The organism is Thermodesulforhabdus norvegica (assembly GCF_900114975.1).
Taxonomy (GTDB): Bacteria; Desulfobacterota; Syntrophobacteria; order Syntrophobacterales; family Thermodesulforhabdaceae; genus Thermodesulforhabdus; species Thermodesulforhabdus norvegica.
Window position 1 is genome coordinate 57,672 of sequence record NZ_FOUU01000006.1, and the last position, 57,671, is coordinate 115,342.

54 protein-coding genes (2 of these 54 cut by a window edge) are annotated in these 57,671 nt (G+C 50.4%); 19 read left to right on the forward strand and 35 right to left on the reverse strand.

Annotated features, from left to right (window positions below; translation table 11 throughout):
• The 7 genes from BM091_RS09295 to BM091_RS09325 all read right to left on the reverse strand — a co-directional run.
• On the reverse strand, positions 1-817 hold the 5' portion of the coding sequence (locus BM091_RS09295) for a tRNA 4-thiouridine(8) synthase ThiI (protein ID WP_093395249.1). It extends 176 nt beyond the left edge of the window; the window shows 817 of its 993 coding nt (coding positions 1-817); it begins with the start codon at positions 815-817; its stop codon lies beyond the left edge, outside the window.
• Positions 818-835: 18 nt separating this feature from the next.
• Entirely contained in the window at positions 836-1,678 is an 843-nt protein-coding gene (gene larE / locus BM091_RS09300) for an ATP-dependent sacrificial sulfur transferase LarE (RefSeq protein ID WP_143083127.1), read from the reverse strand.
• A complete protein-coding gene (locus tag BM091_RS09305; protein WP_093395253.1) occupies positions 1,666-2,820 on the reverse strand; it encodes a homocysteine biosynthesis protein in 1,155 nt (384 codons plus the stop codon). The genes larE and BM091_RS09305 overlap by 13 nt, the downstream gene beginning before the upstream one ends.
• Positions 2,821-2,857: 37 nt before the next feature.
• Positions 2,858-3,565, reverse strand: a complete 708-nt coding sequence (locus BM091_RS09310) for an enoyl-CoA hydratase/isomerase family protein (RefSeq protein WP_093395255.1) — start codon at positions 3,563-3,565, stop codon at positions 2,858-2,860.
• A gap of 21 nt (positions 3,566-3,586) precedes the next feature.
• Positions 3,587-4,849: a bifunctional glutamate N-acetyltransferase/amino-acid acetyltransferase ArgJ gene (gene argJ, locus BM091_RS09315; protein ID WP_093395257.1), complete on the reverse strand. Its 1,263-nt coding sequence runs from the start codon at positions 4,847-4,849 to the stop codon at positions 3,587-3,589.
• Entirely contained in the window at positions 4,794-7,316 is a 2,523-nt protein-coding gene (gene secA, locus BM091_RS09320) for a preprotein translocase subunit SecA (RefSeq protein ID WP_093395259.1), read from the reverse strand. Before secA ends, argJ begins: the two co-directional genes overlap by 56 nt.
• Before the next feature lie 107 nt (positions 7,317-7,423).
• Positions 7,424-9,196, reverse strand: a complete 1,773-nt coding sequence (locus BM091_RS09325; RefSeq protein ID WP_218148863.1) for a sigma-54 interaction domain-containing protein — start codon at positions 9,194-9,196, stop codon at positions 7,424-7,426.
• 268 nt (positions 9,197-9,464) lie between these two features.
• Here BM091_RS09325 and BM091_RS09330 point away from each other — a divergent pair, with 268 nt between their 5' ends.
• The gene (locus BM091_RS09330; protein WP_093395261.1) at positions 9,465-11,582 is read left to right on the forward strand and encodes an acetate--CoA ligase family protein; all 2,118 of its coding nucleotides are present in this window, start codon (positions 9,465-9,467) and stop codon (positions 11,580-11,582) included.
• 143 nt (positions 11,583-11,725) lie between these two features.
• On the opposite strand, the gene BM091_RS09335 is transcribed toward BM091_RS09330, so the two are convergent.
• The 5 genes from BM091_RS09335 to BM091_RS09355 all read right to left on the reverse strand — a co-directional run bounded on the left by BM091_RS09335 (position 11,726) and on the right by BM091_RS09355 (position 16,366).
• Positions 11,726-12,436 (reverse strand): ABC transporter ATP-binding protein, encoded by a 711-nt coding sequence (locus BM091_RS09335; protein ID WP_093395263.1) that lies wholly within the window; start codon positions 12,434-12,436, stop codon positions 11,726-11,728.
• Positions 12,433-13,161: an ABC transporter ATP-binding protein gene (locus BM091_RS09340; protein ID WP_093395264.1), complete on the reverse strand. Its 729-nt coding sequence runs from the start codon at positions 13,159-13,161 to the stop codon at positions 12,433-12,435. The genes BM091_RS09335 and BM091_RS09340 overlap by 4 nt, the downstream gene beginning before the upstream one ends.
• Complete coding sequence (locus BM091_RS09345) at positions 13,154-14,140, reverse strand: branched-chain amino acid ABC transporter permease (protein WP_093395266.1); 987 nt, start codon at positions 14,138-14,140, stop codon at positions 13,154-13,156. The genes BM091_RS09340 and BM091_RS09345 overlap by 8 nt, the downstream gene beginning before the upstream one ends.
• A 5-nt stretch (positions 14,141-14,145) precedes the next feature.
• Positions 14,146-15,039 (reverse strand): branched-chain amino acid ABC transporter permease, encoded by an 894-nt coding sequence (locus tag BM091_RS09350; protein ID WP_093395267.1) that lies wholly within the window; start codon positions 15,037-15,039, stop codon positions 14,146-14,148.
• Positions 15,040-15,115: 76 nt separating this feature from the next.
• The gene (locus BM091_RS09355) at positions 15,116-16,366 is read right to left on the reverse strand and encodes an amino acid ABC transporter substrate-binding protein (RefSeq protein ID WP_218148864.1); all 1,251 of its coding nucleotides are present in this window, start codon (positions 16,364-16,366) and stop codon (positions 15,116-15,118) included.
• A 345-nt stretch (positions 16,367-16,711) separates the two neighbouring features.
• Between BM091_RS09355 and gabT the strand changes: the two genes are divergently transcribed.
• The 6 genes from gabT to BM091_RS09385 all read left to right on the forward strand — a co-directional run bounded on the left by gabT (position 16,712) and on the right by BM091_RS09385 (position 23,995).
• On the forward strand, positions 16,712-18,022 hold the full coding sequence (gene gabT / locus BM091_RS09360; protein WP_093395269.1) for a 4-aminobutyrate--2-oxoglutarate transaminase: 1,311 nt from the start codon (positions 16,712-16,714) through the stop codon (positions 18,020-18,022).
• Between the two features lie 17 nt (positions 18,023-18,039).
• Positions 18,040-19,803: an aldehyde ferredoxin oxidoreductase family protein gene (locus BM091_RS09365; protein WP_093395270.1), complete on the forward strand. Its 1,764-nt coding sequence runs from the start codon at positions 18,040-18,042 to the stop codon at positions 19,801-19,803.
• Positions 19,804-19,819: 16 nt separating this feature from the next.
• The gene (locus BM091_RS09370) at positions 19,820-20,221 is read left to right on the forward strand and encodes a universal stress protein (RefSeq protein ID WP_177193598.1); all 402 of its coding nucleotides are present in this window, start codon (positions 19,820-19,822) and stop codon (positions 20,219-20,221) included.
• Between the two features lie 179 nt (positions 20,222-20,400).
• Entirely contained in the window at positions 20,401-21,198 is a 798-nt protein-coding gene (locus BM091_RS09375; protein ID WP_093395273.1) for an electron transfer flavoprotein subunit beta/FixA family protein, read from the forward strand.
• A 35-nt stretch (positions 21,199-21,233) separates the two neighbouring features.
• Positions 21,234-22,220 carry an electron transfer flavoprotein subunit alpha/FixB family protein gene (locus BM091_RS09380; RefSeq protein ID WP_093395274.1) on the forward strand — a complete coding sequence of 329 codons (987 nt, stop codon included), beginning with the start codon at positions 21,234-21,236 and terminating at the stop codon, positions 22,218-22,220.
• An 86-nt stretch (positions 22,221-22,306) separates the two neighbouring features.
• Entirely contained in the window at positions 22,307-23,995 is a 1,689-nt protein-coding gene (locus BM091_RS09385; protein WP_093395276.1) for a long-chain-fatty-acid--CoA ligase, read from the forward strand.
• A 135-nt stretch (positions 23,996-24,130) separates the two neighbouring features.
• Here BM091_RS09385 and BM091_RS09390 read toward each other — a convergent pair whose 3' ends face one another.
• The 6 genes from BM091_RS09390 to BM091_RS09415 all read right to left on the reverse strand — a co-directional run bounded on the left by BM091_RS09390 (position 24,131) and on the right by BM091_RS09415 (position 29,660).
• The gene (locus BM091_RS09390; protein ID WP_245735334.1) at positions 24,131-24,712 is read right to left on the reverse strand and encodes a UbiX family flavin prenyltransferase; all 582 of its coding nucleotides are present in this window, start codon (positions 24,710-24,712) and stop codon (positions 24,131-24,133) included.
• Between the two features lie 19 nt (positions 24,713-24,731).
• Positions 24,732-25,610, reverse strand: a complete 879-nt coding sequence (locus tag BM091_RS09395) for a menaquinone biosynthetic enzyme MqnA/MqnD family protein (protein WP_093395279.1) — start codon at positions 25,608-25,610, stop codon at positions 24,732-24,734.
• Entirely contained in the window at positions 25,577-26,803 is a 1,227-nt protein-coding gene (locus BM091_RS09400; protein ID WP_093395280.1) for an amidohydrolase family protein, read from the reverse strand. Before BM091_RS09400 ends, BM091_RS09395 begins: the two co-directional genes overlap by 34 nt.
• Complete coding sequence (gene mqnC, locus BM091_RS09405; RefSeq protein WP_425443312.1) at positions 26,793-27,845, reverse strand: cyclic dehypoxanthinyl futalosine synthase; 1,053 nt, start codon at positions 27,843-27,845, stop codon at positions 26,793-26,795. Before mqnC ends, BM091_RS09400 begins: the two co-directional genes overlap by 11 nt.
• Before the next feature lie 64 nt (positions 27,846-27,909).
• On the reverse strand, positions 27,910-28,989 hold the full coding sequence (mqnE, locus tag BM091_RS09410) for an aminofutalosine synthase MqnE (protein WP_093395283.1): 1,080 nt from the start codon (positions 28,987-28,989) through the stop codon (positions 27,910-27,912).
• A 2-nt stretch (positions 28,990-28,991) separates the two neighbouring features.
• Complete coding sequence (locus tag BM091_RS09415) at positions 28,992-29,660, reverse strand: TetR/AcrR family transcriptional regulator (protein WP_177193599.1); 669 nt, start codon at positions 29,658-29,660, stop codon at positions 28,992-28,994.
• A gap of 176 nt (positions 29,661-29,836) precedes the next feature.
• Between BM091_RS09415 and BM091_RS09420 the strand changes: the two genes are divergently transcribed.
• A complete protein-coding gene (locus BM091_RS09420; protein ID WP_093395286.1) occupies positions 29,837-30,256 on the forward strand; it encodes a hypothetical protein in 420 nt (139 codons plus the stop codon).
• Between the two features lie 39 nt (positions 30,257-30,295).
• Here BM091_RS09420 and BM091_RS09425 read toward each other — a convergent pair whose 3' ends face one another.
• From BM091_RS09425 to BM091_RS13955, 13 genes are all read right to left on the reverse strand, one after another.
• Positions 30,296-31,966: a single-stranded-DNA-specific exonuclease RecJ gene (locus tag BM091_RS09425; RefSeq protein WP_093395287.1), complete on the reverse strand. Its 1,671-nt coding sequence runs from the start codon at positions 31,964-31,966 to the stop codon at positions 30,296-30,298.
• A gap of 6 nt (positions 31,967-31,972) precedes the next feature.
• Positions 31,973-32,383 (reverse strand): hypothetical protein, encoded by a 411-nt coding sequence (locus tag BM091_RS09430; protein ID WP_143083128.1) that lies wholly within the window; start codon positions 32,381-32,383, stop codon positions 31,973-31,975.
• Between the two features lie 6 nt (positions 32,384-32,389).
• The gene (locus BM091_RS09435) at positions 32,390-33,796 is read right to left on the reverse strand and encodes a sigma-54-dependent transcriptional regulator (protein ID WP_093395290.1); all 1,407 of its coding nucleotides are present in this window, start codon (positions 33,794-33,796) and stop codon (positions 32,390-32,392) included.
• An 18-nt stretch (positions 33,797-33,814) separates the two neighbouring features.
• Positions 33,815-35,176, reverse strand: coding sequence for a dihydroorotase (locus tag BM091_RS09440; RefSeq protein WP_245735338.1), 1,362 nt, complete (start codon positions 35,174-35,176; stop codon positions 33,815-33,817).
• Positions 35,177-35,217: 41 nt separating this feature from the next.
• Entirely contained in the window at positions 35,218-36,150 is a 933-nt protein-coding gene (locus BM091_RS09445) for an aspartate carbamoyltransferase catalytic subunit (RefSeq protein ID WP_093395292.1), read from the reverse strand.
• Between the two features lie 128 nt (positions 36,151-36,278).
• Positions 36,279-36,764 carry a transcription elongation factor GreA gene (gene greA / locus BM091_RS09450; protein WP_093395293.1) on the reverse strand — a complete coding sequence of 162 codons (486 nt, stop codon included), beginning with the start codon at positions 36,762-36,764 and terminating at the stop codon, positions 36,279-36,281.
• A 25-nt stretch (positions 36,765-36,789) separates the two neighbouring features.
• Entirely contained in the window at positions 36,790-37,416 is a 627-nt protein-coding gene (locus BM091_RS09455; protein WP_093395295.1) for an FmdE family protein, read from the reverse strand.
• A gap of 4 nt (positions 37,417-37,420) precedes the next feature.
• Complete coding sequence (locus tag BM091_RS09460) at positions 37,421-38,785, reverse strand: nicotinate phosphoribosyltransferase (protein WP_093395296.1); 1,365 nt, start codon at positions 38,783-38,785, stop codon at positions 37,421-37,423.
• A 25-nt stretch (positions 38,786-38,810) separates the two neighbouring features.
• Positions 38,811-39,338: a cysteine hydrolase family protein gene (locus BM091_RS09465; protein ID WP_093395298.1), complete on the reverse strand. Its 528-nt coding sequence runs from the start codon at positions 39,336-39,338 to the stop codon at positions 38,811-38,813.
• A gap of 12 nt (positions 39,339-39,350) precedes the next feature.
• Complete coding sequence (locus BM091_RS09470) at positions 39,351-39,815, reverse strand: YbaK/EbsC family protein (RefSeq protein ID WP_093395299.1); 465 nt, start codon at positions 39,813-39,815, stop codon at positions 39,351-39,353.
• Between the two features lie 123 nt (positions 39,816-39,938).
• Positions 39,939-41,828 (reverse strand): methyl-accepting chemotaxis protein, encoded by a 1,890-nt coding sequence (locus tag BM091_RS09475; protein ID WP_093395301.1) that lies wholly within the window; start codon positions 41,826-41,828, stop codon positions 39,939-39,941.
• A 142-nt stretch (positions 41,829-41,970) separates the two neighbouring features.
• Positions 41,971-43,521, reverse strand: a complete 1,551-nt coding sequence (locus tag BM091_RS09480) for a GGDEF domain-containing protein (RefSeq protein ID WP_093395302.1) — start codon at positions 43,519-43,521, stop codon at positions 41,971-41,973.
• Positions 43,522-43,543: 22 nt separating this feature from the next.
• Positions 43,544-43,831: a hypothetical protein gene (locus BM091_RS13955; protein WP_093395304.1), complete on the reverse strand. Its 288-nt coding sequence runs from the start codon at positions 43,829-43,831 to the stop codon at positions 43,544-43,546.
• A gap of 143 nt (positions 43,832-43,974) precedes the next feature.
• Between BM091_RS13955 and BM091_RS09490 the strand changes: the two genes are divergently transcribed.
• Both BM091_RS09490 and BM091_RS09495 read left to right on the forward strand, forming a co-directional pair.
• Positions 43,975-44,277 carry a DVU0524 family FlgM-associated protein gene (locus BM091_RS09490; protein ID WP_093395305.1) on the forward strand — a complete coding sequence of 101 codons (303 nt, stop codon included), beginning with the start codon at positions 43,975-43,977 and terminating at the stop codon, positions 44,275-44,277.
• A 17-nt stretch (positions 44,278-44,294) separates the two neighbouring features.
• Positions 44,295-44,573 carry a flagellar biosynthesis anti-sigma factor FlgM gene (locus BM091_RS09495; protein WP_093395307.1) on the forward strand — a complete coding sequence of 93 codons (279 nt, stop codon included), beginning with the start codon at positions 44,295-44,297 and terminating at the stop codon, positions 44,571-44,573.
• 1 nt (position 44,574) lies between these two features.
• Here the strand turns inward: BM091_RS09495 and BM091_RS09500 are convergent, their stop codons facing one another.
• Positions 44,575-45,228: a hypothetical protein gene (locus tag BM091_RS09500; protein ID WP_093395308.1), complete on the reverse strand. Its 654-nt coding sequence runs from the start codon at positions 45,226-45,228 to the stop codon at positions 44,575-44,577.
• Between the two features lie 88 nt (positions 45,229-45,316).
• Between BM091_RS09500 and acnA the strand changes: the two genes are divergently transcribed.
• From acnA to BM091_RS09515, 3 genes are all read left to right on the forward strand, one after another.
• The gene (gene acnA, locus BM091_RS09505) at positions 45,317-48,064 is read left to right on the forward strand and encodes an aconitate hydratase AcnA (protein WP_093395310.1); all 2,748 of its coding nucleotides are present in this window, start codon (positions 45,317-45,319) and stop codon (positions 48,062-48,064) included.
• The gene (locus BM091_RS09510; protein WP_093395311.1) at positions 48,054-48,215 is read left to right on the forward strand and encodes a bacterioferritin-associated ferredoxin; all 162 of its coding nucleotides are present in this window, start codon (positions 48,054-48,056) and stop codon (positions 48,213-48,215) included. The genes acnA and BM091_RS09510 overlap by 11 nt, the downstream gene beginning before the upstream one ends.
• A 68-nt stretch (positions 48,216-48,283) precedes the next feature.
• Positions 48,284-48,820, forward strand: a complete 537-nt coding sequence (locus tag BM091_RS09515) for a macro domain-containing protein (RefSeq protein WP_093395313.1) — start codon at positions 48,284-48,286, stop codon at positions 48,818-48,820.
• A 24-nt stretch (positions 48,821-48,844) separates the two neighbouring features.
• Here BM091_RS09515 and BM091_RS09520 read toward each other — a convergent pair whose 3' ends face one another.
• A complete protein-coding gene (locus BM091_RS09520; protein ID WP_093395314.1) occupies positions 48,845-49,210 on the reverse strand; it encodes a molybdenum cofactor biosynthesis protein MoaE in 366 nt (121 codons plus the stop codon).
• Positions 49,211-49,366: 156 nt separating this feature from the next.
• Here BM091_RS09520 and BM091_RS09525 point away from each other — a divergent pair, with 156 nt between their 5' ends.
• From BM091_RS09525 to mce, 3 genes are read left to right on the forward strand one after another with little or no spacing between them, the layout of a single operon-like run.
• Positions 49,367-51,046 (forward strand): acyl-CoA mutase large subunit family protein, encoded by a 1,680-nt coding sequence (locus BM091_RS09525; RefSeq protein ID WP_093395316.1) that lies wholly within the window; start codon positions 49,367-49,369, stop codon positions 51,044-51,046.
• A 36-nt stretch (positions 51,047-51,082) separates the two neighbouring features.
• On the forward strand, positions 51,083-51,496 hold the full coding sequence (locus BM091_RS09530) for a cobalamin B12-binding domain-containing protein (RefSeq protein WP_093395317.1): 414 nt from the start codon (positions 51,083-51,085) through the stop codon (positions 51,494-51,496).
• A 19-nt stretch (positions 51,497-51,515) separates the two neighbouring features.
• Positions 51,516-51,923 (forward strand): methylmalonyl-CoA epimerase, encoded by a 408-nt coding sequence (mce, locus tag BM091_RS09535; protein ID WP_093395319.1) that lies wholly within the window; start codon positions 51,516-51,518, stop codon positions 51,921-51,923.
• A gap of 40 nt (positions 51,924-51,963) precedes the next feature.
• On the opposite strand, the gene BM091_RS09540 is transcribed toward mce, so the two are convergent.
• The gene (locus tag BM091_RS09540) at positions 51,964-53,313 is read right to left on the reverse strand and encodes a sigma-54-dependent transcriptional regulator (RefSeq protein ID WP_093395320.1); all 1,350 of its coding nucleotides are present in this window, start codon (positions 53,311-53,313) and stop codon (positions 51,964-51,966) included.
• Positions 53,285-54,763, reverse strand: a complete 1,479-nt coding sequence (locus BM091_RS09545) for a sensor histidine kinase (protein WP_177193600.1) — start codon at positions 54,761-54,763, stop codon at positions 53,285-53,287. Before BM091_RS09545 ends, BM091_RS09540 begins: the two co-directional genes overlap by 29 nt.
• A 99-nt stretch (positions 54,764-54,862) precedes the next feature.
• On the opposite strand from BM091_RS09545, the gene rfbC reads away from it, so the two are divergent.
• The 3 genes in view from rfbC to BM091_RS09560 are tightly spaced (at most 16 nt apart) and all read left to right on the forward strand, a layout consistent with a single transcriptional unit that may run on beyond the window.
• Positions 54,863-55,411, forward strand: a complete 549-nt coding sequence (gene rfbC / locus BM091_RS09550) for a dTDP-4-dehydrorhamnose 3,5-epimerase (RefSeq protein WP_093395323.1) — start codon at positions 54,863-54,865, stop codon at positions 55,409-55,411.
• A 16-nt stretch (positions 55,412-55,427) separates the two neighbouring features.
• Positions 55,428-56,315 carry a dTDP-4-dehydrorhamnose reductase gene (gene rfbD, locus BM091_RS09555; RefSeq protein WP_218148866.1) on the forward strand — a complete coding sequence of 296 codons (888 nt, stop codon included), beginning with the start codon at positions 55,428-55,430 and terminating at the stop codon, positions 56,313-56,315.
• 15 nt (positions 56,316-56,330) lie between these two features.
• On the forward strand, positions 56,331-57,671 hold the 5' portion of the coding sequence (locus tag BM091_RS09560) for a glycosyltransferase family 4 protein (RefSeq protein ID WP_093395324.1). The gene runs 267 nt beyond the window's last position; only the first 1,341 of its 1,608 coding nucleotides appear in the window; it begins with the start codon at positions 56,331-56,333; the stop codon falls past the right edge of the window.

Genomic DNA, 57,671 nt, shown 5'->3' on the forward strand with positions numbered 1-57,671 from the left:
GGATACCTCTTGGTCCGGGAATGCCGAGCACTTTAAGCCTGATCTCCTCTGGTGAAGAAGTGAGAGTGTCCAGTCTTTTGTTGTCCGCTGCGTTTCTGCCGACAAAGAGAATGGCCCGATCGCCGATTACGCAAAGTCGCCCGCTTTTTATCATTTCTATGTGCCGGACCTCTGCATCCGGCATAATCTCAAGGAGCTTTTTCAGCTTTCTTGAAAATCCCTCCTTGGTAAGAAGGCATCCACCTGCGGGGGTAGCATAGGTTTTGAGTCCGTAAGTTTCTGCAAGCTTCATCTGTTCTTTACGGCTTCTGCCTCGAATGGCCAGCAGCTTCTCCCGATCGACAAGGCCCTTTTTCTCAGGCTCGGTTTCCGGGAGGAGCTTTGCACTGAGGGGGCGTAGAATGATTCCCTCGTACCGGGACAGTTTTTCAACACTTCGCAGTGCATCACGTCGCTGGCTCATTGGCCTTTGTCCCAGTACCTCTCCCGTGAATATAAAGTCAGCCCCCTCTTCCTCCATGATCCTTCCTGCCACTCTCAACATAAGGCCGTGGCAATCAATGCAGGGATTCATATTTGATCCGTAACCATACCTGGGGTTTTTCACTATCTCCAGATGTTCATGAGAAATATCCACAACACGTATCGGAATCCCTGCTTCTGTCGCAGCCCTGACCGCCATCTCGCAGTCCCAAAAAGGCGTGGCGAAGCTGATGCCGAGAACATCTATGTTCTGATCCTGAAGGACCTTTGCGGCAAGAAGGCTGTCAAGTCCTCCTGAAATTAAACCTATTGCCTTTACCTTACGTTCCGTCATCTACTCGATCTCCGAAAATCACCTATCCCAGGATCCGGATTTAAAGCCCGAGACATCAAGGGTCACAAAACCAAACCCAAGGTTTCGGGCAAGGTTTATTACGCTTACGCGACAACTATTGTCGAACAGCAGAACAAAATCCACAGGATCCAATTCAATCCTGACCAGGTTTTCTGACGGATGGTATCTTGCCCTTACCGGTCCGCGGCAGAAAGACTTGAGAAGGTTTTCGAGCCCATCAAGTCTTGACAGGATACTACCGTCCAATTGCGTCCCATAGGGCAATCTTGTGGCCAGGCAACTTTCTGGCCTTATGAGCTCTGCCGGAAGCTTTATAATGTCCCGGAACAATCGGAGTATTTCCCGGGAGTCAATTCCCGCCACAGCCAGGGGGCTTATAACCCCGCGTTCTCGCAATGCCCGAACGCCGGGCCTTCTGGATTCCTCATCATCTGCTACCGTCCCGTCGCAGAGGCCATCGCATCCAAGGGAACTGGCCAGTTCTACAAGCTTATTCATGAGTATTTTTTTACAATGGTAACATCGATCGGGTGCATTCTGAAGAACCTCAGGAGCTTTCAGAACACTGCAGGAAACCCTTATGAGCCCGGGGCGCAAATCCAGAGCCTTCAGCACGCTGGAGGCTCTTTCTTTTTCCGAAGAAGGGAGAAGTTCGTGTTCGAGGAACACGGGGATAACGTTTGAAGAGGTTAAACATGAGGCAAACCACAGAAGAGCGGTGCTGTCTTTTCCGCCGGAGTAGGCGAGAAGCCATTTCTTGCGACTTTCCAGAATTTCCCTAACCTTTGCCCACCGTTCGTTTTCCAGTAACCCCGTCAACTTCATCGTCACTGTGGACATCCGGGAAGATACTCCTGTGGTTTTCCGAGCAAAAAGGATCCGCTTTTTATCCAGTTCTTAAGAATTTCTGCAATTTCCCGTGCTCTTAAGTAGCTCGAAAGAGGAACTGTGGGCACTTCCTTTCCCCGGATCCTGATTACGCCCTTTTTCAGTTCCGCATAGGATACTTCCCCGAGCGGTTCGCTTTCGGTGAAGCTATAGTCTTTCACCTGAGTTACTATATCTTCGTCAGAAACCCCGGTATAGTAGGCCATTTCTTCATCGAGCACGGGGATTGGGATTCCAATTCCCACTGCAAGGGAGCACCCGTAGCCCAGGATACTCACGCCCACCAGCCATCTTGGTTGCATCTGTTTGAGATCGCCGAGAACCATCAAGGTACCCGCAGGCCCACGGGGTATGCCCCTATCGTTTCGGGGCACATTGGGGTTGTGCTGAGTTCCATGCCAGACGACGTAACCGATGCCTCCCCCGAGAAATATGCGGGTTCCCATGCCGATTGTTCGGTAATAGGGATCGTTCAGCAGGGGGCTGAGGGCGCCCGAAGTCGAATAATTGGCGTTGCCCAGTTTTGGCTTAAGAACACCCATGTAAGTGTAAAGAGTTTTTCTGGATAGGTTTACCGCACAATTATAATTTTGATAAGCGTTTCTCGGATTGCAGAGCACCGCATTGGGAAGATCTTTCAGATAGACCGTTTTTTCCACATAACGGTTGGGATAGCAGTCGGTTCCGTAAGCTTCTGCCTTAAGCACCACGGGTTTTCCGCTAACAAGATCGTGAATCACATGTCCTCCGCCGTATTCAAACAATCCGGGATGAATCTTATTCAGTGGGTCTTCGAGGGCGGGTTCTGTGGCTCCCAGGTAGATATCCACTGCGGCAAGTCCTGCATAGGCGGGTACATTATTCAACAGGACCCGATGTGCCTTGATGGGCGGTTTGGTATGTCCGAAGTTTATGAATACTCCGGAGGAACACATGGGGGCAAAGGTTCCCGTTGTAACCACATCCACTTCTTCTGCCGCCCGTTTTTCACCCTTTTCTCTGACTATTCGGGTCATCTCCTCGGCCGTTACCACCACAACCTTCCCGCTTTTGATCTTTTCGTTTATTTCCTCATAGGTCTTAACAACCGCCATATCTCTTCCCCCATGGAGTCCCGGATTTCAGGGACCTTTATATTTCATGGAACGACACCGTTCCCTCAAGCACCGCCTTTTTAAGCCTCAGTATCGATCGCCTCCAGGTATGTTTGATTTGCGTGTAAGTTTTACGGTCTTTCTGAGAAAGCATGTGTGCGTATTCAAGGGACTTCTCGAAGAGTTCTTCGGGAGGATAGGCTCCGTCCACAATGCGGAGCTCCGCGGCTTCACGCCCCCCTATCCTTCGTCCCGTAAGGATCAACTCCTTTACAGCGTGGGGATTGGGAAGCATCTCAACAATCTCCTGCATAAGCAAAGAAAAGGGTATCTTGATGTCCACCTCAGGGAAACAGAACCAGCCCCGGTCTTCTCTCATAAACCGGAAATCCAGTGCAGAGGCAAGGATTGCACCGCCGGCAAAGGTGTGTCCCGTAAGGCATCCTACCGTGGGAAGGTTTAAAAGAGCAGCCCTCAAAAAGACCCTGTCCATAAGGGAGGCAAATTCTAGAAAATACTCCTTTGGCTGGGTGCTCAGCCACTCAAGATCAATTCCCGTACACCAGTACTTCGGGGAGTTACTTGTAATCAGTAAGGCGAGATTGCCCTCCGTGTTCTCGATTTCGTCAAAAGTTTCAAGATATTCTTCCAGCACATCCCGCCTGAATGTATTTGCCTCGTCTCCTCTGGTCAGGGTCATCACCACTACCGACCCGTCTCTCTGCAACTCCATGTAGCGTCCCATTTAATCCCCCTCCGTAATACCTTATGTTCTGTAACGGGCATTAATATCGATGTACCCGTGAGTAAGATCACAGGTCCAGACGGTCGCCTCCTCGCTACCCGCCGCAAGATCCAGGCATATACGAAATCGCGGTCGTGAAAAGATCTCTGTTGCCCTCTTCTCCACTTCTTCGTCATCCAGGGGTCTGCCGTCTTTGAAAACGCAAAGGTTGTCAAAGTACAGGGAAAGCCGATCGGGGTCAAAGGAAACACCGGCACGACCGGCAGCAGCAACGACACGCCCCCAGTTAGCGTCACCTCCGTATATGGCCGTTTTCACCAGCGGCGACTGGGCTACGGTTTTTGCTACGGCCATCGCCGCATCTCGTGTTGGCGCCCCAATAACACGAATTTCTACGGTTTTCGTTGCTCCTTCGCCATCTTCAACAATCTGTATTGCCAGGTCTCTGCAGACAGCTTCTAGAAGCAATTCGAAAAATTCGAGCTTTTTGGGCTCGTCTTTGCCGACCACGGCTCCTTCGGGATGACACGATGCCAGTACCAGAACCGTATCATTTGTGCTCGTGTCGCCGTCGACGGTTATTGCATTGAAGGTTTTGTCGGTCACCTGCGAAAGAATTTCCTGCAGAGTATCCGGTTCTATGGAAACATCAGTACAGATAAAGGCGAGCATGGTTGCCATGTTTGGCGCTATCATGCCCGATCCTTTAGCCACACCACCTACACGGATAATAGAACTATCAATTTCGCCTTCTGCGCAGGCAACCTTCGGCCGGGTATCCGTCGTCATGATGGCCCTTGCTACCAGATCCCAGGCATCGGGGGAAAGGTTACTCAGGAGCTCGGGGATTCTGGCTTCAATAGTTTCAACCTTTATGTGGTTCCCGATAACCCCTGTTGATGCAACCAGCACAGAGGTTTCTCTAAGTCTCAGCCTTTCCGCCAGAAGCCGTGCAGTTCTCTTTGCTCTTACCAGTCCCTCCAGACCCGTGCATGCGTTGGCTATTCCGGCATTTATTAGTACCGCCCCAACTCTCCCGCCGGACTCCTTCAGGTGCTCCCGGCTGATTTTAACCGGAGCCGCCTCAAAGAGATTTTTCGTGAACACACCCCCACAGGCGGCACCTTCGGGGTTTTCACAGAGAATCAGGGCAAGGTCAGGCCTTCCACGGTACCTCATTCCCGTTTCAACTGCATTTACGAGGAAGCCGGGAATTGCAAAGGGCTTCCTATCGACCACAACATCGCTTGTACTTTTTGCCGCTTCCGCAGGGACAGGGCTCATTTCTACCCACCTTCTTTTTGCTTTTTACGGGTTGCCGCTTATTAGCCGAGCCTTCTCCTCCGCCGTAATAAAGGGGCTGAGACTCGCGCTCCGCCTTCAATCTGGATACTTCCTCTTCCTGCTGGATCCTGATACGGAAAAGCATTCTTACCGTATCGGCCTTAATCCTTTCAATCATTTCGTCAAAAAGATAGTGAGCCTCCCGTTTATAGGCCACGAGAGGGTCCTCCTGACCGTAGCCTCTGAGTCCGATCCCTTCTTTCAGGTGATCCATGCTGAGCAGGTGATCCTTCCAGTGATTATCCACGTTCTGTAGCAGGATGAAGCTTTCAAGCTGGCGAAGTAGTTCGGCCCCCAGTTCTCCTTCCCTCTCGTTATACTTACTCAAAGCCCTCCGGTATAAAAAGTCCCGGATCCCCCCGGCGTCCCGGAATCCTTCAAGCTCCTGGGCTGAGAGGGCGATTCCGGTAGAACTGTAGAATTCCCTGACCAGGCCTTCGAGGTTCCACTCATCGGGCGTTACTTCATCGTTACAGTAAAGGCTGACCATAGAGTCGATCACGTCACGGATCATATCTTCGATTACGGGCCTCAGATTACCCCCTGCCAGGGCCTCCCGCCTCTGTTTGTAGATGATCTCCCGTTGCGTGTTCATAACGTCGTCGAACTCAAGTAGCTGTTTTCTAATGCTGAAATTGTGAGCTTCGACCTGCTTCTGAGCATTCTCAATAGCCCTGGTGACAAGGGGATGTTCAATGGGGACATCATCTTCCATTCCGATCTTGTCCATAATCCTGGCAACCCTATCGGAAGCGAAGATTCTCATGAGGTCGTCTTCAAGAGACAGATAGAACCTGGAGGATCCGGGATCGCCCTGACGGCCGGCGCGGCCACGAAGCTGATTATCGATACGTCTGGATTCATGGCGCTCCGTGCCTATTACATGTAACCCCCCCAATTCCGCAACGCCCTCACCCAATACGATGTCGGTACCTCGACCGGCCATATTCGTTGATATGGTTACGGCTCCTCGCTGGCCGGCTCTGGCAATGATTTCGGCCTCTTTTTCATGGTGCTTCGCATTAAGCACCTGGTGGGGAATTCCTTCTTTTTTGAGCATCGCACTCAGGCGTTCGGACTTTTCAATGCTAACCGTTCCCACCAGAACCGGTCGTCCCTGACGATGAAGCTCTACTATCTCCCTCACCACCGCCCGGAATTTTTCTTTCTCCGTTTTGTAGATACAGTCCGGGTAATCTATTCGGATCATCTTTTTATGAGTGGGTATTACTATGACATCGAGCTTATAGATCTGAGCAAATTCTTCGGCCTCTGTTTCCGCCGTTCCGGTCATGCCGGCGAGCTTTTCGTACATACGGAAGTAATTCTGAAAGGTTATGGTGGCCAGGGTCTGGTTTTCATTCTCTATTCTGACGCCCTCTTTAGCTTCCAGAGCCTGATGAAGCCCATCGCTGTAGCGCCTCCCCGGCATGAGCCGGCCGGTAAATTCGTCAACGATTATCACCTTTCCAGACTTAACGACGTAGTGAACGTCCCGCTTGAAAAGGTAGTGTGCCTTAAGTGCCTGGTTCACGTGATGGAGCAGATCAATGTGGTGCGGATCGTACAGATTATCCACCCCGAGAAGCTCTTCCACCTTTGCAACGCCTTCTTCCGTCAGTACAACGGCCTGGCTCTTTTCGTCCACCGTGAAGTGTTGATCTCTTTTAAGCTTCGGTATAATCCTGTTAACCCGGTAGTAAAGCTCTGTGGATTTTTCCGAAGGACCGCTTATAATCAGCGGAGTTCTGGCTTCGTCTATAAGGATGCTGTCCACTTCGTCAACTATTGCGTAATAGAGGTCCCTCTGGACCATGTCCTCAAGCCGGAATTTCATGTTGTCCCGGAGATAATCAAAACCAAACTCGTTGTTGGTTCCGTAGGTTACGTCTGCCTGATATGCCTTCTTGCGTTCTGAGTCGGGAAGACCGTGTACGATGCATCCTACAGAAAGCCCCAGAAATCTGTAGACCTTGCCCATCCATTCGCTGTCCCGTCGGGCAAGATAGTCGTTCACCGTGACGACGTGAACCCCTCTGCCCAGCAGAGCGTTTAGATAGACGGGCATGGTGGCAACCAGAGTTTTACCCTCTCCCGTTTTCATCTCGGCGATCTTACCCTGATGGAGCACGATCCCGCCTACAAGCTGAACATCGAAGGGTCTCATGCCCAGAACGCGCCGCGCTGCTTCTCTTACGACCGCAAAAGCTTCCGGGAGAAGATCATCCAGGCTTGCCCCCCGATTCAACTTCTCCTTGAATTCCCAGGTCTTGGCCTGCAGTTCTGCATCACTTAGCTTCATCATGGATTGCTCAAGGCTGTTGATATGGTCCACCAGAGGAGCAAGCCCCTGGAGATAGCGTTCGTTGTAGCTTTTAAAAAGCCTTTTTACTATCCGCTTTAACATGACGGTAGACCTCCTGAACCGTTTCTCACAGAGTGCATAAAGGCATAACGCACCATTTGATTGCGGTCAAATGGGTTTAGCGAAGGGCGTACCGATTAAAAGAAAAATTAACTGAGTCCGTATTTCTTCAACTTGCGGGCAACGGTGGACTGGTTGATCTTCAGTACTTCGGCTATCTTCTGCTGAGTCCTGTAACGAGATAGCATCTCTTTGAAAATACGCTCTTCAAATTCTTCAATTATCTCACGAAAGCCTTTTTCGACAGCTCCGTCGATCGGGTTATCAACAGACGGTCTCCTTTCTTTTTCCATTTCCCCGAGCTCTTCCGGAAGATCCTCCGGACCTATCACATCACCGTATGACATGGCGACCAGCCTTTCGCAAAGATTCATGAGCTCCCGAACATTTCCGGGATAGTCGTACCTGACGAGGATTCTGAGCACAGAAGGGCTGAGCCGCTTTTCGGCACCCATAGACCTGGAGAAATGCCGAATGTAATGGTCCAGCAACGGCAGTATGTCCTCCGTACGCTCCCTGAGCGGGGGAACACGTATGGGAATTACGTTCAATCTGTAGTACAGATCCTGACGAAACTTCCCACACCTGACCAGATCGTCAAGGGGCCTATTTGTAGCGGCAATAATCCGCACGTTAACGCTTCTGCGTTTTGTTCCCCCTACCCTCGTAAACCTGCCGTCTTCAAGAAAGTGAAGAAGCTTTGCCTGAGTTTCCTGGGAAAGCTCCCCAACTTCATCCAGAAGAACCGTCCCTCCGTGAGCAACCTCAAGGAGCCCCGGTTTTCCCGATTTTCTTGCACCGGTGAAGGCCCCGGCCTCATAACCAAAGAGCTCGGATTCCACAAGAGAATCGGGCAATGCTGCACAATTTATCTTCATAAAGGGGGCATAGGCCCTGTGGCTGTACTTGTGGATCAATTCGGCGATCAGTCCCTTGCCAACTCCGGATTCACCCAGCAGAAGAACCGTTGAGTCCACCCTGGCGGCCCTCACTGCCTGATCCAGCACTTTCAGCATAGCCGGGCTTCGTGCGATGATCTGATGGGACATCATTTCTTCAAGCTGTAGCTTCAGGATTTGCTCGAGATATTCGTTTTTAAGCGCTTCCCTTTCAAGAAGTTCTCTATGAAGCTCCTCTATTTCCGTAATGTCCCTCTCGGTCACGACAACACGAACTATGTTCCCATTATCGTCAAAAACCGGGGTACCCGTAACAATGAGCTTTCTTCCGGTGCGGGTCTCCTGTAGCAGATGAACCACCTTTCCCGTTCGAAGGACTTCCAGGGTTGCGGATTTATTAACAAACCCTTCTTCAACAAGTTCTTTCATGGATCTCCCGACGACGTCTTCCGCCTTTATGCCGTTGATTCTCTCCGAAGCGGGATTGATCCTCACAACCTTTGCGTCGGCATCACAGATCCAGAGTCCATCATGGGAAGAGTTTATTATTGTTTCCAGTTCGGCCGTCGTGCGTCGGAAATGGAATAATTCCTCCACTATGGCTTCAAAGCGACCTTTCTCTTCAAGGCTACAGAGGGCTCCCCTGTGGGACAGTCCGCCACGGTAAGCACGTACCCTCAAGACATAGTCTCTTCCGCCAATTCTGACGGAGCAAACGGAATGACCCGTCTTCCCGATAATTACCGCCTGAACGGGTTGCCATAAGTCGGGATAAAGGGTGACGAGTAATGCATTTTTCTGAAGCCCAAAGCTTTTTTCGGCGCATTTGTTGGATAGAACAATCCTTCCTTCACCATCGACCAGAAACCAGGCTTCATGGACAGGATCCGGAAGAATAGTCTCACCGGATGAGCGGGATAAGCCGTCAGGCATATCGTCGGGCAGGATATTTGAAAACATCATCACTTATGCAATCCTGCATAATACGGTTGAATCCCCATAAGCTGAGAGAGCTCAGAAGTCGGTCTTTTTTAATGGCTCGACTTTTGCTCCCTGCAGCATGAACCTCTTTCTGAATTCCTGCAAAAAAGCATAGGAGGCACAAATCGGTTGAGCTTCAACGCAACGCCTGGACATAAAATCACGGATTTTCGAAAAAATCAATTGTGGCGACATGCTCGAAAGATGAGGCCCAGAGGATTAACAGCTTGCTCTTATAGGGAGGATTGGAATGGAAAGGGTAGATCTCAGGCGTTTCTTTGCTCCACGATCGATAGCCGTAATCGGTGCTTCACAGGATTTTACCAGGATCACGGGAAAACCCCTGTACTACCTCAGGAAACACGGCTATACGGGTCGCCTCTATCCGGTGAACCCTCGCTACTCGTCAATTGACGGTCTTCCGTGCTATTCAACAATAGCAGAAGTCCCCGACGAGATTGACCTTGCCCTTATTGCCGTGAACTTCAGAATGGTTCCTCAGGTTCTCAGGGAATGCTCGGACAAAGGGGTCCGATTCGCAACGATATTCAGTTCCGGCTTTGCGGAAACCGGGGAAGAAGGTAAGCGGATTCAGAAGGAGATAGCCGAAATTGCCCGGGAAGGGGGAATCCGGGTATGCGGGCCTAATTGCCAGGGCGCCGTTGACCTTCACAATAATACCGCCGCCGCCTTTTCGGCCGCTCTGGACGTTTATCCGCTTATAAAGGGATCCGTAGGGTTTGCCACTCAGAGCGGTGCAATGGGCTTTTCCATCTTCAATCTGGCTCAGTCTCAGGGTATTGGGTTTTCTTACATCGTAAGTACAGGCAATGAAATGGATCTTACCTGCGTTGATTTCATGCAATTCATGCTTGACGATCCGAACACCTCGGTAATTTGTGCTTATCTGGAAGGCATAAGAGACGGTAAGGCCTTCGTGGAGCTTGCAGAGAGGGCGCAGGATGTGGGGAAACCCATAGTCGTCCTTAAAACGGGAAAGTCCGACGTGGGGAGCCGTGCGGCTTCGTCTCACACTGCAGCCCTTACGGGCTCCGACGATGTTTTCGACGCTCTGTGCCGCCAGAAAGGCATAATCCGCGTTTCCGATATTGACGAATTGATCGACGTTACGAGAATTATTACGTCCTTTGCCACACCGCCTTCGGGTCGCGGGCTGGGCATAATAAGCACCTCGGGAGGAGGTGGAGTCCTGTGTGCAGACATAGCCGACGAATTGGGTCTTAAAGTTCCGGAATTCGAGAAGGAAGGGCTGGAAAAAATCAAAAGCTCCATTCCCGCTTTCGGCTCGGCCCGAAATCCCGTTGATATGACTGCCCAGGTCATCAATACGGCCGAAGGTTTTCGCAATGTGCTTCAGGCAGTCGTTGACGACCCCGGAGTGGATGCCCTCGTTGTGGTAATCACCATGATAGTGGGTACCTCGGCAACCAAGATGGCTCTGGACCTGGCCCGCATAAAGAAAACAACCCACAAACCCATAGCGGTAGTATGGACTGCAGGAGAAAGTCTTATTCGGGAACAACTGGAAATTCTTAAAGAAGCCTCGGTGCCCTACTATTCCTGCCCTTCCAGGGCGCTCCGATCCCTGGCCCGCTATCTCCAATTCGGAAATTATCTCAAAAACCGGAGCAGAACCCCTTCGGTTATTGAACTTCGGCGGCATATTGGGTTCTCGTCCGAAAAGTATCGGAGCGGGGTTCTAAGTGAGCACGGTTCGAAGGAAGTGCTTTCACGCTTTGAAATCCCCGTAACCCGGGAAATATGCACCGATTCGGTCGAAAGGGCCGTAGATTTCGCCCGTGAAATCGGCTATCCCGTGGCACTTAAGATCGACTCTCCGGACATACTCCACAAAACCGAAGCCGGGTTAATCCGCCTGAACATAAGGAGCGAGGAAGAGCTTGTCAGGTCCTTCCGGGATCTTCTCGGTATTGCCAAATCGAAGTATCCACAGGCCCGGATTAACGGTGTTCTGGTTCAGGAAATGGTAAGTCCGGGAGTAGAAGTGATGGTGGGAGTTAAAAGGGATCCTCAATTCGGCCCTACCGTTGTTTTCGGTCTCGGAGGCATTTTCGTAGAGGTGTTAAAGGACGTTACCATGAGAGTTGCACCCGTTGACGAAGCAGAAGCCCTTAAGATGATTCGGGAAATCCGGGGTTATCCCATTCTCGAAGGGGTGCGTGGATCGGCAAAGTCGGACGTAAAGGCACTGGCGGGAATTATCTCACGGGTTTCTTACATGGCCCTTGCACTACCGAACCTTTCGGAGCTTGACATCAATCCTGTAATAGTTTTCCCGGAAGGCTCGGGGGCAAAAGCAGTAGATGCCCTTATGATTTTCGACTGAAGTGCCTGCATTACACTTAGAATAGATCCGGGAGGTTTATTGGACAAGGTTCTGAGAGGTTTCCGTAAAAAAGTTACCCGCGGGCACGTAGAGTTTTGAAAATCCGAAGGGACCGTCAGCACCACACAGATACCGGAAATTTACTAGAAACCCAGGTAAGCCTCCCGGACCGCCGGATCCTTTTCAAGGTCAGCACCCGGCCCTTCCTTCACCACGCGGCCTCTTTCAATGACGTAGCAGTAGTCGGCAACCTTCAGTACCTGATGAACGTTCTGTTCGACGATCAGAACGGTCAGGCCCATCTGACGAAGCTCCCTTATGGTGCGGAATACTTCGTGAACTACTACCGGGGCAAGGCCAAGGCTTGGCTCATCAAACATTATAAGGTCCGGGTCCTGCATAAGCCCTCGACCGATGGCCAGCATTTGCTGTTCTCCCCCCGAGAGGGTTTCTGCAACCTGCTTTCTTCTTTCGGCCAGTCTGGGAAAAAGTTCGTAAACACGGGCCAGACTTTTCGCTCTCTTATCTCTGGCCCTCTTTATGTAAGACCCGACGAGGAGATTTTCTTCGACGGTCATTTTAGGAAATAGCTGTCTTCCTTCGGGTATAAGTGTGATTCCCAGATCCACCACTTTGTAAACCGGTAACCCCGATATATCCTGATTCTGGTAAAAAATCCTACCTTCCGAAACGGGTAAAAGGCCGCAAATCGATTTTAATGTGGTCGTTTTGCCGGCCCCGTTGGCACCTATAAGGGCAACCGTTCGGCCCTGCTCCACTCTGAGCGAAACTCCCCAGAGCGCACGAATATCACCGTAATCAACCTTTATGTCCTCCACCCTGAGCAAGCTCATGCTGCCGTCTCCTCACCCAGATAAGCCCTGATAACAACAGGATTTTTTGCCACCTCTGCCGGACTTCCCTCGGCTATTTTTTCTCCGTAATTGAGAACGATAACCCTGCTGCTAAGGCTCATTACCACCCTCATGTTGTGTTCTATAAGAAGCACAGTAACACCCCGGTCCCGTATCTGCTTTATCAGTTCAACGGTTTCGGCAACTTCAGCGGGATTCAACCCTGCCATTACCTCGTCGAGAAGCAGGAGAGAAGGTTCAAGAGAGAGGGCTTTGGCGATCTCAAGCCGTTTCCTCCATGCCAGCGTCAGGCCAGATGCGGCCGTATCGGCTTTGTCCGCCAGGCCGATGAACTTCAGTATTTCCCCAGCATGGCTTTCCGCGTCGGCCTTACTTCTGTGCCTGATCAGAGCTCCTACCATCACGTTTTCAAGGACGCTCAGGCTGGAGAAAGGCTTGACTATCTGAAAGGTTCTACCGATTCCCATTTGTGCCAGTTCATAAGGCGGCTTTCCCGTAATGTCACGATCCTGAAAGAAGACCTTTCCCCGTGTTGGTTTCAGATAGCCGCTGATGACGTTGAAAATTGTGGTCTTTCCGGCACCATTCGGCCCGATGATGGCCACAATTTCACCGGGCATCACGTTAAATGTAACGCCGTCTACGGCGCGAAGGCCTCCAAAAGCCATGGTCACCGATTCTACTCTGAGGACAGGGCTATTCATTTAGATCTCCCGTAAGTGTTTCTTTTTTGGCCGATGGAATACCTCCGGGGCGTGACCCGGTGCCTTTCAGCCTGCCGCTTATGGTTCCCCACAGGCCGTCAGGCAGGAAAACGACGCTAAGAGCAATAAGCGCTCCGAGGATGATAAGGTAAAGAACCTGGTAATCTGAGAGATAGGCCCAGAAACAGGTTTTGAAGGCAAATATAATGAGCGCCCCTACGGCCGGACCTATCAACGTCCCAAGGCCTCCGAATACTGCCATAACAACTGCCTGATCGGTTACGAGATCCCCGAGTGTTGATGCCGGGTCAATATAGGTTATCCAGTAAGCATACACTCCGCCTATGATCCCGGTCGGAATTGCGGATATAACGAATACCCTGATCTTTATGCAGGCCGGGTTGATCCCCATGGCCATGGCACCGTCTTCGTTTTCCCTTATTGCTTTTACCTTAAGGCCAAAGGGAGAGACTTCAAAAAGATACCAGAAAAGGGCAAAAACCATCAGAACCAGCCCGCCCATCACGTAGAAGAAAAATTGGGGGTGCAAAAAGGGAGGAAGTCTCATCCCGTCCGGGCCTCCCGTTATATCGAGGATCAGGGCGAGCTGTTGTATAGCCCGGGCAAGCGCCCAGGTTGCAATGGCGAAGTACGCCCCCCGGAGCCTCAGGGTGGGAAATCCCGCAATCAGCGCGCTCAGACCGGCCGCCATCCCTCCTGCAATCGTCGCCGGGAAAAAGAGCCATCCACCGTGGACCATCAGTAAAGCCGTGGTATAGGCCCCGATCCCGAAGAAAGCACCGTGACCGAAGTTAAGGTAGCCTGCGTAACCCGCAAGGGCGTCCCAGGTAACCGCAAGACCGATCCACATAATTGCTTCGGTAAAGACCCGCAGATAAAAAGTGTCGTGCACGAACAGGGGGATCGTAACGACCAGCGCAACCGCTCCGGCAAAGCACGACAGGAATCTTCGACCCATGAGACTTACACTCCTTTCCCGAAGATGCCTTTTGGAGAAATCAGCAGAATCAGATAAAGGGCTCCAAAGACGGCGAGCATTGTGTAGGCCGGGCTGAGGTAAATCAGGAAGAAGGACTGGATGAAGCCCAGGAGAAAAGCGGCCCAGGGTACTCCGGGAAGGTATCCCATACCCGCAAGCACCACCACAAAGAACGCAAAGACCGTGTAATCCGGCCCCATCTGGGCGCTTATGGAAAATATGCAGCCTATAAGCGCACCGGTCATGGCGCTTATGCCGACGTAGATCCCGTAAACATATGATCCCGTCCTCCCTGCATTAACCCCCATGAGCCCCGCCGCTTCCTTGTGCTGGGCAAGAGCCCGCACTGCAAGACCGAAGTCCGTTCTGTGGAGCAGGAAATAGAGCCCCATGGTGACGACCAGGGCGTAGCAAAGGCAAAGGCCTACAAGCCTTATTGTCGGTATGGTTACGAACAAGGGGCCAAATTGCAGGAAAAGCGAACCCTCGGCAAGGGTTGAGGGTATGGAACGAGAATAAAATCCAAAAGCCGTAAGAGCCAATCCCCGGATCATGATGGCCAGACCGAAGGTGAAGACCAGGCCCATCAGCACGGGGTTTCCCCGTCGCCCGCTAAGTACTCTGTGGATAAGAGGCTGGATAAAGGATCCGATCATGAAAAAAACGGCAAAAATCAGGGGGAAAAGCACAAGAGGTTCCAGACCCAGCCATCGGCTCAGGTAGTATCCGAGAAAGGCTCCAAGCATTATCCACTCGCCTACGGCAAAATCTATGACGTGCATAACCCCGTAGGCCAGCGAAAAACCTATGGCTACGGTTATGTAGATACCGCCTATCAAAAGCCCGTCAACAACAGCCTGAGGTAACAAAAAAAGCATAGGGAATACCCTCTCACAGTCCTGATCAGGCTGCCCGGCAGTTGTGAACTCCCCGTACCGGGCAGCCTGCGGTGTATTATCTTTCATTCCAGGGTTTCAGCGGGTAAAGAGCAGGTGCCTCGGCATATTCAGGCGGACCGACAATCACGGCTTGACCTTTTTGGATCTGCACGGTCAGAGGAGTCAGTCCCACGTTGGCGTGGTAATACTCGCCTTCCTCCGCAAAATCGATTACCCCGTAGAAAGTGTTGATGTGAAGCTTCTCAAGGGCAGAAACCAGAGCTTTCCGCTCTTCGTAAGACAGCGGGGGTGTGGCCTTTATTTGGGCAAGTGCAACCTGGAAGGCGATGCCGGCAGCGGTGGACCCGGCCTGGGTATAATCGGCCGGTACATTAAAGGCCTTAAGCGCGGCCTCTCCGTAGCTCTTTGCGTCGGGCCAAAGGACCTCTCCGTGAGTTGGAATAGTCGGCGTCCACACGGTTGCGCCGAATACACCTTCTGCATCCTTACCCAGAGCTTCAACAAAGGCCGGCTCCGTCACTCCGTAGTGCATAAGAAGTGCCTTGGGCGTGTAGTTGATCTGTCGCAGAGACTTTACCAGGTTGATGAGTTCCTCGTCGTGACCCCCAAAGGCTATTATGTCGGGTCGTGTTGCCTTGGCAACGGCCATGTAAGGAGTAAGGTCCTGCCCCTGAGGCACGATATCGTACTTGATTATCTTTATCCCAAGAGCTTCGGCTGCGGCTTTGAAGGCCTCGGCCGTTGCCTTCGAAAAAGCGTCGTTGGAACCGAGAATGATTGCCGTTTTCGGAGGAGGCGTGAGAGACGCAAGGGTCTTTATAGGTGTTGAGCCCGTGTAGTTTACCGGAGGAATGGTTCCGAAGGTATAGAGGAACTTTTGTTTCCATATAAGAGGGGATTCTGCAGACCCCGTTATCATGGGAACCTTGTACTTTTCCAGAACCGGTGCACAGGCAAGCGTAACGCCCGACGAATAGGGACCGAGCACGAAGTCGACCTTTTCCTGCGTTACAAGCCTTTCGGCGGCGGAAGCACCCACCGATGGCTCAGACTGGGCATCGGCGTAAACAAGCTTGACCGGATACTTCTTTCCATCAATCTCTATCCCGCCGAGCCTGTTCACCTCTTCTGCCCAGAGATCGTAACCCCTCTTGGTTACATTACCGCCCGTGGCAAGATCGCCCGACAGAGATGTAATGACACCCACCTTGAAGTAGTCTCTGGTTTCATCGGCATAGACCCCGTAGCAGGTTAAGCCCAACAGAGCAACTGCTACAAAAAAACCCATAACATACGATTTTCTCATACCGAAACCTCCCCCTTTTAGGTTCGACTTCAAATCGGAACAAAAGGCCGTGGATGTGCCGACAGCGGTAGCATGATCCGTACCATGGTTTGCGGGCAGGTTGGCGGTAGCAGGGAAAGTTTATCTTTTAAAGGGTTAATCAACTCCTTTTAAATGCCCAAATGCATAATTCATGCACATCTGCATAATCAAGATCGTCCTTTTGGGAAGGTTAGTCCGGAGCCTGTACCCTGTATTGGGTTACCTGACGGCACGCCCGGTCCCCTGGTATGTTCTTTGTACTTCGAAAGCATAACGAATGAGGGTTCGGAGTAATGACCCTAATCTCGCAAAAAGGAGAGCGCCATGAAGCAATCGCCTGTTGAGAAATCACTGCTGGAAAGGAGAATCTCCCAGGTTCCACCCGGTCCCTTTAATGTTACTCCCGGTTTTGTAAAGGAAGCCAGAGGAGCTCTGATCATAGATGTGAACGGCAGGGAGATTATCGATTTTGCCGGAGGTATCGGCGTCGTCAATGTAGGTCACTGCCACCCAAAGGTCGTTGCGGCCATAAAGGACCAGGCGGACAAATACATTCACCCCTGTTTTCATGTGATGATGTACGAACCCTACATAGAACTTGCCGAAAAGCTGAACAGTCTTACTCCCGGTGACTTTCCCAAGATGACCATGTTTGCCAACAGCGGGGCGGAAGCGGTGGAAAACGCCGTAAAAATTGCAAGATACGCAACTCAAAGACCCGCCATAATCTGCCTTGAAAACGCCTTTCACGGCCGAACGCTTCTGACCATGACGCTTACCAGCAAGATCAGGCCCTATAAGCTTGGGTTTGGCCCTTTTGCACCGGAAGTTTACCGTATGCCCGCTCCTTATTGTTATAGATGCCCCTTCGGCCTGAAGTATCCTTCCTGTGACGTTGCCTGCGCGGACTATCTCGAAGAGTTTTTTATCTCTCATGTGGCGCCCGAATGTACTGCCGCATTTATTGCCGAACCCATTCAGGGAGAAGGCGGCTTTATAACCCCACCTCCGGAATATTTTCCCAGGATCAAGAAGATCTGTGACAGGTATGGAATTCTGCTCATTGCAGATGAGGTTCAGTCCGGTATGGGCAGAACGGGTAAGCTCTTTGCCATAGAACACTGGAATGTGGTACCGGACATAATAACGACGGCAAAGAGCTTAGCTGCCGGAATGCCCCTGAGCGCCGTGACGGGACGTTCAGATCTTATGGAAAAGCCCCACGTTGGAGGACTCGGAGGGACCTACGGGGGCAATCCCTTAGCCTGCAGAGCGGCTCTTGCCGTTTTGGAAATTCTCCTCGAAGACGGACTGCTCCAAAGAGCGAGCGAACTGGGTAAGAAAATCCTGCAGAAAATGAAGGCCCTCCAGGAAGATTACGAAATCATAGGCGACGTCCGGGGTATAGGGCCTATGCTTGCTATGGAGCTGGTCAGGGACAGACATTCGAAGGAGCCTGCACCCGAGGAAGCGAAGAAACTGGTTGGTCTATGCTTTGAAAAAGGACTGATTATCCTATCCTGTGGGACCTTCGGGAACGTTATACGCACTCTGATGCCCCTTGTAATAACCGACGAACAGCTTGATCGCGGCTTTTCCATCCTGGACGAGGCGCTGAAAGAACTGACCCGGTAAAGGCAGGAGGGGCAAAAATGAAAGGCTTTTTTAAAAAATACGCCCTGATAGACCTGGAAAGAAAAAGGTGGAGTTCGGAAAATCTGGAGGATTCAATGCTGAAGCAGACCCTTGGTGGGAAGGGTCTGGGTGTAAGCCTTCTTCTCAGGAGAAACCCGGCGGGCGTTGATCCTTTTTCTCCCGAAAATCAACTCGTTATAGCCCTGGGTCCGGCAACAGACACTCTTATATGGGGCAATTGCCGTTACGGGATATACACCAGATCACCGCTTACGGGGTTTTTCGGCGAGTCTTACTCGGGGGGTCGGGCTGCCATTCCGATGTCCCGAACGGGTTTCGATGCTTTCGTCATTTCCGGTGCTTCGGATCGTCCCGTATGGCTGGAAATCTCCGACGAAAAAGTGATCTTCCACGACGCCGCAGATCTGTGGGGGCTGGACACTTATCGGGCTCAAGATGAAATCAGAAAGCGCCTATCCGGCACGGATGCTGGAGTTATTGTGATCGGCCCTGCGGGAGAAAACCTTGTGCGTTTCGCCGTGGTGGAAAACGACTACTGGCGTTCTGCCGGCCGTTGCGGAATGGGAGCCGTTCTCGGTTCCAAAAAGGTCAAGGCAATTGCATTCCGGGGAAGTCAGACCAGACCGGTCGCAGATCCTGAAGGTATCCGAAGCTATGCCAGGGAGTTTCTGAAATCCTGCAGAGACCACGGCGTGGCTCAGGCCTATCGTAACTACGGAACGCCCATGATGGTGGCTCTTCTGAATAATGCGGGAGGATTTCCCACCAGATACTGGGCCAGCGGACATTACGAGAAATGGCGGCAGATAAGTGCCGAGTTTATGGTGGAGCGATGCCGTGTTCGCCCCAGGGCCTGCCGCAACTGTTTCATGGCCTGTGGAAAACTTCTGGAGGTTCTTCACGGTCGGCATAAAGGGCTCGTGATAGAAGGTCCTGAATATGAGACCATTTACTCCTTTGGCGGCCTTTGCATGATCGACAGCATAGAAGAAATAGCCTACCTTAACGACATTTGCGACCGCCTGGGTCTCGATACGATAACGGCAGGTAATCTGGTTGCCTTCACGATCGAGGCGTCCCGGAGGGGAAAGATCGGGGAATCCATAGACTACGGCGACGTGGATAAGATTGCATCTCTTCTTGAGAAAATCGCCTATCGAAAGGGCATTGGCGACCTTCTGGCAGAGGGTATCAAAATAGTTGCTTCCGAATGGGGCCTGGAATCTCTGGCGGTTCACGTAAAAGGGCTCGAACCCGCCGGATATGACCCCAGGGCATTAAAGGGCATGGGGCTTGCCTACGCGGTGAGCGACCGTGGGGCCTGTCATCTTCGATCTACCTTCTACAAGGCCGAGCTTTCGGGGATGATAAAACCCGACCAAATTGAAGGTAAGGCCGAGCTATTTATAGACTTTGAAGATCGTTGCACTCTTTTTGATTGCATGATTTTATGCCGGTTCTTCAGAGACCTTTACCCCTGGGAAGAGCTTGCCAGGATCACGGAATTAACCACAGGTGAATCTCTGACGAAGAAGGATCTCCAGAACATTGCTTCTTTCGTTACAGATCAATGCCGCTGGTTTAACATCCGTGAGGGTCTTACGGCAGAAGATGATACCCTGCCGGAGAGGCTTCTGAAGGAAAAACTGGAAGGTGGAAAATCGATTACGAGGGAGGAACTGGAGCGGCTCAAGGCAGACTATTACAGATTGCGGGGATGGAACCCGGAAGGAATACCGGGCAGAGCTATGATTTCTTAAAAATCTGGAGGCAGAAGTGGACCGATTTACAATCGTCGTAGGCTACGACGGTAGCCGCACCTCGTCGGAAGCTTTAAAGGTTGCCATTTTCCATGCACGGCACTTCAACGCTTTTGTTCACGTAGTTTATTCCGTACCTGAAGGCCACGAAGGACGGCTCGAAGAAATAGAATCGGCCCGGGCATTCCTCTCTCACGCAGAGAGCATCCTCAGAGACAACGACATTCCCTGTGAGGTACATCTGTTGGTAAGAGGGTCTTCTCCGGGCAAGAACCTGGTTGAGTTTGCAAGAGATTGCAGGGCCGATGAGATTATAATTGGAGTAAGAAGGAGGTCCAGGGTGGAGAAGTTTGTTTTCGGCTCCACGGCCAATTACGTTATACTGCACGCACAGTGCCCCGTCGTGGCAGTTAAGTAGAGACCGGCCGCTTCGGCGGCACTCCTTCTCACAAAAGGTGACGTTCCTCGGCCGCCTCAATTTAAAAAAGGAAAAGTCTTGCAATAAAAAAGAGTTTGTTTTTAATGTATGCGGATTTGTGGCCTGTCTCCAGGGAGGGGGATCTACATCTATTAAATGGTCTCAAAGGAGGGAGTAAAGTGAACATTGTCGTGCTTCTAAAACAAACGCCGGATACGGAATCGGTTATCCGTATTGCTGCCGATGGGAAATCCATCGAAACGCAGGACCTTAAGTGGATCATCAACCCCTACGATGAATTCGCCGTTGAGGCGGCTCTTCGCCTGAAGGAGCAACATGGAGGTACTGTTACCATCGTTAGCTGGGGGCCTCAAAGGGTTGTCGAAGCTATAAGAACGGCCCTGGCTATGGGCGCAGATAAGGGATTGCTTATTGACGACGAAGCTCTCGAGGGAGCCGACAGTCTGGGCATAGCAAAGGTACTTGCCGCTGCGGTTCAGACCCTCGAGCCGGACATTATTCTTTGCGGTCATCGTGCCGTTGACTACGACCACAACCAGAGAGGTCCTATGGTCGCCGAGCTTCTCGGGTGGCCTCACCTGCCCCTTGCGGTATCCCTGGAGTGCGACGGCACAACCGTGAGAATTGAGCGCCCCGTGGAAGGAGGGAAGATGGTTCTTGAGTCCTCACTTCCCGCTCTCATCACCATGGGCGGTTCCCATGCCGTCTGGAATCCCAGATATGCAAGCCTTCCCGGCATTATGAAGGCGAAAAAGAAGCCTCTAGAAGTAAAGAAACTGGCCGATCTGGGTCTTGATCCCGGCGAGTGCGGCGGTGCTGCGGCAAAGATTTCGCTGGTAGGCCTTGAAATGCCTCCGGAGCGTAAACCCGGAAAGATCATCAACGGGAATCTTGATACGGAAGGGAAGGCAAAAGAGCTGGTAAGGCTTCTGAGGGAAGAGGCGAAGGTGATCTAACATCTGAAAAAATACGGGGGACAAGGAGAAGAGATATGGCTGAGTCTGTATGCATTGTTGCAGAGTTTCGAGATGGCGGTTTCAGGAGGGTTTCTTTTGAGGTGGCAAGTGAGGGTCGCCGGCTGGCCGATTCTCTAGGGCTTAAGCTCTACGGAGTTGTCGTGGGGTCAGGTGTCGGCGATAAGGCTCAGGAGCTTGCTAAGTACGGCGTAGAAAAAGTTTTTGTAGCCGACAACCCGGCTTTTGAGCATTACATTGCCGAGACCTATGTGCCCGCCGTGGCAGAAATGGTGCGCCAGTGCGATCCTGCGGTGGTACTTCTTCCGGCATCCATGAACGGTAAGGATCTGTCGGCACGGCTTGCGGCAAGGCTTGAAGCCGGTCTGGCCCAGGATTGTGTGGAAATCGCCGTTCAGGACGGCAAACTAAGGGCCAAAAGGCCTCTTTTCGGAGGTAAGTGCCTGGGCTGGTATGAATGGTCCGACGGTGAAGTGGCCATGATTTCCTGTCGTCCCAAAGTAATGAGCTGTCTGGAACCTGATGATAGCAAGCAGGCCGAAGTAGTTAATGTGGATGTAGAAATACCAGATGCCAGATCTCGGGTGGTAAGTGTTGATCTGGACACTTCAGGAAAGATTGAACTTACCGAGGCGGACATTATTGTATCAGGCGGGCGCGGAATGAAGGGTCCCGAGAACTTCGCCATGCTGGAAGAGCTTGCGAGTCTTCTCGGTGCCGCCGTTGGAGCTTCAAGAGCCGCCGTTGATGCGGGCTGGAGACCCCATTCCGATCAGGTTGGTCAGACGGGCAAGGTCGTAACGCCGAGCCTTTACATAGCCGTTGGTATTTCCGGAGCAATACAGCACCTGGCCGGTATGGGCTCATCCAAGTACATCGTCGCCGTGAATAAAGACCCTGATGCCCCCATCTTCAGCAAAGCCGACTACGGTGTCGTGGAAGATCTGTTTAAGTTCATACCGGTTTTCACGGAAGAGGTAAGGAAGCTCAAGAGCGCAGAATAAAGTTCCTTACACAGCCCCGGACTTCTTCCGGGGCTTTTCTTTATGTTTTTCTCATTACAGGCAAATCAGGAGGGGAGGAGTAGTTTATGTCAGCTCTGGAAGAACTCTGGTTAAAACATTATGACGAAGGCGTCCCCAGGCATGCTGCATACCCGGAAGAGCCTCTTCCGTCGATCCTTCACAGAAATGTGCAAAAATGGGCGCACAAACCCATAACGAACTTCTACGGAGCGGTTCTGACCTACGGCGATCTCTGGAGACAGATCAGTCGTATGGCGGAAGCCCTTTCAAGACTCGGGGTTAAGAAAGGCGATCGGGTTGCCATAATGCTTCCCAACTGTCCCCAGTATGTTGTTTCCTATTATGCTACTCTGTGGCTTGGAGCCGTTGTGGTTAACACCAACCCCATGTACGTTGAACGCGAGATAGAACACCAGTGGAGCGATGCCGGAGTAAAGGTAGCCGTTGTCCTTGATCATCTATTTCCCAGGGTTGAAAAGGTCTACAGCAAGATCGGCGTTGAATACGTAATAGTTACAAGCTTTAGAGATGCTCTGCCCAGGCACCTTGCCCTTCTCTATCCCCTTAAAGCCAGGAAGCAGAAACTCTTTACCGCCGTGCCCTATTCAGATCGAGTTCTTCCCTACGGTAAACTTCTGAAGTCCAATCCACCCACCGAAGTCCAGTGCCCCGCGACCCTCGACGACATCGCCCTTCTCCAGTATACAGGTGGAACCACGGGAATATCCAAGGGTGTTATACTAACACATCGCAACATAATGGCCAACGTGGTCCAGATCACCAAGTGGTTTCCCGACCTTGAGTGGGCCAGGGAAAGGATTGTCTGTATCCTGCCCTTCTTCCACGTTTTCGGCATGACCGCATGCATGAATTGGGCTTTATATACGGGAAGTTACATGCTCCTTATACCCAGATTTGAGATAAACGAATTTCTCAAACTCCTTCACAAATTCCGCCCGACCATATTTCCCGGGGTTCCGACCATCTATGTGGCAATAGTCAACCATCCCGACATAAAGAAGTTTGATCTCTCTTCCGTTAAGTTCTGCATAACCGGATCGGCACCCATGCCCGTGGAAGTAATAAACAGGTTTGAAAAAATGACGGGTAGCATTATAGTCGAGGGATTTGGACTTACCGAGTCAAGTCCCGTTACTCACTGCAACCCTCTTCACGGGCTTAGAAAGCCGGGTTCGGTAGGAATTCCCGTCTCCGACACCGAGTGCAAAATAGTTGATATAGAAACCGGAGAAAGAGAGCTGCCCATCGGTGAAGAAGGCGAGCTCGTCGTCAGAGGACCTCAGGTGATGAAGGGTTACTGGAATAAACCCGAGGAGACCGCCCAGGCTTTAAGAAACGGCTGGCTCTACACCGGAGACATTGCAAAGATGGATGAGGATGGATACACCTACATCGTGGACCGAAAGAAGGACATGATCATCGCCGGTGGATACAACATCTATCCCCGTGAAATAGACGAGGTTCTGTACTCTCATCCGAAGGTTCTGGATGCCGTGACGGTAGGAGTGCCCGATCCCTATCGCGGAGAAACCGTAAAGGTTTTTGTTGTGCCCAAGCCGGGTGAAACTCTGACGCCGGAAGAGGTTATATCCTTCTGTAGAGAACGATTGGCCGCCTATAAAGTGCCCAAACTCGTGGAGATACGCGAAAGCCTGCCCAAAAGTGCCGTGGGTAAGGTGCTGAGAAAGGAACTCAGGGAAGAGGAATTGAGAAAACAGAAGCAGGCTTCCTGATTTCTGTGCGCCTCCTTGTCAGAGATGACAAGGAGGCGTTTTTTAAGAGCTCTGCCGGTAAAGTCTTCCATAGTCGGCATGAACTTCTCGCGGCGAAAGGAAAGGCTTTAACACTTCACGGGTTGCGGGACGTCATTACGAAGGGTCTGAAATAACAGAGGGCCAGGGCTTAATGAGGTCATTCTGAATGCCAAGGTGCTCCATAATCCTTGCGACAATAAAATCCACAAGGTCATTCAGGCTTTCAGGTTTGTGGTAAAAGGCCGGCATTGCGGGCAAAATCACCGCGCCCATCCGCGCGCATTTCAACATGTTCTCGATGTGCACCATGTTAAGTGGTGTTTCTCTGGGAACGAGAATCAACAGCCTGCGCTCCTTAAGGCATACATCCGCCGTTCTGTGTATTATGTTCCGACCGGTACCGCTGGCAATCGCGGCCATGGTAGCCATCGTGCAGGGAACCACGACCATTGCATTGAACCTGTGGGAGCCGCTGACAAAAGGTGCCGTGAAATCTCCGGCTTGATAAAAGCGCACACCATCGGGAAGATCTTTCGATATATCCTCCCCTATCTCGAATTCATAAACATAACGCCCGGCGCTGGAGGCTATGACATGAAGAACCACATCACGGTAGCTCGCCAGCTCCTCGATAAGCCGTCTGGCATAAACAGCCCCACTGGCACCCGTTATACCTACAATAATTTCTCTACTCAAAGCCCTTTCTCCTACCATCTCATGTGCAAATGCAAGCTTCCCTGCCCTGTGAAAATATTTCGATTTCCGGGTTTGAAGATATCAGACCGTTTTCATTAAGCAGGGCAAAATAGTGTCTGAGACCACCTATCTGTTCTTCATCGAGGTCATAATGAAGCTGGTCAAAATAAGAATGGAGATCACTCTCCGTGAGGAAGGTCGTCATTGCTGACTCCCTCACGATCTTCACCCTGTTTAGCCATCCCCACCGCTTTGCCTCGTGAAAGACGGCAACACTTCGTTCGATTTCATCGGCCCTTTTTTCGGCGATTTCACGACGGCAGACCCACAGGGCAAAAACAAAAGGCAGACCCGTCCAGTCCCACCACAGCTTTCCGAGGTCATATACCCGGGGATAGATGTTTTTCTTCCACCAATACAGCGCTTCATCGCCTATTGCAAGATACGATTCAGGAAGTTTCTCAGACGACAGGCCTCCAGCTCCCGTTTGCCAGAGCGGCCTCAGGCTTTTCACGAAGGTACATTCCAGACCAAAGGCATTCCTGGTAAGAATTTTAAGGAGTGCCACCGAGGCATGAGATTGCGGAGTAACATGAATGGGAGATCGATCAAGCTGATGTATCTCATATCGGCTAAAAAGAAGCACGCTCTTCACGTGTCCCCGGCAGGAAATGCTCAAATCCGGCAATATTAAGTAGCGATCGCTCCGAAGGGCATACTCGATAGATGACACGACACTTATGTCGAGTCGTCCCGTTTTTATGAGTTCGTTAAGCTCAGCGGGCGAGCCGTAAACGAAGGAGAAATCGTGTTTGATGGTCCCCTGCTCCAGAGGATAATAAATGGGTAAAACGTTCAGATAGCCTATTCTTCCAACACGAAGTCTTCTTCCAGCCACCTTATCTTCCCCTTTACGCCGCTTTCAATAACCGTTTCGGTAATTGTGTCTCTGGATGCCGAGCCTTCCGGAGATACCAGCAAATAGGGCATACGGGTATTTCCGGTAAAGAAACGAAAAGCCGTAAAGGAGGCACTTTTGAGGACCCCATCAGGGTGCAGATCTCTATAGCAATCAATAACCGACGCTATTTCACGAAACATATTCAAGTCTGGAGAACTTGCCAGGCTGTCGGTTCCGAAGAGGACCGGAATTCCAAGCTCATAAGCTTTAACGATATCAGGGCGCCCTACTTTGAGAAATTCATTACTTCTTAAACAAAAACACAGGTGTGATCCATGGGATCGCACGATCTGCCAGTCATTATCGTCGAAGTGGATGCAATGAATCAGGAGTGTTTTACTGTCTAGAACCTTCCGGCTTTCCAGGTACTTGACGGGGCTGACTCCCGGCGGCTCCCAGCCCGGTACCCATCGTCCGAGTTCTTCGAGCAATTCACGGCATGCCCCTTTTCCCGTCAGCATAAATTCCCGCTCATCGGGATGCTCGCCGATGTGAATCGTAAAGGGCCTGCCTCGTGATCTACACCACCGATAGGTCTGAGAAATAAGCCTTGAGGATGTAGAATAGACGGCATGAGGAACAAGGCTTATGTGACGGGTAAACCTTCCATCGAGGAAGTAGCGTCTCTGATCTTCCTTAAGAGCATCGTAAATGTCGTAAACATTAAACCCAAGAAGTTCCCAGAAAACATGGCGGTAGGGAAGTTTTTCGCCTTCCTCCTCCTTCAAAATCGGGATGTTGGTTATATCACCAACGAGACAGGTCCCGCATTGCCATACCTTTCTCAGTTCTCTACGGAAAGCTTCAACAACCTGATCCATCGGGAGCTGCGATCTGAGCCGGATTAATCTTCGCACCCAGGTAAAATAATCATCCGCTTCAATTAAAGAGTGAGCTGACAGTTCCAGATGAGTATGACCGTTTACAAGGGCCGGAAAAAGGGCACATCCGGGATAATCTCTGATTTTTGCAGATTGAATCCCCCATGATCTTTTCAAATCTCTTCTGTCTCCAGCGCAAATTGCCTCCCCCTTTTCGGGATCAAATATGATGGCTCCACCTTCCAGCCACCCCGACTCGGAAAACACCCACGATGCAGTTATCAGGTAGAAGTCACCTTCAGGCTGCATCGTCCCTTTCCTGAACCCATTCGTACTTCATGGTTCGCTGCCTTGGTATGAAACCGGCCGATTTTATTATTCTCCTGATTTCGTCCAGGGACATGCGGAAGGAAACGCCTGCTGCGGCAACGACATTTTCTTCTATCATGGTGGATCCAAAGTCGTTTGCCCCGAAAAACAAAGCCATCTGTGCCACATAGGGGCCCATGGTAACCCAGGAAGCCTGCAGGTTATCGAAATTGTCAAGGGCTATCCGTGACACGGCCAGAAGGCGAAGGTACTCAACACTCGTTTCCGGACGCTTCCAGGAAAGCGCCGTGTTCCCGGGCTGGAAAGCCCAGGGGATGAAGGCCGTAAAACCGCCCGTACGATCCTGCAGTTCTCTCAGGGCTATGAGATGTCGAACCCTGTCCTCTCTGCTTTCCAGATGACCGAACATCATTGTGGCAGTGGTTCTCAGCCCCTGCCTGTGTGCTTCTTCCATAACTTCCAGCCATTCCCCTGCGGTGCATTTGCGGGGAGAAACCCTCATTCTGATTTCATCCACAAGAATTTCGGCACCTCCGCCAGGTATGGAATCAAGACCGGCGGCAACAAGCCTCCTTATTGTTTCCGATACTGAAATACCTTCAAGCTTTGAAAAGAAAACTATCTCTGGAGGTGAAAAGGCGTGGATGTGGATTCCGGGAAATCTCATTTTTATGAATCTCAGCAGGTCTTCATAAAAAGACAGAGGAAGATCGGGGTTATGACCTCCCTGCAGGAGTATCTGAGTTCCGCCTAACCTGACGGTCTCTTCTATTTTCCGCTCCAGCTCATCTTTCGATATCACAAACCCTTCGGGATGCCCCGGGGGTCTGTAATAAGCGCAAAACTTACAGCCGGAAACGCAGATGTTTGAGTAATTGATATTCCGGTCTATTACGTAGCTCACATAGGGCTCCGGGTGTTTTTTCATGCGAATAGCATGGGCAAGTCGCCCGAGGAGGAAAAGATCTGCCTTTTCGTAAAGCTGAACAATTTCTTCGTAGCCTAAACGGCTTCCTGCCATGACCTTATCCGAAATTTTTTTCAGGCTATCTTCCACAGCGAGCCCCCTTAAAGGTTCTTTCATTCTATTTCGTCAGGGGTTCGAAAAAGCTGTTTCTCTCCACGGGTCTAAACCCTGCGGAGGTTATGAGGTATTCGATTTCTTCCCTCGTAAGAGCTTCTTCGGATTCAGCTCCGGCCATGTGACCTATTTTTTCCTCTATGACGGTCCCGTCGAAGTCGTCGGCCCCGAAAAACAGAGCAAGCTGGGCGAGTTTTACCGTGAGCATAACCCAATATGCTTTGATGTGAGGAATGTTATCCAGAACAAGGCGGCTTACTGCTATGGTTCTCAGTATATCGACACCTGTAGGGCCGGGAATATCCCGTAACGGCGATTTCTTTGCGAGAAAAGGTAGTGGAATGAAACAAACGAATCCGCCCGTTTCGTCCTGAAGGTCTCTTAACTTCAGCAGGTGATCAATTCTATCGTGGAAAGACTCTAAATGCCCGAAAAGCATGGTTGCATTGCTTTTTATGCCAAGACGATGAGCCGTCCTCATAACCTCAAGCCACTCATCACCGCTTATCTTTGCAGGGCATATTCGGGCTCTTACAGAGGGGGCAAAGATTTCCGCACCGCCGCCCGGGAGCATATCAAGTCCGGCATCCTTAAGCCGTTCAAGAACCCAGGCTACGGACTTTCCTTCTCTGGAAGCTATGTGGGCTATTTCAACGGCCGTAAAAGCTTTAACTATAACGTCGGGCCTCCATGATTTGACGGCTCTGATAATCTCTTCGTAGTAGTCAAAGGGTAATTCAGGATGACACCCCCCTACGATGTGAACTTCCGTTATTGCATGTGACCCTGGTTCGTTCAGCTTCCCAATGATGTCTTCAACGGCCAGTTCGAATGCTTCGGGATCCCCGGGGCGCTTTCCAAAAGCACAGAAGGCGCATCCGTTCACGCAGATATTTGAATAGTTGATGTGGCGATTTACCACGTAGTAGGCCCTATCATCGTGCAGTCCGGTTCTCACCAGATGGGCCAATTCTCCCACATCCAGGATATCGGGCCATTTAAAAAGTGCTTCCGCATCCTGCCTGTTCAGTCTGTCGCCCTGCTCAATTTTTTTTCGAATACTTTCAAATTTCCCAGAATTCATGGTCAGCTCTCGGAATTATACCCTTTAAAGCCCCTGGCGATGATCTTTACCAGATTATCGATTTTATTTTGCAAAACCTCGTCCTCCGCCCGGAAAATGCCGGACTCGGCATCCCAGAATTCAACGAAGTAGGCCTGCACGAAGCGGTCCAGCACAGCATCTAGGAAGAAAACCGCCGTTGAAACGTCTATCTCCGGAGATATTTCGCCTCTTTCAATGCCTTCCAGAATCAGGTGCTTCAGGTACTCGGCAGAAAAGATGTGAAGTTTTCTTATGAGGCTGTCCCTTAAGGGAAAATCTTCCTGAAACAGCAGTCTTAGATAGAGCCCGTAGACTTCCGGATTTTCTCTGGCAAATTTTATACCCGCCCAGGCGGTTGCCCTTATTTTATCGTAAAAGGACGCATCACCGCTGTTACCACTTTTGATCTTTCTCAGAGCATCTTTAGCCATTGAGACGCAGCGATCAAAGACGAACTGAAACAAACCTTCCTTGCTTCCGAAGTACTGGAATAAGGAACCCTTTGCGATTCCCAATCTTTCCACCAGCCGGTTCATGCTGGCTCTGTGGAACCCGTAACGGGAAAACTCGTGAATGGCTTCTTTGATAATGCGTTGCTGTTTTTCTGTGGAAAGCTTCAAAAAAACCCTGGTGGGCGCCTCACCAGTCATCCCTCGTCCTCCGGCTTTGATGACCATCTGGTCATTACACCTGTCCTGTCTTTGCGTCAAGCCATTAATTTTTTGTGATGACCTCTCGTCGATTTAAGGTTAAATAAAGTAATAGTAAGAAGTTTTCTCGAGGGCTTATAAAGTTTCGTGGGCTTTCATCGCAGGGAGGTAAAGGCATGCAGAGAAAGGCAAAGTACCGTCTGATGGTCACAAGGAGAGAAATGCTCTATGTGCACGATGAGTTCGATCACACGCTCATGCTGGTCGAAATGGAGGGAGAGCCCATAGAGTACCAACCGGGCGTTGCCGGAAAGTTCGTATCCCGAAGATCCGTTACCTTCCACGACCGTGTTAGAGGCACGGGCAAGATGATGGGCTATGCCATCACGACCTTTGAGGAAGGCGCAATTTACAGCAGGTTCGAGGGGCAGAGAGACGGCAATACTAAGTTAACGAAGGGTACCTGGACGGTTTATAAGGGATTGGGTAAACTCCAGGGTATTACGGGGTCCGGTACCTTCACAGTGGTTCCTGGAGAGCGTGATAGAGAGTACATACTCGACATTGAAGGAGAATACGAGCTACCCGGAGCTTAGGAATAGGAATGACGATGCCGGGAGCATTCCCGGCATTTTTTACTTTCTTATCTTTACGTCTCTTACGATCATGCGAGGTAGATCGGTGTAAGGGTCCAGTTCCAGATGATAGGCCACATCGCAGAAAACCCCCGGCGTCAGTGCCGGTGCAAAACCCTTATCCCTGGCCCGCCAGACTATCCCCTTAAGGCCTCCTGCAAAGCTGAGACTTAAGTGTCGCTCTTCGGTTCCAAAGGGTTTGACATTTTCCAGCAGGCAGTTTCTTGTCACAAAAAGAGGCAGGGGATTTCCGGGGCCGTGAGGCTCAAAGAGCGACAGATGATCAACCAGTTCGTCCCTTATAAGCTCCCGGGGAATTTCCAGATCGATGTTCAGCTTAGGGATAAATATGTCGCCGGGAAGACCTGAAGCAAAGGCTTCGAATTTCTTTCGAAATTCCGACAGCATATCGAGATGTAAGGTAAGCCCTGCCGCCGCTTCATGACCGCCCCATCTGATAAGGAATTCATCACATTCCTGAAGTGCTCTGCAGATGTCAAATCCGGGAATGCTGCGGCCCGAAGCCCTCACAACACCCTCATCGTTGACGGTCCCGATTATTACAGGTCCGTAGTGAAAATTCTGAATGACCCGGGACGCGACAATACCGACGACACCCGGATGCCAGCCTCTACCGGCTATAACCAGGGTGCGGTTTTTTATCCTGCGAGTCTTAAGATACATTGAAATGCGGCGAAGGATTTTACTTTCCTCAAGCTGGCGTGCCGTGTTAAGGCGGTTCAGCTCTCTGGCGGCTCTATTCATGTCGTCGATTTCCGTTGCGGTAAGGAGGGACAGTGCCGTCGCGGGATCTCCGACTCTTCCGGCGGCATTTATCCGCGGGGCCAGATAAAAGCCCACGGATCCCGCATTTATGGTTCTGGAGGAGAGGCCGGCAACATCTCTGAGTATTCTTATCGGCGGGAATCTGTCTTCGTTGATCCTTTCCAGTCCCGCCTTCGCAATAATCCGATTGGCTCCGGTAAGGGGCATTACATCGGCTATGGTTCCAAGAGCCGCGAGGCTCTGGTAACGGCCGTCTAGAGTGGGATAAGGCCATCGTCCGTCCAGCATCTGCCTGACCCGGATGAGAAACAAAAGGGTAAGACCGGACGAACATAGGTCCTTGAAGCGGGACGGACAGCCCGGCTGCTTGGGGTTTATGAGCACCGTGGCCGGGGCTATTCTGGAAGGATCCGTTACTTCATGATGGTCAATGACGACGACGTCTGATCCGCTATCTTTCAGGGCACCGATCATCTCGACATCGTGGGTTCCGCAGTCCACCGCCAGAAAGAGCGGAGCACCTGCATGTTGCTCAAGGGCTCTTAAAGGTATGCCGTACCCTTCTTCTCTGGTGGGAATAATTGTTTCAAAATTCCCGTAACCTATGTCCCGGAAGAACCAGACGAGTTGCGCTATCGATGTTATCCCGTCGCAATCGTAATCTCCCACCAGAACCACTCTGTGACCCCGTTCTAAGTGGGAAACAAGAAGCCTGGCTCCCTCATCCAGATTCTTAATTTCCATGTAGCTTTTCAGGCCGGAAAGATGAGGATGCAGAAATTCATCCTCTCTTTCTCCGGCACGACTTTTAACGAGGATCGATATAACTTCGTCAACATCAGAGGGGATCTGTCGGTGGTTTATGACCCACTCTGGAGAAATCATTGCCTTCTAACTGCCCTGCGGCGGCTCTACGTTCATTGCAAGGAGCTTTTTATCATTTTCAAAGACAACCTCCATTTTCCTTGGCGTTATGGTCTTACTAACAACCCCGAGACCGAAGATCGGATGCATTATAAGGTCGCCTTCCTTGTACGAATCGGAAATCCGGTATTCAGGAACGCTTTCCGCCGTGCCGTCACTTTTGGCTTCTTTTAAGAGTGCCCGCCAGTCGTCTTCTGTCTGAGGCTTCTCGATACCGTCAATCAAAACAGACGGCACTTCTTCATCAAGCTCTACCTCAACGTCGTCGTCAAGCAACAGTTCTTCTTCCTCATCATACTGCAGCTCGACATCATCAGAGATCTCATCGGCGTCCATGTCTTCCATGTACTCATCGTCGTCGATGTGCTTTGGAGTCATCTCCTCTTACCTCCCTGTTTCCCGTGTATCTTCTTCCGGCACCTCTATCCGGTACTTAGCAAGTCTATACCTAAAGGATCTGAAAGTCATTCCCAGTAATTCTGCCGCTCTCTGTTTATGCCCCTGAGTCTGCTTAAGTGCCTCGATCAGGTAATGCCGTTCCACTTTTTCCAGCAACTCGTCGAGATTGAGTCCCTCGGGTGGAATCTCTCCGAAAAGAGGCGCAGGAGATTCAACCCTCTTTTTCCGCATCATCAAGCCCGAAGCAATGGTGAGGCTTTCCGGGAGAATTATTCTGGACTGCTCCAGGGCAACCCCTCGTTCTATAATGTTTTCCAGCTCCCTCACATTTCCGGGGAAATCATACCTCCTTAATATGTCAAGGGCATAAGAAGAGATACGTCGAACATCTTTACCGAGAAGGGAAGAATACTTTTCCATGAAGTAATGGGCAAGCAGAGGAATGTCTTCACGGCGTTCTCTGAGCGGTGGAAGCCTTATAGGAATTACGTTAAGTCTGTAATAAAGGTCTTCTCTAAAGGATCCTTCAAGGACCATCTGTTCAAGGTCTCGATTGGTTGCCGCAATTATCCGGACATCCACAGGTATGTCGCAGGTATCCCCGATCCGCCTTATCGATTTTTCCTGTATTAGCCTCAGCAGTTTGACCTGAAGCGCCGGTGTTAGTTCCCCTATTTCGTCAAGGAATAGGGTCCCACCGTGAGCCGCTTCAACGAGGCCTTTGCGGTCAGAGGTGGCACCGGTGAAAGCTCCCTTCTTATAACCGAAGAGCTCGCTTTCAATTAGCGATTCGGGTACGCCACCGCAATTTACCACCACGAAGGGACCCTTTGAACGCCTGCTCAGCCTGTGGATGGCCTTCGCCACCAGCTCTTTGCCGGTCCCGCTTTCCCCGCTTATCAAAACCGTGCTATCGACCAGGGCCACCTTACGGATTGCGTCATAGACTCTGTGCATGGCGGGGCTTTCCCCAATAAAAAGGCCAAAATGGAGATGGTAGCGACCGCACTGGATTTCCCCTTCTTCGGAATCCTTCAGTCCTGCGAGTTCGTCAAGTATCCTGTAAAGTTCGTCCAGTTGAAAAGGTTTGGGCAGGTAATCATAGGCCCCTTCGTTCATTGCCTGAAGGGCCGTTTCTTCGTTGGCATAAGCAGAAATCATAACGACCGACGTCTCGGGGCTGTGTTTTTTTACCTCTATTAGCACGGCAAGACCATCAACGGGTTTCATGCGTATATCGGCTATGACAACATCGAACTTTTCGCCGGACCTAACCATTTCAAGAGCCTTTATGGCATCGGTCGTGGTGACAACTTCGTGGCCTCGTTTCTTCAGCATGAGCCCCAAAAACTCAAGCATCCCCGGATCGTCATCCACAACAAGGACTTTCATGTGTCTCCCTTACCACCATCACCTGCTAATTATTCCAATGCACCTCTCCCTGGCAAAAACGACCCTGCCTTCACAGACCGTTAACTCACTACGGCCTTTCACCTTCCACCCCGCAAAGGGACAATTTTTCCCTTTTGAAAAAAAGGAGTTCACATCCACAATCCATTCCGCCTCCGGATCGACCAGCGTCAGCGAAACCCGTTCGCCCTCCTGCAAAACCTTCGGAGGAATTCCCAGGATGTTGCAGGGATTTACGCTCATTGCCCTGACCAATGCAGCCGGTGACATCACACCTTCTCTAATCAAATTGAGACAGAGAGGCAGTGCCACCTCAAGGCCGACCATACCGAAAGCGGCATAATCGAATTCCACGTCTTTTTCCATTACGCTGTGAGGGGCGTGATCCGTTGCGATGACATCGATAATCCCATCGGCGAGAGCTTGTTTTATTGCTTCCACATCCCGCTCTGTTCTCAGAGGTGGGTTCACCTTGAAAAGGGGATCATAATTGGACGCTACAATCGAGTCTTCTGTGAGCGTAAAATAATGAGGAGCCGTTTCTGCCGTGACCTTTACCCCTCGTCCTCTAGCTTCCCGTATGATTCTGACCGATTCGGCCGTGCTGACATGGGCGATGTGCACCCTGCTCCCTGTGTAGTCCGCAAGGGCCACGTCTCTTGCAACCATTACGGATTCGGCCACTCGCGGGATCCCTCTGAGACCCAGCCGGACTGAGACACTCCCCTCGTTTATCACCCCTCCTCCGGAAAGATTCTTATCCTCGCAGTGGCTGATGACGGTCGCGTCAAATTGAGCCGCGTATTCAAGAGCCCGTCTCATTACCCGAGAATTCATGACAGGGTTCCCGTCGTCGGAAAAGGCCACCGCACCGGCCTGAAGCAGTAATCCCATCTCGGTGAGTTCATCCCCGAGGAGTCCTCTGGTGATACCGGCTACGGGGTATACTCTGCATGCCCCCGACTTATCAGCTTTTTCGAGAATGTAAGCGGTAACGGAAGGATCGTCATTGGGGGGGGTCGTGTTGGGCATGCACGCCACGGCTACAAAACCACCGGCAACGGCGGCACGAGTGCCCGTTTCAACCGTTTCTTTGTACTCTTCGCCGGGCTCTCTTAGATGAACGTGCATGTCAACAAGCCCCGGGAGACACCACAATCCCCTCCCGTCCAGAACGGTTGCTTCGGGAGAGCCCTTTATCTCCTTCCCCAGGGCTACGAGAACCCCATCCCTTATCAGCAAATCTCCCGTAAAGCCGTCTTCACCGCAATCGGGCCTTGAGGGATCAATTATCCTGACATTTTTTATCAAAAGGTTCAGCATCGGAGCACTGCTTAATGCCGATACGTACATTCTTTCCATAGCCTCTCCCGACTTCAGCTATTTAAGACACGACAAAACTATCACTCTTCTCCAACGGATCTTTGAGCCAGAATGTAAAGAACAGCCATTCTTACAGCAACACCGTTGGTCACCTGATCAAGAATAACCGAATAAGGACCGTCGGCCACCTCAGGGTCTATCTCCACACCGCGATTCATGGGACCCGGATGCATAATCAGGACATCTTCTTTGGCCCGCTCAAGCCTCTTTAACGAGAGCCCGAACATGACGGAGTATTCGCGCAGGGTCGTTATAAAGTTTTGATCCTGGCGCTCCCGCTGAAGCCTTAAGACCATTATCACATCGGCATAGGAGATGGCATCGTCCAGGTTTTGACATATTCGGACTCCCGGAATTCCTTCGAATTCCCGGGGCACCAGAGTCGAAGGGCCGCACAGAGTGACCCTCGCACCCATCTTTGTGAGGCCCCAGATGTTAGATCTGGCAACCCTGCTGTGCAGGATGTCCCCTACGATCAGGACATTCAAATCTTTCAAAAATCCCTTATGGCTTCTGATGGTGAACATATCCAGAAGAGCCTGCGTGGGGTGTTCGTGCATTCCGTCTCCGGCATTGATAACCCCGGCTTTCGTCACCGAAGCTATACGATGGGGAACACCCGAGACGGGATGGCGGATAACGAAAATGTCGGGTCTCATTGCTTCAAGGTTTTTGACCGTGTCCAGAAAGGTTTCCCCTTTAACTATGGAGCTGGTGGTCGTTGATATTGCATAGGTATCCGCGCTAAGGCGTTTTGCTGCAATGTCGAAGGACATTCTGGTTCTAGTGCTGGGTTCGTAAAAGAGATGAATTACAGTCTTACCTCTCAGGGTGGGGACCTTTTTGATCGGGCGCTCGTTGATTTCTTTCAGTGATGCGGCAAGATCGAGAATATGGGTGATTTCTTCGGCTGTAAGTTCCTCAAGTCCGAGAAGGTCCTTTCTGAGATACATCTTCAAGCCCCCTTACTTCTGGCCCACAAAAAGGCCGTACCCATAAAAAAACCCCAAATCACACTGGGGCTTTGAGTATAGACAGAAAGCAAGCAGAAAAGGTCTGCCAGTCTTTCGACTTCGCTACGCTACTTCCCGTTGTGATTCCACTCTACAGAAAGAATCTCCAGCCTTCGAATTCCCTTGGGCGTCTTCACCTCAACCTCATCCCCCACTTCCCTCCCCAGCAAGGCCTTTCCAATGGGGGAGGTAATCGAAATCGAACCCCGTTCCACCTGAGCTTCATAGGGTCCCACAAGGCGATACCTTTCCGTAGCCCCTGTGTCCACATCTTCCACAACCACGGTACAGCCAAAGGTAACCCTATCCTCACTTCTGTCAAAGTCTTCGATAATTCGGCATCTGGAAAGCTTATCACAGAGATCATTTATCTGCGCTTCCACAAGAGCCTGCCGTTCCTTTGCCGCCTCATACTCGGCATTTTCCGAAAGATCTCCATGACCTCTGGCTTCCTCTATAGCCTTTATAACCCTGGGACGCTCTTCTCGCTGAAGCCTCTCCAGCTCTTTTTTTAACCTCTCATATCCTTCTTTCGTAATTGGTACGAAATCCATAGTCCGACGCCTCCGACCTCTCTTTTCATTTTGCACAGGGATAAACCGATTTGCCCTGCTCTCTGGCTGCGCAGGCCCGACAGATTCTTTTAGATTCCAAAATCACCATTTTTGTTCTCATCGTGGGTTCCCCGCAAAGCTCGCACACCTCAGAAGGCTCGATCCTGGCCTTAGGGGGTAGAGGTATGGATACTTCCTCAAGAAAGAACAAATCCTCAGGCCTTTTTTCCATAAGAAGTTTGCTACGCTCTTCGTGCAATTGCCTGAATCTATCGTGCTCTTCTTGAGTAGCCCTGCCTTCCTGGATCTTCTGGAAAAGTTCACGGTGTTCAGGACTGGAAGGGACGACGGCGCCCTTAAGGCTAACGCGAATACCTTTTCCCGTGCTCCTGCTGAGAAAGGTAACGGCCATTTTGCCGTAGTCGCAAAAGATAAAGTTGCCTTTACCGAAGGTACAACCCGAAAGCACCTGAACGGCATCCACAAAACAGGCATCGTTTTCGACAATTGCAACGATTTCCTCATCTTCAGAACGCCGCTCTTCGAGCCATTCCATAGCAGCCTTAGTGGCCTTATAACCCATGACCAGACCGGGACAAACATGCCCGTGAAACTCCACGCATTTTTTGAAATCATCCGGTGGTAGATCCATCTAATCACCCTCTTAATTGGTCTCTAAGTTTTTCTCTGGCTACCCTTTCTTCAAGCCTCAGGAGAGGCTCTCCTATCTCAACCCTGTACTTTACATCAGGCCTTATGGACCTGTACTCCTCCGGCAGTGAACTAAACTGCTCGGCAAAGTTAGCCCGGGCCTCATCAAGGGTAGGATTATGTAGAATTTGCCCGTTGATGACAACATCACGGAGAAGCGGCATGCCCTCCCGCTTATCCTCCATCAGCGTTAAAACATCGTGGCTCATTTGACCTCTACCGTCAAAGTACCTGTAAACCTGCTTTCTCCCCACCCAAGTCCGCTTTCCGGGAGAAAGTTTAAGGATCGGTTTGCCTTCGTACTCAACGAGCTTGTACGCAAGATCCAGATAGGGAGCATCGGCGGAAACACCCAGCTTGGTGCCTATTCCCACGGCATCGATGTGGGCGCCGCTTTTTATGAGTTCTTCAAGGGCAAACTCGTCGAGGCTTCCGCTGGCCATTATGGAAACATAGTCCATGCCGTTTTTAACGAATATGTCCTTGACCCTGCGGCTGAGTTCGACGAGGTCGCCGCTGTCAAGCCTTACCCCTCTGAGTCTGTAACCCCGGTTTTCCAGGTATCTTGCAACTTCTACTGCCTTCTCGGCCGCCTTCAGTGTGTCGTATGTGTCCAGAAGCAACACCGTATTTTCTGGAAAGCTCCTGGCATAGGCCATAAAGGCGTCAATCTCACGGTCGAAACTCGTTATATAGGAGTGAGCCATGGTTCCGAAGACGGGGATACCGTAGAGCCTTCCTGCAAGGACATTGCTTGTACCCAGAAATCCCACCAGATAGCTGGATCTGGCGGTTTTGACGCCTGCATCAATCCCGTGAGTCCGTCTCAGAGAAAAATCCACCAGCCCTCTTCCCCCGGCTGCCGCAACACATCGGGCCGCCTTGCTGGCAATCAGGGTTTCAACATGAAATGTGTTCATGACGATAGTTTCAAGAATCTGTCCCTCTATAATGGGTGCGGTTATTTCCACCAGGGGTTCCTGAGCAAAGAAAATCGTGCCTTCAGGAAGGGCACGAACAGAACCGGTGAAGCGAAAGCTTTTCAGGTAACTCAAAAAATCTTCATCGAATTTGCCGAGTGATCTCAGGTAATCTATTGCATCCCCGGAAAACCTGAAGTCCCCGAGAATTTCCAGGAAGCTGGCCAGCCCTGCGGCTACGAAGTAGGCTCTGTTTGGTGGGTAGTCTCGAATATGCAGACTGAAGGTGGCGATTCCCTTTTTACCTTCTCTGAAATAGCTGGCCGCCATGGTCAATTCGTAAAGGTCTGTAGCAAGCACCGGATCGTATAGGCGCCCTATGTAACTCATATCCCCCTCTTGAAGACCAAAAGGCTTAAATCAGTCTCACCCTGTAGATTCTTTCCATACGCTTCAAAGCGCATTCGTGCATTTCCTGGTCAAAGTCGGCAACGCATTCTGCCGGCACGACAACTTCATAGTCTCTATTGCGAAGATCTGCAACGGTATCCATCACACAAATAGAAGTGCACACACCCACAACCCAGACCTCGAAAGGCTTTATTTCCTCCAGGATCCTTTCAAGATCGGTACGGAAAAAACCGCTGAATCGGGTTTTCGGAATAACGGGCTCTCCTTCTCCTGGCTTCAACTCCTCCACGATTTCACTGCCCCACGATCCTCTAACGGCATGCCTAGGGAAAAGCCTGAACTCAAGATCGTCTTCGCTATGGGCATCCTGAAGGTAGATTACCTTATCGCCGGCATTTCTGAACTCCCCGATCAACCCGGCGACTTTCGGTATGATTTTACGGGCCCCCTCTCCACAGAAAAGCGCCCCCTGGGGATGAACAAAATCGTTCAGCATATCAACGACTATAAGTACCCGCCTTTTACCCTCCATGACGCACCCCCGTTAGGATTCACAAACACTTGCCTCAATTCCGTCCGTTATCTTTATAAGCTCCTCTACAGTTATGGGAACGGCCGATCTATCATTTCCCGCAGCAGCATATACCCTTGGAAACCTTCTGAGAGACGAATCAATCACGATCTTTACCTCATCGGGAAGCAGAAAAGGACAAACTCCTCCGGGCTCATAACCGGTAAACCTCCTGACTTCATCACGCCCGGGAAAACGAACTTTGCCCTTAAGGTTAAGGGCTTTCTTAAGGAGCGCTCCCTTAACCTTCAGGTCCCCACATGTAACCACCGCTACGGGCACGTCTCCCACGATAAAGAGCACGGTTTTGGCAATTTCTGCAACACTACATCCCACGGCCTGGGCGGCTTCTTCAGCCGTTGATGTGGGCCGGGAAAATTCCCAGACCTCAATTCCAAACCCCTTCAGGTACTCTTTGACATCCTGAATAGAAGCCATTTCTTTCCCTTCGCTCGGTGAGTTACGGAAATTTAACACGGACACTCGAGAGGTTCAACGAACGAAAAAACCCTTCGCTACCAGGCGGAAGTAGCGAAGGGTTTATGCTACCGAAAAGAGCAATTAGAAATCTTCATCAAGGGGAAGCTGATGTTCCGGGGAGAGTTCCTTATCACCTGTGCTCTTTACCGGTACTCCTTCTTTGACCTTCTTTTGCGGTAGTTTCCGGGTTTTTCTGGAGGCAACATCTTCGTAAGAAGATACCGCAGGGTGGCGAGCGTCGTCGGTTACCGATCCCTCTATTACTTTTATCAGCTCCCTGACATATTCTCGCATCTGCTCCGTCTGGGCATTCAACTCCTCTGCGGCTGCTGCGGTTTCTTCTGCCGTTGCCGCATTTTTCTGAATGGCCCTGTCTATTTCGGAGACGGCTTTGTTTATCTGCTCAATACCCTCCGCCTGTTCTCCCGATGATGCCGATATCTCTTCAATTAAGTTGCCGACCTTTTCGGTCAATTCCCTGGTACCTTCAAACATCTTTACGGCTTTCTCCACCAGGTCCGTACCGACGGAAACGCGTTGGGAAGTCTGCTCAATCAGTTGAGCCGTGTTTCTTGCCGCTTCGGCCGCACGCATGGCAAGGCTTCTCACCTCATCGGCCACCACAGCAAACCCGGCACCGGCTTCACCGGCTCGAGCCGCTTCCACTGCGGCGTTCAGGGCGAGCAGGTTCGTCTGGAAGGCTATCTCGTCGATGGTTTTGATGATTTTCTGAGTCTCATCGCTTGCACGGGAAATTTCTATCATCGACTCCTTCATATCCTGCATGGCTCTATTGGCATCCTGAACGGACTGCAACACCGTCTTCATAAGGGAGAGTGCCTGAGAACAGTGCTCGGCATTTTGCTTCGTCATGGAAGACATTTCTTCAAGGGCCGACGAAGTTTCTTCAACCGACGCAGCCTGAGAAGAAGATTCCTCGGCCAGAGACTGGCTCGATTCGGAAACTTCCCCTGCCGCCGTAGCAACCTGATCGGCTCCTTCCATAAGGCCGTGGGCAACATCCATAACGGGCTTGGTTATACTACGGGCGAAGAAATAAATGCCTATTATCGACAGGGCGAAAAAAATGCCGGCCACTACGACCACGACATTTCTGAGCTTATAAACCAACCCCAGAAATTCATCAACGGGCTGGGTTGCACCAACTACCCAACCGTTAAGACCGACAGGGGCATAGCTTGCCACTTTGTTAACACCGCGAAAGGCATAGGCCACCGAACCCGGCTTGCCCGAGAGCATAAGCCTTCCCAGTTCTTCAAGCCCCCTGGTCTGCAGCAGATTGAGGTTCATAATAAGGCTCTTGTCGGGATGGGCTATGATGACGCCCTTACCGTTGATCATGTAAGCATAGCCCGTCTTGCCCACCTTGGTATTGCTGATCAGATCGACAAGATACCCTACTTTCAAAACTGCCGTCAGCGTTCCCATAACCCGACCGCCCTCGGAGAGTACGGGCACGGACAGAGGTACTACAGGCTCACCCGTTATCTTGGACAGAATCATGTCCCCGATGTTTGCCACTCCACCGGATGCTTTTTTCCAGTACTCCCGATCGGTCACATCAATGCCCTTGTACTTCCCATCTCTGCTGTCCGCTATTATTATCCCCTTTCCATCGGTAACAAATATCACTTCATGAATTTCACCTGCCCTCTCGGAAAATCCTTTCAGGAAACCGGAAAGGGACATCAAAGCAAACTTATCACCCTCAAGTGCGTTGGTGATTTCGGGAAGAGCACTCAGACCTTTAAGTGACAAAAGATGGGAATTAAGGGTTTCTTTAATCACCCTCGAAAGGCCTTCACAGACATGAAGAGAATCAGTTTCTGCCGTTAGCACCAGAGATTTTTTTACCTCAAAGTAGTTGTAGATGCTGATTGTTGCCAGCGGCACCAGTACCAGAATCGTTCCAAAGATAAAAAGCTTCGTTCTTAAAGACATTCCCCTCATAACAACTTCCTCCAAGGTGAAATAAATTGCCCGACGCAGGCCGAGCAGCAGGTTTAAGACTTATAAGCACTTTGAAAAATCAGGTCAAAGAAATTTTCAATTTGATGAAATTCAGGTATCGATAAAGAAAACCCGGGAAAGGTTAAAGAGTGCTTTCTCTTTCAAAACAGGCAATTACACGGTTACGCCCTTCGCTTTTGGCCCTGTAGAGAGCGGCATCCGCTCTGCCGAAAACATCGGTGCTGTTCTCATCGTCTTCTTTAACCTGAGACACCCCGACGCTGAGGCTAACGGCAATGGGTGAGCCCTTGTAAACAAACTTGGTAGCTTCGACCATTTTTCTTATCTTCTCCCCCACCTCTTTTGCCCCGTTAATATCCGTTCCCGGAAGTATAACCACGAATTCCTCACCGCCGTAGCGGAAAATCATATCTGATCTGCGAAGATGATTTGCCACCCTTCTGGTCAACTCCTTCAAAATGAGATCTCCTGCAATATGACCATAACGGTCGTTAATATCTTTGAAACGATCGACGTCTATGACGAGAATTGAAAATATGTGACCATATCTTTTGTACCGCTCCCATTCCTCCTGAATCCTTTTTTCGTAAGCCCGTCGGTTCATTACGCCCGTTAGAGGATCCGTTAATGCCTCTCGTTCCAGAAGCTCTTTCTGGCTTTGGATCTGATGGATTTCTCTGTGAATATTGGCCAGGTCCTTCTGAAGTCGCTTCATCCTTATATCAAGTTCCCGTTCGTGAACTTCTTCATACCTGCGCTTCTCTTCAATGGCTTTTTTAATCAATGCCACCTTTGCCAGAACGATCTTCCTGAGCTCCTCCAGACTTCTGCTGATAGACATACCCTGCTGGAGGTCCCCGATTTCGCTGTCCAGGTTTCTATGAAAGGCCTGATTAATATCTCTGATCCTGTCTCTGCGCTCCAGTGATGCAACCACATGTTTTTCTATCTCTACGAGATTTTTCCCGAGTTCGGTGATGAAGAGCCTGAGTTGAGTTCTTTCGTTTTCCAGATCGGAGCTGAGCTGTGTAAAAAATTTGACGACCTCGTCGAGTGTTTTTTCCAGGTTTCCATTGGCAGAAGGTACGCTCTCGACGAGCCTTTTCCAGAACTGTTTTCTCGATTCCGGAACGAGCTCTTCTACCGCCATAAGAACCCGATGAAGGGTCTCCAGGACGATCTCCATGTCCTGTGATTTTTTACCACCAAGCAGAGACCAGAAGCTTTTTTTCTGCCTTTTTATGCCCGCTGACTCAGAGCCATCAAAGGCCAGCAAAGCTTTTTTCAAGCTGTCAACGTAACGACGCAATTCCCGTACATCAACCTTTTCCACAATAGACTTCTTCAGCATCTCAAAAGATTTCTTGACTTCCCTGTTGTCCGGGATCGTTACCATGGGGATCAGGGTTGTAAAAAGCTCCTGAGAAAGGGTCTGCCATTCCGAGATTTCTTCCTCTGCTTCTCTCAGTAGCCGGAAAGCCCTATCTCCAGACCTCAAAAGGCCTTTATTCTGAGCCTCTTCCGGGGCAACATCTGCAGAATCCAGCATGTTTCTGATCTGATCGTCTTTAGCAAGATAACTGGCAAGGGTTTCAACGGATACCTCAAGTCCCTGTTGTTCTATTAACCGCATGCACCGGAATACACTTCGCGACAGATCCAGAACATCCACACCATTCCTCCCGGACGGTACTTCACACCTTTTTCACAAACCCGCTTCTGCTCTTTTTGTGCCGATAAGGTTTCCGCGCATGTGCTTTCTTCGGAGCATTTTCCACAACAGCCTTTTGTTCAAATTTTTGACACTGCAAACCCGAAGCGCTGAACACCTCTTCACAGGGGTATCTGCGGGACCTTATGGACCAGGCACGACAGAAGTACGGGGTTGTCGGGTTCCAGGTGATTCCCAGATGCTTGCAATTGAGACAGTGAATTCTCTGCTTTCCGATCTGATTTTTTTTCGTCGCCATGGTTACCGCCATCTCCACCGCTCCACCGTCAAGATGCGAGAAATTCGCTCAAGACGGGAGCAAATTTTGTTCCATGAGTTTATGCCTGTTTACCGAAATTACATTTAAGTATAAACTTCTCATGGCCGAATTGTAAGTATGAACGGAGGGCAAAAATGATCATTACGGATCATCGTGTCAAGAGTGTTCTGCGCACCTATGCTAATCAGTTGCGCCAGAGCAAATTGCCCAGGGAAAAGTCTTCCGGGTCTGTGGTGCCCTCTGGAGAAAAGATTACCATATCGGAGGAAGCGAAGAAACGGCTTGTTTTTGACCGGCTGACAAAACACGCCCTTGAACAGGCGAAGGCTTTGAGGTCGGGGGATTCTGAAGATTCTGCCGAAGGAGTTGAGTCTTCTGATAATGCTGAAGAAGTCGAGGGCAGGGATCAGCCAGCAGTGGAAAAGGCTAACCTGTAATAGGGGGTTTGGCACCGATGGAAATCAGGAAGCTCTCTGAGAGCACCCGTAAATGGCTGCAGGCAATGAAAGAATACGGAGCAAGCGAACGGCCCGGACGGGGGAAGGGGACTTCTTCAGATGTAGCGGTTGGGGACAGGGTTTCAGAATCCATAAAGGAAATGTCTCAGGTTACGGCCGCTGAAGAGCAGAAGAGGGCCGAAAAGATTTCCCGGATAGCCGATCGTATTGCCTCTGGAAGTTACAAGCCCGATTACGAAGCTCTGGCGGCAAGGATGCTTGAGGAAACGTGGTAGGCTATCTTCTGCTCTTTTCTTTTATTCGCAAAAGCCCCGGACTGAAGTGAAAGTACATATGGGGCGATTTTAATCGTTCAAGGGCAAGAGATTCGATCAGATCAAAAAGCACGGGTCTTGTCGGCCATATAAAAAGTTTTTCCTGTTTTTTCAGCTCCTCCCATTCTTTTTCTGCTTTCTTACACTTCCCGAAAACGTATTTTTTTGCATCATCACAGAAAAACATTGCACAACCCAGAGGACGAACCGTCCACAGGCATCCTCTATCCCCGAGATACACGCAAAAAGGCGGGCGATTGGTTCCCTTCAGCCTCTCAATCAGCAACTCACCCGCTTTGGGCCCTCCCCACAAGATGTTGATAACTTCGTCGGCAAAAAAAGTTATTATGCTTTCAAAGCCGCAGCAGGCGCTTTTTCCCGTCTGGAAACAGGACCGATTACAGAAATCCTGAAAAAAATTTCTGGTAAATACATCCAGGCGATGGCGAAAATAAACGTAAGGCAGCGTTAACCATCGGAGATAAAGGCGATCACTTTCGTTCAGGGTCTTATAAAAATCCAGAGCTGCAATCTGAGACCGAAGATGGCGTTCCTGGTACTCGCTTATCCTAGTTGCCGAACATTCACCGCAGGGAACTTTATTTTGGGCTTTCATAAGAACTTATTCCGGGCTTATAAGTATTTCCCGATCAACTTCTTACGTGATCGAAAGCGCTTATAGAATGAGAGGGAGGAAAAGATCAATGGGGAAAAGGTGTCTCAACTCTTTTGGCTGCCTGCAAAAGATCGCCCTTTCAGGTCGCGAATATCTCTTCGTCAGTCTTGAAGCTTTAGCCAACAAGCTCGGTATAGAGCTCAACACCTATCCACATTCGTGGAAGATCGTTATGGAGAATCTCGTAAGGAACGAAGACGGCTTTTTCGTAACCCGGGATACCCTTTTCAGAGCCGTGGAATCCTTCGAACGAAGAGATGGATCATCGGAGGTTCCTTTTTTCCCCTCCAGGATGATTCTTCAGGATTTTACGGGGGTTCCTGCCATTGTAGATCTTGCGGCCATGAGGGACGTTATGGCCGAGTGGGGCATGGATCCTTCATTGATAAATCCGAGAATTCCAGTTCATCTGGTTATAGATCATTCCCTGCAGGTAGATGTCTGGGGAAGTGATGAAGCAGAGGAGATAAACCTGAAAAAGGAGTTCGAACGAAATACCGAGCGCTATCAACTTCTTAAGTGGGCTCAACAATCTTTCTCCCGGTTTCATGTCGTACCTCCCGGTAAGGGTATTATCCATCAGATAAATTTAGAACATCTGGCAACGGTCGTGAGAAAGGATCTTACGGACGACGGCGAGATGATGTTTCCCGACACGGTCGTGGGAACCGATTCTCACACCACTATGATAAACGGGTTGGGCGTTCTGGGATGGGGTGTCGGGGGGATCGAGGCCGAGGCGGTTATTCTGGGTCTGCCCTACTACTTCCCGGTACCGGAAGTGGTCGGCGTCATGCTCGTTGGAAACCTGCCTTCGCGTTCAACAGCCACCGACGTTGCCCTTCTCGTAACGGAAGAGCTGAGAAAGGTAGGTGTGGTCGGAAAGTTTGTGGAATTTTTTGGCCCGGCATGGCGCAATATGAGTCTTATGGATCGTGCAACCCTTGCAAACATGGCACCGGAATACGGAGCCACTATCGGTTTCTGTCCTGTAGATGACGAAACCATAAGGTTTCTGGAACAGACCGGATTTCGAGGCATTGACGCAGAAACGGTTAAAAAATATCTGAAGGCACAGCACCTCTTTGGCGATTATGAAAACCCCGAAAGGGTTAAGTTTTCTCAGGTCATAGAAATCGATGTGGCGAAGGCCGTACCGTCTCTTGCCGGCCCTAAAAGGCCTCAGGACCGGATCCCACTTTACGAAATGCATTCCGCCTTTCCATCAATTCTGAAGAGGCCGCGCAATCAATGGGGTTACGAACTCAAGGAGGAGGACGAACAAAAATCGGTTAGGGTGCGCCTTGAGAACGGAGCCGAGGTGACCCTTCGCCACGGCACGGTCGTTCTGGCTGCGATCACCAGTTGCACCAACACGGCAAACCCTGCCCTGCTGATAACAGCCGCACTCCTTGCGAGAAAAGCGCGAGAATCTGGTATTTCGGCAAAACCCTGGGTCAAGAAGTCCTTCACCCCGGGATCAAGGACCGTAACCCATTATCTGGAAAAACTGGGTCTTCTTGATGATCTCAAAGCTATGGGGTTTCACGTGTGCGGTTACGGATGCGCAACCTGCATAGGAAACAGCGGGCCTCTTCCGGAAGAAATAGAAAGAGCCATTGTGAACAACGGACTCGTTACCTGCGCCGTTGTCAGTGCAAATCGAAATTTCGAAGGAAGAATTCACGGGGCAATCAGAGCAAACTTTCTTGCCTCTCCGCCCCTGGTAGTGGCCTATGCTCTTGCCGGCAGGATAGACTTTGACTGGGAGAACGAGCCGCTCGGGCAGGATCCCGAGACGGGTGAACCGATATATCTCAGAAATCTCTGGCCGGCAAAAACAGAGGTGGAAGCACTGACCGTCAGGGCTTTCAATCCCGAGGTTTTCGGCAAACTCAGAAGCACTCTTTACGAAGGAACCTTGCTCTGGGAAAACCTGAAGGTGACGGCCTCAGATCGATTCCCCTGGGATGACGGGTCAACCTATCTCAGGCGTCCTTCCTACTTAAAAAGCGTTCCCCTCGTTCCCCCTGCAGTCGGCGATATCGAAAATGCCAGGGTTCTCCTGTATCTCGGCGACTCCGTAACCACGGATCACATATCGCCGGCAGGAGCCATTCCGGAAGACTCGCCTGCAGGAAGATATCTGCTTGAAAAGGGGCTGTCACCCCGGCTCTTTAATTCCTACGGTGCACGCCGCGGAAACGATGAAGTCATGGTTCGTGGAACCTTTGCCAACATCCGCCTTAAAAACAGGTTGTGTCCCGAAAGAACGGGGGGATGGACGATACATTTCCCTACCGGGGAACTTTGCACCGTCTGGGAGGCAAGCGAAAGGTATCGGGCAGAAGGAGTGCCCTTAATTGTAATAGCCGGGAAGGAGTACGGAACGGGGAGCAGTCGGGACTGGGCCGCCAAAGGTACGGCCATGCTGGGGGTTAGAGCCGTAATTGCCGAAAGCTTTGAAAGAATTCACAGAAGTAACCTTATCGGTATGGGTGTATTGCCCCTCCAGTTTCCGGATGGTCAGTCGGCAGAAAAATTGGGCCTTTCCGGGCACGAGGTTTTTTCAATAAAGGGTATATCCCCAGAAATGAAACCCCGTTGCAGGCTAAAGGTCGTGGCCAGGCGACCCGGTAAAGACCTTGAGTTCGACGTGATATGCCGACTTGATACGCCGGTTGAGATTTCGTATTACATTCATGGAGGCATCCTGCCCAGGGTTCTCCGGGAAATGGCAAAATCTGAGGGAAAGGAATTTTCCAATGGCGAATAAAATTGTTTGTTTCTGTTTTGGGTACGGTGAAGAAGAGATCGCAGAAGATGTCAGGAAAAATGGTGGCAGGTCCGTAATACTTGAGCAAATAGCGGCATCAAAAAGAGCCGGTTCCTGCAAGTGCCGGGATGTGCACCCCGAAGGCAGGTGATGTATGCCCGACGTCCGCCGTGTGGTGGACGAGGCCAGAAGAGACCTCGGGTTAAAAGGAGGTGCCCTATGAAGCTGGAGGTGAAAGGGAAGGTGGTTGAGCTGGTTCAGGGCGATATTACCGAGATGGATACGGACGCAATAGTCAATGCCGCCAACGAACAGCTTATCCTCGGCGGTGGAGTAGCAGGAGCAATTCGCAAAAAAGGAGGACCTTCGATACAAGAAGAATGCAACCGCATAGGGGGGACAACCGTCGGAAACGCCGTAGTCACCGGGGCCGGAAACCTTAAAGCAAAATACGTCATTCACGCCGTAGGCCCCAGATACGGCGAAGGAGACGAGGACCGCAAGCTCAGGAATGCCACGTGGAACAGCCTGCTTCGGGCTACCGAGAAGGGTTGTTCTTCCATTGCCTTTCCTGCAATAAGCACCGGAATCTTCGGCTTCCCCAAGGATCGTTGTGCCCGAATTATGCTCAGGACGGTAAAGGAATTTCTGGAAAAAGAACAGACGACCCTTTCAAGGGTGGCTTTCTGCCTTTTTACACGCGAGGACTTATCCGTATTTGAAGAAGCTATGAAAGAGGCCTTCGATACGGTATAAGTCCTCTAAATAATTGTGTTGGCGTTAAGGAGACACGATTACGGTTTCTTCCTTCTTTATGGCTTCGCTTTTAAGGCGGTTTACCGTCTCTTCCAGGACGGGAAAAACGTTTTCTCTTATGTCGCCCGCCACTACGACAAGAAGAACGTCTTCTCCGACTTTGCGTTCACCCTCGTGGAGATAGGCCTCAACGGCTGCAATTCCCGGACGGGAACGCATTTCCTGAAGCACCTTATCCCAGGCCTCCTGATCCTTTTTAATCTTCAGCTTTTCCGCCGGTCTTCCGTCCCTTGTAGTAGCCCTTACAACACCGTTATGGCAGACTATCATTCCGACCTTCACATAATCAACGTTACGCCTCACTTTCTCAATCAATTCACAGATGTTCATAAGGATTCCTCCTTACCTGACATCTTTTTTGTCTTCACCGATAGAGAGCTATTCATGTATAGTGTTTACAGGTTCTGAACTTTGTTTGTAATAACAGACATTATGCTAGGTACTGTTCGCTACTTTGGCAAGCTTTCGTTTTCTGAGGAGGGAGCTATGTTCGACAGGGAGAAGCTCGATAAAGTTTCAAAAAGCAAGCAGGAATGGGAGGCCAAGGTCCTGGAACCGGCGCTGAAAAAGGCACCGGAAAGGAAACGGGTTTTCACGACGGTGTCGGGTACACCCGTTGAGAGGCTGTACACACCGCTGGACATAGCGGATTTTGATTACGAACGTGATCTGGGATATCCCGGGGCATATCCCTTCACCCGGGGGGTTCAGCCCACCATGTACAGGGGAAGAGTCTGGACAATGCGGCAGTATGCCGGCTTTGGGAGTGCAAAGGAGACGAATGCCCGTTTCAGATACCTTTTAGAACAGGGACAGACGGGTTTAAGTGTAGCTTTTGACCTTCCAACTCAGTCGGGTTACGACAGCGATCATCCTCTCGCCGTAGGAGAAGTCGGCAAAGTGGGGGTTGCTATTGACTCAATAGAGGACATGAGAGTTCTCTTTGACGGGATTCCTCTGGACAAAGTTACCACCTCCATGACCATAAACGCTCCGGCCACGATACTCCTTGCCATGTATCTTGCCATTGCCGAAGAACAGGGTGTTCCCTTTGATAAAGTGGGAGGCACCGTTCAGAACGATATTCTCAAAGAGTACACGGTGAGGGGTCAATACATATTTCCGCCGAAGCCCAGCATGAGGCTTACCGTTGATCTTATTGAATACTGCTTCCAGCATGTGCCACGATGGAATACCATCAGCATTAGCGGTTACCACATAAGAGAGGCCGGGGCGACGGCCGCTCAGGAGATGGCCTTTACCATTGCCGATGGAATCGCCTATGTCCAGGCCTGCATAGATCGTGGTCTCGACGTGGACACCTTTGCACCACGCCTGAGCTTTTTCTTCAATGCCTTTACCAACGTTCTCGAAGAGGTCGCAAAGTTCAGGGCCGGCAGACGCTACTGGGCGAAGATTATGAAAGAGCGATTCGGAGCCAAAAACCCACGATCCATGATGATGCGTTATCATGTACAGACAGGGGGTGTAACCCTCACGGCGCAACAACCGCTGAACAATATCGTCCGGGTTACTCTTCAGGCCTTTGCTGCTGCTCTCGGAGGTTGCCAGTCGCTTCATACGAACTCTTACGACGAAGCCCTCTGTCTTCCCACCGAGCAGGCAGTAACCGTAGCCCTGAGGACTCAGCAGATAGTAGCCGAAGAAAGCGGGGCTACCGACACGATAGATCCTCTGGCCGGCTCTTATTACGTAGAAGCCCTAACGAATCAGATCGAAAAGCAAATCGACGATTACATAAAAAAGATCGACGAAATGGGCGGAACTCTTGCCGCCATAGAACAGGGGTTCATACAAAAGGAAATTCAGGAAAGTGCCTACCGTTTTCAGAAGGAAATAGAGTCGGGAGAGCGGGTCTACGTGGGGGTTAACAAATACGTGATGGACGAGCCTCCACCGACCAACCTGCTAAGAGTGGACATGGAGGTCGGCAGGAGAGAAGCCGAAAAGGTGAGGAAACTCAGGCAGCAGAGGGATCAGAAGAAGTGGCGGGAAGCCCTTGAGTATCTGCGGGAAGTTTCCATGAGCGATCAGAATGTCATGCCGGCCGTAATAGAGGCGGTAAAGGCCAGGGCAACCGTCGGTGAAATATGTGACCTGTGGCGTGAAATTTTCGGAGAATACAGGCCGGAGTCCTTTATATAAAGGCAGGATTGGTGAAACGATGGGGAGGGATTTTCCATGTCTCAGGAATCTCAGGAACGAAAGATCAAGGTAATAATAGCGAAGCCGGGACTGGACGGGCATGATCGGGGGGCTAAGCTCCTTGCTCGTATCCTTGCGGAAGCCGGTATGGAAGTCGTTTACACCGGGCTCAGGCAAACTCCCGAGATGATAGTAGAAACCGCCCTTCAGGAAGATGCCGATGTTATAGGCATAAGCTCTCTTTCCGGGGTTCACATGTACTTCTTCCCTCGAGTGCTTGAACTGTTGCGAGAGAAAGGAATGAACGATGTCATGCTGATTGGCGGAGGAATAATACCTCAGGATGATGCAGAAGAGCTGAAGAAAATGGGCGTGGCCGAGATCTTCGGTCCCGGGACGCCCACCGGTCAGATTGTGGAATTTATTCGGAAAAACGTCAGAAAACGATAACCATAAAAGGAGCCTGACCATGAAGGTTCTGAAGATTGATCATATCGGCGTGGCCGTAAAAAACATAGAAGAAGTGAGAAGACTTTATGAGGATGTTCTGGGTATTCCCTTCGAGGGCATGGAGACGGTGGCAGAACAAAAGGTCACAACGGCATTTTTTCCTGTGGGAGACTCCGAAATAGAGCTTTTACAATCAACGGATCCTGATGGGCCTGTTGCCAAGTTCATTGAAAAGCGGGGAGAAGGGATACAGCATATCGCCTTTCAGGTGGAGAACCTTGAGGAAGCTCTGGAGGAACTCAAGCAGAAAGGCGTAAAGCTCATCGACGAAAAGCCAAGAATAGGAGCAGGTGGAGCCAAAATAGCCTTTCTGCATCCCAAGTCCACCTATGGCGTTCTGATAGAACTTTGCGAACGTTCTAAATAAGATAAGAAACAGGCCGTAGGGTGATCTCCCCTGCGGTCAGTCAGACAATCTCCCACTTTTTGAGACGCCTCCAGAGGGACACTCTATCTATGCCCAGGATTTCGGCAGCCCTTGTTTTATTCCATTTTACCTTTTTAAGAACCCAGAGGATGTAATCTTTTTCGTACTCTTCAAGGGTTAGAAATTCCTGAGGCCTCGGCCGGGAATACTTTAAGGACAGCTGTTGTAAATCCGGGGGCAGGTGAATGGGCTCTATCCGGTCGCCCTTGCACAGGGTCACGGCCCGCTCCATTATGTTTTCCAGTTCTCTCACATTTCCGGGAAACTCGTAATTCATGAGAATGTCAATAACCTCTTCTGATATCTCTCTGATCTCTTTGTCTTGTGCCGTGGCATATTTTTCGGCAAAATACTGACACAGCAGAGGAATGTCGTCACGGCGTTCGGCAAGGGGTGGAACATTGAGAGTTATAACGTTTAGTCTGTAATAGAGATCCTGACGAAACCTTCCCTCCTTCACGTCTTTCAGCAAATTCCTGTTGGTTGCGGCTACAACTCTGACGTCAAGAGGAATTTCCCTGGTACCACCAACTCTTATCACCTTTCTTTCCTGAAGAACTCTCAGCAATTTCACCTGCATGGACTGGGGCATCTCCCCAATTTCGTCCAGGAAGATGGTACCGCCGTTTGCGGCCTCAAGAAGGCCCTTTTTGGTTGAAACCGCTCCGGTAAAAGCTTCCTTTTCATGACCGAACAGCTCATTGGCCAGAAGCTCCTCGGTGAAAGCACCACAATTTATGGCCACAAAAGGTTTATCTCTGCGAGGGCTAAGGTGATGCAGCATACGGGCTATCAGCTCCTTGCCCGTTCCCGTCTCGCCTATTATCAATACATTGCAGTCCGCCGGAGCTACGTGTTGCACCAGATTCAGCAACTGAACCATTTTGGGACTTTTTCCCACAATAACGGGGCCGCTGTCCTGACTCTTGTTAATCCTGCGTCTTAATTCGTGTACTTCTTTTTTGAGAGCACTTTTTTCCAGAGCTTTCTGAACGAGAACCCTTACTTCATCAATCTGGTAAGGCTTGGCCAGGTAGTAATAGGCTCCCTTTTTCATGGCTTCAACGGCGGATTCGACGGTGGCGTAAGCAGTTACGACTATTACCTCAGCTTCGGGACACAGCTCCCTTGTACGCTCAAGAACCTCCATGCCGTCAATGTTTTTCATTCTCAGATCCGTAATAACCAGGTCGAAATCCTCCGTCTCAAGAAGGGCGACGGCCTTCTCACCCGATTCTGCCGTTACCACTTCGTACCCTTCTTTTTCGAGAATGTATTTCAGATTCTCCCTTGCCGTTTTCTCATCCTCGACCACCAGTATTCGCGACATCCTGTAGTTCTTCCTCCTGTTCCCCGTGATCCCTTCTGATGGGTAGAGTTATGATAAATTTAGTTCCCTTGCCCGGTTCACTCTCCACACCTATCTCACCGCTATGTTTTTCTATGATACCGTAAACTATGGACAATCCGAGACCCGTTCCTGCCCCGACTTCCTTGGTCGTAAAAAAGGGATCAAAAATTTTATCCAGATGCTCTTTCGGTATTCCACATCCCGTATCTTCAAACTCTATTACCACCTTTTCGCCGGTTGCGCGAGCTCTTACGGTGATCTTCCCGGCATCGTTTCCTATTGCATGAATGGAGTTCATGAAGAGATTGAGAAATACCTGCTGCATTCGTGGACTATCAATTTCCACAACTATTTCTTCAGGTACATCTATTTCCACGTCAACCCACGACGGTATCTGACTGGAGACAAGCCTGCGGGTTTTGTCAACCACATCCTTGAGCCTGGTGGGCACCAGAGAAAATTCCCGAACACGAGAAAACTCCAGTAGCCCCTTAACTATGTCTCTGGCTCGTCCGACTTCATGGTCCACGTTGGATATCATTTTTTTAACCAATTCCGGATCCATGTTGTCCATATCTTCAAGAAGGATCTGACAGGACGTTGAAATGTTATTAAGAGGATTGTTGAGCTGATGGGCTATGCCAGAAGTAAGAATGCCCAGAGAGGAGAGTTTTTTCGCCTGAACCAGCTGTTCCTGGCGTCGTTCCAGTTCCGCCACCATCTTGTTAAAAGCCTCGACCACTTTTTGAGTCTCATCGTAGGTTTGCATAACAGGAAGGGGCTTGAAGTCTCCTCCGGCAATGCGAAGCATGCTTTTTTCGATCACCCTTAAGGGGCGGACAATTTTTCGGGATACGAGAGGAATAAAAAGAGCACCGGCTATTAGAACAATGAAAAGAACGGTGATCAGTTGATACCTGAGGCTGTCAATAATAGCATGAATCCTCTCCCTTTCGTAGCGTGTAAGTTCTTCTACCTCCCCGGTGATCTTTTTTCCTGCATCTCTGAGCTCATCCTGCAGGGCGTGCAGTCGCTCGAGATCTTTCTTCGCCACACTCTCCTTTATGGCCTGAACCACATCGCGATATCCCTGAAGTTCCTGCCTGATCTGAAGAAGCTTATTACTGCCCTTCAATCCCTTAAGCCTCGGCAACATCGTGTCGATTAGTTTAACGCTTTCGTCTATGTATTCACTTATCTTTTCAAGGGATGAGGTTGAACCGTAGAGGAAGAAGTTTTTCTCAAAACGTCGCATTTCCAGGATTGAGTTGTTGAGATCATCACAGATAGAAACAAATTCGGCCTTGCGTTTCATCTCTGTTAGAAGGAAGTAAGAAAGCCCCCCGACGAGCAGAATCGTAAGATAAACGAAGGCCAGTCCTATGATAATTTTCTGACGAATGTTTAGACGCAAGGGCCACAATTGCATGATGCCCTCCTTTTCCATATGTTTGGTCTTGTAATCACTCAGTGATGTTATATTATCTCAGGTCCCGAAAGTAAAATGCCGTTGAACAGGAGAGTTGGCATGCGCGCCCATTCCGTACCCGAAATCCCCGGGCTCCTTGTGCTGGAGCCCACGATTTATGAAGACGAAAGGGGTTACTTCTTCGAAAGCTATAACGAGAAGGTCTTCAGGGAATTAGGTATTGCAGAAAAATTCGTGCAGGACAACCATTCAAGATCACGAAGGTTTGTCATAAGGGGCTTGCATTACCAGATATGCCATCCTCAGGCCAAGCTCGTGAGGGTTGTGGTGGGAGAAATCTTCGACGTTGCCGTGGACATCAGAAAGAGTTCGCCAACCTTTGGAAGATGGTTCGGTATAAGGCTTTCGGCGGATAACAAAAAGCAGGTCTATATACCTGCCGGTTTTGCCCATGGGTTTCTGGTTTTATCGGATTGGGCGGAAGTTCTCTATAAGACCACGGATTTCTACCATCCTGAGTGCGACAGAACAATAATATGGAACGATCCAGACATCGGTATTTCCTGGCCACTGGACGGAAAAAAACCGATAATATCGGCCAAGGATGCCAGGGGCAAAACCCTGGCGGAAGCAGAAGTCTTTGAATAACTCAGCGGGGAATAATATGGGCAACAGAATCAGGGTTATTGTAACCGGAGGGGGTGGGCAGTTAAGCTCGGAGCTCGAAAAGTGCAGCCCGGAAGGTCTACAGGTAATTGTGTGTTCTCCATCGGAACTGAATATAACATCACGGGAATCCGTCAGGGCCGCACTGGAGCAATGGAAACCCAGCATAGTTATTAATTGTGCGGCCTACACGGCGGTGGACAGAGCCGAAGAGGAAGCAGAAAAAGCATTCCTTGTGAACAAAGAGGGCGTTAGGATACTTGCCGAAGAATGTCGGAAAAGAAACGCCGGGATTATACATATATCTACGGACTTTGTCTTCGACGGGCTTACTTCCAGGCCTTATACCATCAACGACACTCCCAATCCAATAAGTGTTTACGGAAAGAGCAAGCTCGAAGGAGAACAAATACTTCTCGAGCTCTACCGACAGTCCACCATTGTGGTCCGCACCGCCTGGCTGTATTCAATCTACGGAAAAAATTTTGTCAAAACAATGCTCTCGCTTTTCGAAAAAGAGGCAATCGTGAAGGTGGTACACGATCAGGTGGGAACACCTACGTGGGCTTTCAATCTGGCATCGTTTTTATGGTTTCTGGCGGTGAATTTCGACTCGTACAAAAGCAGGATTTTTCACTTCACCGATGCCGGTGTTGCGAGCTGGTACGATTTCGCCGTGGCCATTGAGGAAGAAAGCCGGGAATGGAGGAGAAAACCGGTTGAAATTGTACCCGTCAGCTCTGCCGAATATCCATCAAAAGCCAAAAGACCTCAATTTAGCGTTTTGGACAAAAGGGACACCTGGCGTATATGGAACAGGCCGGTACACTGGCGTAAGGCACTCAGGATGATGTTAAAAGCTTTGAAATCTCAGTACGAACAATAAAGGAAGCCCTTGAATATGGAGCCGGGTTATCTTTTTCTGCTGATTTCGGTGTTTTTTCTATCATGGCTTGCGGTCATGTTGCTTGTACCTCTGGTGATGAGGTTCGCCAATAAATATAAGCTTCTTGATAAACCTTCTGAAAGGAAGGTCCATCAGATACCGATACCCAGGGTTGGAGGTATTGCCCTGTTTTCTGCCTTTACCATTTCGTTTGCAGTGTTTTACGCGGGGCTGTGTTATAAACTGCATCTACCCATTTTGCACATTCTTGACAAGCCTCAGTGGATTGGGCTTTTGATAGGCGGTGGTCTGGTTTTTGTAACCGGTCTGATCGATGACGTCCTTGGTCTTACTCCCGGAATCAAGCTAATCGGCCAGATTATTGCCGCGTCCTGTGCATACTTCGGAGGGCTTACAATAACACAGATAAACTTGCCTTTTGCCGGACCCCTCCATCTGGGATGGTTCTCCTTTCCCTTTACAATACTGTGGTTCCTGATCATCATTAACGGCTTTAATTTGCTGGACGGTGTTGACGGGCTCGCCACAACCCTCACTTTCGTAACCGGCTTTTTTCTCCTGCTTTACTGCTTACAGAACAATCGGGAATACCTGGCCCTGCCCGCAGTGATTATCATGGGCGTAAGTCTGGGTTTTCTTCACTTCAATATGAACCCGGCCCGTATTTTTATGGGCGATTCCGGAAGTTACTTTCTGGGATTCCAGCTGGCGGCTCTGGCGCTCAAGGCCTGCACTTCAGAAGACGGTATATCAAGCCCCGGTGTACCTCTGCTTATATTCTTGGTGCCCTTAACGGACGTGTTGATGGCAACGGTGCGAAGGATTTTAAGAGGCCACGGCATCTTTAACCCGGACACCGATCATATCCACCACTGTCTGCTAAAAAAAGGATTCTCGCAGAATGCTATAATCTCGACCATTGGATTAACTACGGCTCTTACTGGCACAGCAGGGCTAACCCTGCCCTACCTTGACCCTCTGATGAATTTCTGTCTTTTAAGTACTCTGGCCTTTTTCCTCACCCTTTTCATGGCGCGCATAGGCTATCTTTCATGCCTTTACGGCAGCGGTTCCGGTCAATTCGAACACACTACATGGAGCTACATAAGCCTTTTCGCCATGCTCTGGAAGTATCGCATACGGGTACATAAGGTCAGAGAACACGAATCACTTCTGCCGATCCTTATAGAGGTTCTGAATCCTTTACAGCCGGATTTTGCCAGGCTCGAACTGTTTCACCAGCCTCAGAATCTTCCCGAAATACAAACCGGGTATCACAAAAACGTTACGACAAGTGAAATCAAGATTACAAAAAAAAGCAGCCTAAAATACGGA

Bases quoted from the DNA above. Each gene is read 5' to 3' on its own strand.
- gabT (WP_093395269.1), top strand. From the start codon at position 16,712: ATGAAGCAATCGCCTGTTGAGAAATCACTGCTGGAAAGGAGAATCTCC.
- BM091_RS09440 (WP_245735338.1), bottom strand. From the start codon at position 35,176: ATGGAAAGAATGTACGTATCGGCATTAAGCAGTGCTCCGATGCTGAAC.
- mqnE (WP_093395283.1), bottom strand. From the start codon at position 28,989: ATGAATTCTGGGAAATTTGAAAGTATTCGAAAAAAAATTGAGCAGGGC.
- BM091_RS09515 (WP_093395313.1), top strand. From the start codon at position 48,284: ATGAAGCTGGAGGTGAAAGGGAAGGTGGTTGAGCTGGTTCAGGGCGAT.
- BM091_RS09310 (WP_093395255.1), bottom strand. From the start codon at position 3,565: ATGGGACGCTACATGGAGTTGCAGAGAGACGGGTCGGTAGTGGTGATG.
- BM091_RS09500 (WP_093395308.1), bottom strand. From the start codon at position 45,228: ATGAAAGCCCAAAATAAAGTTCCCTGCGGTGAATGTTCGGCAACTAGG.
- mce (WP_093395319.1), top strand. From the start codon at position 51,516: ATGAAGGTTCTGAAGATTGATCATATCGGCGTGGCCGTAAAAAACATA.
- BM091_RS09420 (WP_093395286.1), top strand. From the start codon at position 29,837: ATGCAGAGAAAGGCAAAGTACCGTCTGATGGTCACAAGGAGAGAAATG.
- BM091_RS09335 (WP_093395263.1), bottom strand. From the start codon at position 12,436: ATGAGCTTGCTCAGGGTGGAGGACATAAAGGTTGATTACGGTGATATT.
- BM091_RS09400 (WP_093395280.1), bottom strand. From the start codon at position 26,803: ATGCAGCCTGAAGGTGACTTCTACCTGATAACTGCATCGTGGGTGTTT.
- BM091_RS09530 (WP_093395317.1), top strand. From the start codon at position 51,083: ATGTCTCAGGAATCTCAGGAACGAAAGATCAAGGTAATAATAGCGAAG.
- acnA (WP_093395310.1), top strand. From the start codon at position 45,317: ATGGGGAAAAGGTGTCTCAACTCTTTTGGCTGCCTGCAAAAGATCGCC.
- BM091_RS09520 (WP_093395314.1), bottom strand. From the start codon at position 49,210: ATGAACATCTGTGAATTGATTGAGAAAGTGAGGCGTAACGTTGATTAT.
- BM091_RS09465 (WP_093395298.1), bottom strand. From the start codon at position 39,338: ATGGAGGGTAAAAGGCGGGTACTTATAGTCGTTGATATGCTGAACGAT.
- greA (WP_093395293.1), bottom strand. From the start codon at position 36,764: ATGGATTTCGTACCAATTACGAAAGAAGGATATGAGAGGTTAAAAAAA.
- BM091_RS09345 (WP_093395266.1), bottom strand. From the start codon at position 14,140: ATGGGTCGAAGATTCCTGTCGTGCTTTGCCGGAGCGGTTGCGCTGGTC.
- BM091_RS09545 (WP_177193600.1), bottom strand. From the start codon at position 54,763: ATGCAATTGTGGCCCTTGCGTCTAAACATTCGTCAGAAAATTATCATA.
- BM091_RS09330 (WP_093395261.1), top strand. From the start codon at position 9,465: ATGGAAAGGGTAGATCTCAGGCGTTTCTTTGCTCCACGATCGATAGCC.
- BM091_RS09325 (WP_218148863.1), bottom strand. From the start codon at position 9,196: ATGATGTTTTCAAATATCCTGCCCGACGATATGCCTGACGGCTTATCC.
- BM091_RS09365 (WP_093395270.1), top strand. From the start codon at position 18,040: ATGAAAGGCTTTTTTAAAAAATACGCCCTGATAGACCTGGAAAGAAAA.
- rfbD (WP_218148866.1), top strand. From the start codon at position 55,428: ATGGGCAACAGAATCAGGGTTATTGTAACCGGAGGGGGTGGGCAGTTA.
- BM091_RS09435 (WP_093395290.1), bottom strand. From the start codon at position 33,796: ATGAAAGTCCTTGTTGTGGATGACGATCCGGGGATGCTTGAGTTTTTG.
- BM091_RS09540 (WP_093395320.1), bottom strand. From the start codon at position 53,313: ATGTCGCGAATACTGGTGGTCGAGGATGAGAAAACGGCAAGGGAGAAT.
- BM091_RS09385 (WP_093395276.1), top strand. From the start codon at position 22,307: ATGTCAGCTCTGGAAGAACTCTGGTTAAAACATTATGACGAAGGCGTC.
- BM091_RS09305 (WP_093395253.1), bottom strand. From the start codon at position 2,820: ATGGCGGTTGTTAAGACCTATGAGGAAATAAACGAAAAGATCAAAAGC.
- BM091_RS09460 (WP_093395296.1), bottom strand. From the start codon at position 38,785: ATGAGTTACATAGGGCGCCTATACGATCCGGTGCTTGCTACAGACCTT.
- BM091_RS09455 (WP_093395295.1), bottom strand. From the start codon at position 37,416: ATGGATCTACCACCGGATGATTTCAAAAAATGCGTGGAGTTTCACGGG.
- BM091_RS09380 (WP_093395274.1), top strand. From the start codon at position 21,234: ATGGCTGAGTCTGTATGCATTGTTGCAGAGTTTCGAGATGGCGGTTTC.
- BM091_RS09475 (WP_093395301.1), bottom strand. From the start codon at position 41,828: ATGAGGGGAATGTCTTTAAGAACGAAGCTTTTTATCTTTGGAACGATT.
- BM091_RS09525 (WP_093395316.1), top strand. From the start codon at position 49,367: ATGTTCGACAGGGAGAAGCTCGATAAAGTTTCAAAAAGCAAGCAGGAA.
- BM091_RS09430 (WP_143083128.1), bottom strand. From the start codon at position 32,383: ATGACTCCAAAGCACATCGACGACGATGAGTACATGGAAGACATGGAC.
- BM091_RS09490 (WP_093395305.1), top strand. From the start codon at position 43,975: ATGATCATTACGGATCATCGTGTCAAGAGTGTTCTGCGCACCTATGCT.
- BM091_RS09470 (WP_093395299.1), bottom strand. From the start codon at position 39,815: ATGGCTTCTATTCAGGATGTCAAAGAGTACCTGAAGGGGTTTGGAATT.
- BM091_RS09340 (WP_093395264.1), bottom strand. From the start codon at position 13,161: ATGAATAGCCCTGTCCTCAGAGTAGAATCGGTGACCATGGCTTTTGGA.
- BM091_RS09425 (WP_093395287.1), bottom strand. From the start codon at position 31,966: ATGATTTCTCCAGAGTGGGTCATAAACCACCGACAGATCCCCTCTGAT.
- rfbC (WP_093395323.1), top strand. From the start codon at position 54,863: ATGCGCGCCCATTCCGTACCCGAAATCCCCGGGCTCCTTGTGCTGGAG.
- BM091_RS09415 (WP_177193599.1), bottom strand. From the start codon at position 29,660: ATGACTGGTGAGGCGCCCACCAGGGTTTTTTTGAAGCTTTCCACAGAA.
- BM091_RS09350 (WP_093395267.1), bottom strand. From the start codon at position 15,039: ATGCTTTTTTTGTTACCTCAGGCTGTTGTTGACGGGCTTTTGATAGGC.
- secA (WP_093395259.1), bottom strand. From the start codon at position 7,316: ATGTTAAAGCGGATAGTAAAAAGGCTTTTTAAAAGCTACAACGAACGC.
- mqnC (WP_425443312.1), bottom strand. From the start codon at position 27,845: ATGGCAGGAAGCCGTTTAGGCTACGAAGAAATTGTTCAGCTTTACGAA.
- BM091_RS09495 (WP_093395307.1), top strand. From the start codon at position 44,295: ATGGAAATCAGGAAGCTCTCTGAGAGCACCCGTAAATGGCTGCAGGCA.
- argJ (WP_093395257.1), bottom strand. From the start codon at position 4,849: ATGAGCCCTGTCCCTGCGGAAGCGGCAAAAAGTACAAGCGATGTTGTG.
- BM091_RS09445 (WP_093395292.1), bottom strand. From the start codon at position 36,150: ATGTATCTCAGAAAGGACCTTCTCGGACTTGAGGAACTTACAGCCGAA.
- BM091_RS09355 (WP_218148864.1), bottom strand. From the start codon at position 16,366: ATGAGAAAATCGTATGTTATGGGTTTTTTTGTAGCAGTTGCTCTGTTG.
- BM091_RS09510 (WP_093395311.1), top strand. From the start codon at position 48,054: ATGGCGAATAAAATTGTTTGTTTCTGTTTTGGGTACGGTGAAGAAGAG.
- larE (WP_143083127.1), bottom strand. From the start codon at position 1,678: ATGTCCACAGTGACGATGAAGTTGACGGGGTTACTGGAAAACGAACGG.
- BM091_RS13955 (WP_093395304.1), bottom strand. From the start codon at position 43,831: ATGGCGGTAACCATGGCGACGAAAAAAAATCAGATCGGAAAGCAGAGA.